Below are 55,771 nucleotides of genomic sequence, written 5' to 3' on the forward strand. Positions count from 1 at the left end.
GCCTCAGACGCCGGGCCGGGGTTCCGCCTCAGCCCCGAACGGGGGCTGCGCCCCAGGCCCGGATCGGTGCTTGGCCTCAGACCTCGGGCCGGGGTTCCGCCCCGGGCCCCGGATCGGGCCCTGGGTCCGGGCCCCGGATTGGGGCTCCGCCCCAGACCCCGAACGGGGGCTCCACCCCGGGGCCGGATCGAGGCTCCGCCCCTTCCCGCAGCATCGATATGCGACTCCGCCGCGTGGCGGGGGTCCGCCCCGGGCCCGGGGTCCAGGGGCGGAACCCCTGGTATCGGGAAGGGGCGGGGAGGGGAAAGCGTCGATATGTGGCTTTGCCGCGTGGCGGGGTTCCGTCCCGGGTCCCGGGGTTCAGGGGTGGAGCCCCTGCCGCGCGGCGGGGCCGCGTATTGGTGCTGCGGGAAGGGGCGGGGAGGGGAAAGCCGGGCGCCCCGTGAGGCGCGCTGGCGGCGGGCTTGGCCGGGCCGTGGGCTTGTGGGACTGGTCACACCTCCCGCCGCCTCGTCGGCACCGGCGAGGCGGCGGAAGGCCCGTGCGGGCAAGGCGCGGTGGGGCCGTTCGGGCCGCCGGCGGGTGGTCGCGGGGGCGGTCGCGGGAGTGGCCCTGGTGGCGGCCCGGGGGCTGGGCGTGGCGGGAGGTCCCGTATCCTGGGCGGAGCAGAAGGGGAGTAGCTCCTCGCCGGACCGTCGACATACTGCCCGCCCCTCGAGGTGCGGGCCGGCGCCCGGAGCGTACGGATCACCGCGTGACGCGGAGGCCGTGCGCCAGCGAGACCTTCGGCCGCAGTGTCCGACGCTGCCGTGCCGAAGCGATCCCTCCCCGGGGCCCTTGGCGCGGCCCGATCTACGAGGTATCCATTCCGTGTTCAGCATCACCGTCGCCGCCGTGGTCTTCGGCGTCGTCTTCCTTGCCGAACTGCCCGACAAGACCGCCCTGGCCGGGCTGATGCTCGGCACCCGCTACCGCGCGTCGTACGTCTTCGTCGGCGTGGCCGCCGCCTTCGCCCTGCACGTCGGGCTCGCGATCGCGGCGGGCAGCGTGCTCACCCTGCTGCCGCACCGCCTGCTCCAGGCGATCGTGGGAGTGCTCTTCCTCGGGGGAGCGGCAATGCTGCTCTTCAAGAAGGACGACGACGAGGAGGAGGTCCGCAAGCCCGCCGACCAGAGCTTCTGGAAGGTCTCCGGGGCGGGCTTCATGCTGATCCTGATCGCCGAGTTCGGCGATCTGACCCAGATCATGACCGCGAACCTCGCCGCCCGCTACGACGACCCGCTGTCGGTGGGCGTCGGCGCGCTGCTGGCCCTGTGGGCGGTCGCGGGTCTGGGCATCGTGGGCGGCCGCACCCTGATGCGGTACGTACCGCTGCGGCTGATCACCAGGGTCGCGGCCCTGGTGATGCTGGCGCTGGCGGGGTTCAGCCTGTACGAGGCCATCGGGGCCTGACCGGCGGGTGACTCGGGCCCGGGTGCCCAGCCGGCTGGGCACCCGGAGGCGTCCCGGAGGCGTCCCGGAGGCGTCCCGGCGCGTCCCGGCGCTCAGTCCGAGAAGTGCAGCCGCATCGTGCCGTCGGCCAGGGCCTCGATCCGCACCTGCTCCAGGTCCCGCACATGCGCGTCCGGGGCGTGGGCCCCGGCGCGCGGGCCGATGCCGACGATTCGCATGCCGGCCGCCCGGCCCGCCGCGATACCGGCCTCCGAGTCCTCGAAGACGACGCAGTCGGCCGGGGCGAAGCCCAACTCGGCCGCGCCCTTCAGGAAGCCCTCCGGGTCGGGCTTGCTCGCGCCGACGCGTTCCGCGGTGACCCGTACCTCCGGCATCGGCAGTCCCGCGGCGCCCATGCGGGCGCGGGCGAGGGCCTCGTCGGCGGAGGTCACCAGGGCGTGCGGGAGCGCGGCCAGCGCGGCCATGAAGGCGGGTGCGCCGGGTACCGGCACGACACCGTCGAGATCGGTGGTCTCGCGCTCCAGCATCCAGCGGTTGTCCGCCAGGTTCCGCTCCACCGGGCGGTCCGGGAGCAGCGCGGCCATCGTGGCGTGGCCCTGGCGGCCGTGGACGACCTTGAGGACCTGCTCGGGGTCGAGCCCCTGCTCGGCGGCCCAGATCCGCCAGTAGCGCTCGACCACGGCGTCCGAGTTCACCAGGGTGCCGTCCATGTCGAGGAGGAGTGCGCGGGCGGTGAGGGACATCGGTACTCCTGGTCGCGAGCGCGGACAACGGCCCACGGAAAGACGCAACGGAAAGGGAAACAAGCGGCTCCGCCCGCCGGTCAGGGAAAACGGGCGGAACCACTTTGTTCCTTCACGATACAAAGCGGGGCCGCTATGCGCCAGGGGGTCCCTACGGCTCGTCGGTTCTCGATTCGAGGTCACGGCGGGTGTTCTCGCCGTAGACGCCGTCCGGATCGCCCGTGATGTCGTGCTGATCCTGGTAGCTGGAGACGATCCTCCGCAGCCCCCCGTCGTACTTCCCGTCCGCCACACCGATGTACTGCAGCAACTGGGTCAGCCGCTTCTGCAGCTCGACCACCTCGGGCCCGCTGTCGCCCTCGCGCAGCGCCGGCGGGCCGGGCGGCTCCGGGGTGGCGGAGGGGGCGGAGGTCGGATCGCCGGACGCGCTCGGACCGGGCTTCGTCGCCGGGCCGGTCGCGGAGGCCGACGCCGAGGGGCGGGCCGAGCCCGAGGGGCGGCCCTCGCTCGGGGTCGCCTCGGCCCGCGCCGAGCCGGTCGCGGAGGGGCGGGGCGTCGTGCTCGACGAGGGGGAGCCGGACGACGCGCCGGGCCCCTCGGCCGGCAGCTCCTCCTCGACCGGGGGGCTGGCGGTGCTGTCGGCGAGTGGGTGGTCGCTCGCGGTGCCGCCGCCGCTGTTGTCCTCCTTGTGGTCACCGCCGAGCAGACCGGTGCCGATCGCCAGCGAACCGGCCACCGCCACGGCCGCCGCGCCCGCGAGCACCGCCGCCATGACCTTGCGCTTGCTCTTACGGTGACGGCCGGGGGCGAGGGCGTCTCCGTCGGCGTCGCCGTCGGTCTCGTCCCCGTCGTCCCCGCCGGGTCTCTCCTCGACGCGGTCGATCACCCGCGTGGCCTCGCCGCCTACCGTGCCGGAGCTCCCGGAGCTCCCGGAGCTCCCGGAGCTCCCGGCGTTCGCGGTGTTCGCGGTGTTCGCGGCGTCCTCTCCCTCCGCCGCCCCCTCCGCCGCCCCCTCCGCCTCGTCGAAGAGGCGCAGATCACGTGGATCGGGGCCGGCCGGGCGCTCCTCCGGGAGCGTCACCTGGGGGTTCGGCCGGGTCTGGTCATCGGTCTCACCTGCCGTCGCGGTGGACGCGGCCGCACGTTCGGCACACGTACAGCCGGGGCGGCCGTTGGCACGCGCCGGTGCGAAGCAGTGCGGGCAGGACTCTGCCGTCACGGAACTTTCCCTCCCTGGAGTTCGCAGCGATTATGCGCATCCGATCGCCCTCCGCGCAGGTGTTCGCCCGCCGTGCGGACCGGTCCGGCGGGCCGTAACAGGGCATAAAGGTGAGGATGGGATGAGGATGAGGAGGGGACGGAGGGGAGCGAGGAGGAGTCGCCATGGCGCGGGACGCCGGCAGCCCGGCTCCGGCCCCAGGAGGCCCGGGAACCCCCGGCGCCGTGGCCCCCGGCCCGGGAGACGGCCGGCCGCGGCGCACGGTCCTGGTGGCCATCGGCGCGCTGCTGCTCGGCATGCTGCTCGCCGCGCTCGATCAGACGATCGTCTCCACCGCGCTGCCCACGATCGTCAGCGATCTCGGCGGCCTGGAGCATCTGTCCTGGGTCGTCACCGCGTATCTCCTCGCCTCGACCGCGGCCACCCCGCTGTGGGGCAAGCTCGGCGACCAGTACGGCCGCAAGAGGCTCTTCCAGACCGCGATCGTCATCTTCCTGATCGGCTCCGTGCTGTGCGGACTCGCCGGGAACATGGCGGAACTCATCGCCTTCCGCGCGCTGCAGGGGCTGGGCGGCGGCGGGCTCATGGTGCTGTCGATGGCCATCGTCGGCGATATCGTCCCGCCCCGCGACCGCGGCCGCTACCAGGGCCTCTTCGGTGCCGTCTTCAGCGCCGCCAGTGTGCTGGGGCCGCTGCTGGGCGGGGTGTTCGTGGACCGCCTCAGCTGGCGCTGGGTCTTCTACGTCAATCTGCCCATCGGCATCGTCGCCCTCGTGGTCGTCGCCTCCGTGCTGCACATCCCGGTGCGCCGCACCTCGCACACCATCGACTACCTCGGCACCTTCCTGATCGCCGTGGTGGCCGCCGCCCTGGTGCTGATGACCTCCCTCGGCGGGGTCACCTACGGCTGGGGCTCCTGGCAGATCGTCGGGCTCGCGGTGGCCGGTCTGGTGCTGCTGGCCGCCTTCGTACGGGTGGAGACCCGCGCCGCCGAGCCGGTGCTGCCGCTCACCCTCTTCCGCAGCCGCACCTTCACCCTCTGCGCGGTCATCGGCTTCGTCGTCGGCTTCGCGATGTTCGGCAGCATGACGTATCTGCCGACCTTCCTCCAGATCGTGCAGGGCGTCTCGCCGACCACCTCCGGCCTCCATTTGCTGCCGCTGGTCCTCGGCACCCTGGTCTCCTCCACCGTCTCCGGCCATCTGGTCAGCCGCACCGGCCGCTACAAGGTCTTCCCGGTCCTGGGCACCGCGGTCACCGCCGTCGGGCTGCTGCTGATGCACCAGCTGCGGGAGTCCAGCGGGGTGGCCGGGATGAGCGCGTACTTCTTCGTCTTCGGCTGCGGTCTCGGCCTGGTCATCCAGGTGCTGGTGCTGATCGTGCAGAACTCCGTCCGCTATCAGGACCTGGGGGTCGCCACCTCCGGCGCGACCTTCTTCCGCTCGATCGGCGCCTCGTTCGGCGTCTCCGTCTTCGGCACGATCTTCGCCAACAGCCTCGGCCCCCATATCGCCGCCGCCCTCGCCGGACGGCGTCTGCCACCCGGTGTCACCCCCGGCGCCCTCACCTCCGACCCCCGCACCCTCGGCCGGCTGCCGCCCGCGGACCAGGCCGCGGTCCGGCACGCGTTCTCCGTCTCCATCACCGACGTCTTCCTCTACGCGGTGCCCGTCGTGCTGCTCGCCTTCCTCCTCGCCTGGTTCCTCCGGGAGGAGCCGCTGCGCGGCAGCGTCACCGCGCCCGACGGCAGCGAGATACTCGCCAGCAACCCCGTGGAACGCAGCTCGCGCGACGAATGCGCCCGCGCGCTGTCCCTGCTGGGCAGCCGGGAGGGCCGCCGGGAGGTCTACGCGGACATCACCCGGCGCGCCGGTCTCGACCTCGGACCCGCCGCGAGCTGGATGCTGCTGCGCATCCAGCACTACGGCTCGGTCGAACCCGCCCTGCTCGCCGAGCGCACGCCCGTACCGCTGCGGGCCATCACCGAGGCGGTCCGCCAGATCGAGGCGCGGGGCCTGGGCCGCCGCTACGGTCTTGAGCTGTTCCTCACCGACGACGGCCGCGAGATCGCGACCAGGCTCTACCGGGCCCGCGAGGCGTCCCTCGCGGACCTCCTGGGCGACTGGTGGTCACCGGACCGCCCGTCCGATCTGACCGAGCTGGTGGACGAGATGACGCGCGAGCTGTGCGGCTCGGACGCGGAGCAGCCGAGACAGGGCGCGCCCCGCCCGGACCACCGCAGACCGCCGCCGCCGCGTGGGTAGTGGGTAGTGGGTAGGGGCCTTCGGGCCCGGAAACCGCGGCCCCGCGACAGCGTGCGGCCGGTCTGACGCTCTTCCAATGTCGTCAAACGGTTCGAGCAGCGCGGATGGGTGGAACGCACCCCCGATCCCGACGACGGCCGCTTCACGATCGCCGCCCTGACCGATGCCGGCTACGAGGTGGTTGTCGCCGCGGCGCCGACGCATGTGCGCGCGGTGCGTCAGCTGGTGCTCGACCCGCTGACCGCCGCCGACCAGCGGGCCCTGGCCCGCATGGCCGCCAAGCTGCGGACGCGCCCCGTCGACTTGACCTAGGCGGTTTCGGGTGGATTGTGCGGGCGGACCACCGGGCGGATCAGGGGGCGAGGGCCGGCACCCCGGCGCACCCCGGCCTCACCCCAGCTCCTTGGCCATCCAGACCTCGGCGTACGGCCCGTCCGTGAAGGCCGGAACCTCCCGGTAGCCGTGGCGCGCGTAGAGCCCACGCGCCTCGACCAGATCGAGGCGGGTGTCGAGCACGATCCGACCGGCGCCCAGTTCGACCGCCGCCGCCTCGACGGCCGCGAGCAGTGCGGCGCCTCCGCCCAGGCCTCGCTTGGCGGGCCGTACGTACACCCGCTTCAGCTCCGCCGTACGCGCGTCCATCAGCCGCACCCCCGCGCATCCGGCGAGTTCGCCCTCGTGGTGCGCCAGCAGGAACACGCCCCGCGGCGGGGCGAGATCGTCGCTGGGCATCTCGGCGAGCGCCTGCTCGATCTCCTCCGGGGTCGAGTCCCGCTCCTCGTGGAGCCGGTAGTAGCGGTCGGCGACATCGACGAGGTACTCGCGCAGCAGCATGACCGAGACGGGGTCGTCGACGGGCCGCGCGGCGACCGTCCACGCGGGGGAGGCGTCGGCGCGCGAACCGGCGTGGGCATGGGGCGTACTCGTCATGGTCCGCATCCTGGCACCCACCACACCTCCGACGCACCGCAGTTTGAGGGCCGGAGACCGGGCTACCCGAAGAGAGGAGCCCCCCGAACGCGGAGGGGGAAGCCAGCGGGAAGGCAGAAGCAGACCATGTCAACTGGTGCGATCAGCATCGTGGTTGTCGTCGCGGTCGTCCTCGCGGCCGCGCTCATCATCCGCGTCGTCCGCGCGGGCGCCAGCCGTAAGGAACGCGCTCTGCGACGCCGCTTCGGGCCCGAGTACGAACTGAACGTCGCCCAGCACGCGGGCGACACCAAGGCGGCGGAGCGGGAACTCGAGGAACGGCTGCGGCTGTACGGCGATCTGAGGACCGAGGCCCTGCCCGGTGAGCTGCGCGAGCGGTACGTCGCCGAGTGGGCCGGTATGCAGGAGATGTTCATCGAGTCGCCGGAACACGCGGTGACCGGCGCCGATCAGCTCCTGGCCCGGCTCGCCCACGACCGTGGCTACCCGTCGGGCCATTACGAGGAGCAGGTGGCGGCGTTGTCCGTGCACCACGCCGACCACGTCCAGGGCTACCGGCAGATCCATGACACGGCCGCCCGCGCCCGTGAGGGGCGCGCGGACACCGAGGAGCTGCGCGAGGCCGTGGTGCACGCCCGGCCGTTCTTCGAGGATCTGGTCAGGCCACCGCACCACGGCGCCCCGACCGGCTCCGAGACCGCGCGGCAGCACCACCACGGCGAGCGGCGGAGCGGGAGCGGCCACCGGAAGTGGCTGCCGGGGTCCGGGACGGGGATGGGGACGGGCCATACGCGGTTCGGCCACACCAGGAAGGGCGGCGCGTGGTGACGGACCCGAACGACCCGTCCGGCCCGGCGGAGAACGACGGACAGCGGCGCCATGGGCTGGAGAAGCACGAGGTGGCTCCGCTGTCCCAGCGGCCGGGCAACGCGGATCCGCTGTCCCAGCCGCCGGGCAACGCGGAGGCGGCCGAACCGATGACGTCCTGGCACGCGGCGGTGCCGACGCACGAGCCGACGAACGGCAGTCGGCCCACGCCGACGAACGGAAGCGGGCCCACGCCGACGAACGGAAGCGGGCCCACGCCGGCGAACGGGTCCTCCGCCCAGCCGTCGGGCGAGCCGTCGAACACCCCGAACGGCCCCAGCTTCCCCGTGCTGCCCACGAGCGAACACGACAAGCTGACCCAGCGGCTTCGGTACGCGGTCAGCGGCTTCGTGGACTCCCCACGCGGCGCCGTGGAGGAGGCCGACGCCCTGCTCGTGGAGGTGGCCGCCCGCCTCACCGACCTCCTCGCCGAACGCCGCACCACCCTCCGTGCCGCCTGGCACGAGGACGACGCGGTCATCTCGGAGACGGAGGAGCTGCGCCTGGCGATGCGGGGCTATCGCAATGTGCTGGAGCGCCTCATCAGCATCTGAGCGCCCAGCGGGGTGTCCGGCGGATCTTTCCCGGCCCGCCGCGGGCGGCACGATCCGCCGGGCACCCGCTACGCCGCATCCCACAGCTCGGGGCTGTGCGCCTTCACCAGCGCGTCGATCCGGGCCAGCGCCTCACCGGCCGGTAGCGGGTCCAGGCGGCGGCCGTCCCGCAGGCGCAGGGCAACCCGGCCGTCCGCGGCCTCCCGCGCGCCCACCACGGCCTGGTACGGGATGAGGCGGGCCTCCCGGACGCGGGCGCCCAGGGTGCCGCGGTCCGGTCCGGCCAGCTCGGCGCGCAGACCGAGTTCATCGCACCGCCGGACGAACTCCTCGGCCCGCGCCAGCTCGGCCTCGGAGACCGGCAGGGCCACCAGCTGAGTGGGGGCCAGCCAGGCGGGGAAGGCGCCGCCGTGCTCCTCGATGAGATGGGCCACGGCCCGCTCCACGCTGCCGATGATGCTGCGGTGGACCATGACCGGGCGGTGCCGGGCGCCGTCCGGCCCGATGTAGTGCAGATCGAACCGTTCGGGCTGGTGGAAGTCGACCTGCACGGTGGACAGGGTGGACTCCCGGCCCGCACCGTCGGCGACCTGCACATCGATCTTGGGGCCGTAGAACGCGGCCTCGCCCTCCACCGCCTCGTACGGCAGCCCGGAGCGGTCCAGGACGCCGGTCAGGAGGGCGGTCGAGCGGCGCCACATCTCGGGGGCGGCGACGTACTTGCCGCCGGGGCCCGGGAGGGAGAGCCGATAGCGGGCCGGGGTGATGCCGAGTGCCTCGTACGCCCGGCGGATCATCTCCAGGGCGGCCCCCGCCTCGTCGGCGACCTGGTCCAGGGTGCAGAAGATATGGGCGTCGTTCAGCTGGATGGCCCGAACCCGGGTCAGCCCGCCGAGCACCCCCGACAGCTCCGAGCGGTACATCCCGCCCAACTCGGCCATCCGAAGGGGCAGTTCGCGGTAGCTGTGGCCTCGGGAGCGGTAGATGACCGCGTGGTGGGGGCACAGGCTCGGGCGCAGTACGACCTGCTCCGCGCCCAGTTCCACCGGGGGGAACATGTCGTCGCTGTAGTGCTGCCAGTGGCCCGACAGCTCGTACAGCTCCCGTTTGCCGAGCACCGGCGAGTACACATGCCGGTAGCCCGCCCGCCGCTCGGCGGTGCGGATGTACTCCTCCAGGGTGTGCCGTACGGTCGCGCCGTCCGGCAGCCAGTACGGCAGGCCCGCGCCGATCAGCGGGTCGGTGTCGAACAGGCCCAGTTCACGGCCCAGCTTGCGGTGGTCGGGCATCGCGGTCTCCTCGTCGACGTGAGGCGAGTGACCGCACGGCGAAGCCCCGGGGCACTCGCCCCGGGGCTTCGGATCAGAACATCGATCAGCGCGCCGGGACACTCTCCGGCGTCGTCGTCACGGCAGTGGCAGCGCGCTTCATGCCGCTCACCGTAGCAAGGCCCGGCGCGGCCCGCCCGGCGATTTTCCGGGCGTACGCCACACCGGGCCACGGCCCGCACACGCGGCACCCGCTACGCCACGCGCGGCATCCGCTACGCCACACGCGGCATCCGCTACGCCACGCGCGGCATCCGCTACGCCACGCGCGGCATCCGCTACGCCACACGCGGCACCGCTACGCGCCCTCCGGCAGCAGCTCGCCCACCGCGTCCCGCCACGCCGCCCGCGTCGCGACCGCCTGCCGCCACGTGCGCACGGCCTTCGGCGGCATCCCGACGGCCAGCACACCGGCCACCCGGTCCCCGGAGCGGTAGACGGCCAGGAACTTCCGCTCCGCCGGATCGCCCTCCACCACCGCGACCTCCTCATGGCCGCGCAGATACCCGTGCGCCTGGATCCGGAAGTCGTACTGGTCCGACCAGAAGTACGGCACCGGGGCGAACGGCCGCCGCTCGTCCGGGCGGAGGAGGTTGCGGGCCACGGCCATGCCCTGCTCGGTGGCGTTGGTCCGGTGCTCGATCCGCATCGCCGTGCCGAACAGCGGATTGTGCCAGCGGGCCACGTCCCCCGCGCCGTACACCCCCGGCGCGGCGGCGCTGTACTCATCGCACTCCAGGCCGTCGCCCAGGGTGAGCCCACTGCCCTCCAGCCAGCCGGTGTTGGGCACCGAGCCGATCGCGATCAGCACCTCGTCGGCCTCGACGAGCGTGCCGTCCGTCAGCCGCACCCCGCCGTCGGCCACCTCGGCCACCGCGACCCCGGTGCGCAGATCCACGCCGTGGTCGTGGTGGGCCTGGGCGAGCATCCGGCCGACCCGCTCGCCGACCGCCGGGGCCAGCGGCACCGGCGCCGGTTCCAGCAGCGTCACCTCCGCGCCCAGCCCCCGCGCGACGGCGGCCGCCTCGGCGCCGAGGAACCCGGCGCCGACCACCGCCAGCCGCCGCCCCTGGCCCAGCCGGTCCCGCAGGGCGAGGGCGTCGTCCAGGGTGCGCAGCACATGTGCGTGCTCCCCGCCGTCGCCGGGCAGCCGGCGCGGGCGGACGCCGGTGGCGATGACCAGGCCGTCGTACGGCACCCGCGCCCCATCGGCCAGCGCGACCGTACGGCCCGCGAGGTCGAGCCCGGTCGCGGCGACGCCGAGGCGCAGATCCAGGCCGAGCGCGTCCAGATCGGCGGGGGCGCGCAGCGGCACCCGGTCGGGCTCCCACTGGCCGCCGAGGATCTGCTTGGACAGCGGTGGCCGGTCGTACGGGTGGTACGGCTCATCGCCGATGAGCGTGAGCGTGCCCTCGTACCCCTCCCGGCGCAGCGTCTCCGCCGCCGCCAGACCGGCGGCGGAGCCACCGACCACCACCACGTGCTTCACTTCTCGATCACCCGTATCGCCGCCGCCGGGCAGACCACCGCGGACTCCCGCACATCGGCGTGGAGTTCGGAGGCGGGCTGTTCGTCCAGCAGGACCACGATGCCGTCCTCCTCCCGCTGGTCGAACACATCGGGTGCGATCATCACGCACTGCCCCGACGCCACACACTTGGGCACATCGACTTCCACACGCATGGTGACTCCCTTGCCTTCGCTGCTGCTGTCGCCTTCGCCGCTCATGATGTCCAGGTGACGGGCAGCTCGTAGACGCCGTAGACCAAACCGTCGTGTTTGAACGGTAGTTGGTCGATTCCGGTGGCCAGCCGCAGGGTGGGGATACGGCGGTAGAGCGTGCCGTAGACCACCTGCAGCTCCATCCGGGCCAGCGGCTGGCCCAGGCACTGGTGGACGCCGAAGCCGAACGCCACATGGCGGCGGGCGTCGCGGCCGATGTCCAGCCGATCGGGCTCGGGGAAGACCTCCTCGTCCCAGTTGCCGGTGCCGGTGTAGACGATGATCCCCTCTCCGGCGCGGATGGTCTCGCCGCCGACCTCGATGTCCTCCAGCGCGACCCGGCGACGGCCGTTGTGCACGATGGACAGGTAGCGCAGCAGCTCCTCGACGGCCTTGCCAACCACCTTCGGGTCCTCGGCGTCCCGCAGGACGGCGAGCTGATCGGGGTTCTCCAGCAGGGCCACCGTGCCGAGGGCGATCATGTTGGCGGTGGTCTCGTGACCGGCGACCAGCAGCAGCACGCCCATGTTGGCGGCCTCGCGCCGGGTCAGCTCACCGGCCCTGACCCGTTCGGCCAGCTCGGAGAGCATGTCGTCCGCGGGGTCGGCGAGTTTGGCGGCGACCAGCCCGTCCAGATAGTCGGTCAGCGCCTCGTTGGCGCCGACCACCTCCTCGGCCGAGGAGTGCCGGTTGATCATCAGCGAGCTGTTCCGCTGGAAGAAGTCGTGGTCCTCGTACGGCACTCCGAGCAGCTTGCAGATCACCAGCGACGGCAGCGGCAGCGCGAGCGCCCGGACCAGGTCGGCCGGGGTCGGCCCGGCCAGCATGGTGTCGATCAGCTCGTCGGTGATCTTCTGGACGTCGGGCCGCATCGCCTCGATCCGCTTGATCGCGAACGGTCCGGTGACCATCCGGCGGATCCTGGCGTGCTCGGGGTCGTCCATGGTGATGAAGGACCGCCGCCGCGCGGCGTTCTCACGGAAGCCGGCGCTCGCGTGCGGGAATCCGGGCAGCGTGGACTCGGAGCTGACCCGCCGGTCGGCGAGCAGGGCGCGCTGGTCGGCGTACCGGGTCACCAGCCAGGGCGCGCTGCCGTCCCACAGCCGTACGCGCGCGACCGGCCGTTCGGAGTGCAGCGCCCGCGCGGTCGGGGGAGGGGCGAAGGGGCAGCCGGTCGCCCGCGGCATCGGAAACTCCGGAAGCGGCTCTTCCGTCTCGGGCGCGGTCGCTGCCAGCGTCTCGGTCATGTCTCTCCTCGGGTGGGGGTTCCGATGGGAGCGGAGCGTGAACCTTCGGATCGGTGGGGACGGGTGACTTCGTTACGGGGGACGTGGTGACCAGCGAACCCGCTCGACCTGACTCCCTCCGGTCAGTTTCCTGACGAAACGCTGACAGTGGGGAAGGCCACGGTCACCGTGGTGCCGCGGCCCGGTGCGCTGCTGACGCTCACCTCTCCGCCGTGCCGCTCGACCACCCGCCGCACGATGGTGAGGCCGATGCCGCCGCCCGGCTCGATCCGGCCGTCCTCGTCGCGCGGGGAGGTGAGCCGGGCGATGTCCTGCGAGCCCATGCCCGGCCCCTGGTCGCTGACCGAAAGCTCGACGCGCGGTATTCCGCCGGGCCCGGCCCCGGTTCCGGCCCCGGTCCCGGTTCCGACCCCGGCCCCGGCCCTGGTTCCGGTCCCGGCCCTGGTTCCGGTCCCGGCCCCGGCCCCGGTTCCGGCCCTCGTCCCGGCCCCCGCCACCGGGCCGCGTACCGCCACGGTCACCGGCGACCCGGCGGGGGTGTGGCGCAGCGCGTTGTCCAGCAGATTGCGCACGGCGTGCCGCAGCATGCGGTTGTCGGCGACGACGGTCGCCAGGCCGGAGTTCTCGCGGGCGATGGGGCGTTCGGGGTCGAGCAGACCGAGATCCGCCACCGCCTCGTCGGCCACGTCCCGCAGATCGACCGGTTCCATCTCCAGCGGCCGAGTCCAGGAGGCGTCCGCGCGCGGGAACACCTGCTGGACCGCCTGGTGCATATGGTCGGCCTCGTCCTGGATCCGGCGCAGGGCGCGCACCATCAGCTCGGGATCGTCGCTGAGCCCCTGGAGCGGGAGTTCGGCCCAGCCGCGGATGGTGGTGAGGGAGGTGCGCAGCTCGTGCAGCAGGACCTCGAGCCGCTGCTGGCGCTCGTGCATGCTCATCCGGAGGCGAGTACGCCGAGCCAGTAGCCGAAGCCACGGCGGGTGTGGATCAGGGCGGGTCCGGCCTCGTCGACCTTGTGCCGGAGGCGGGAGACCAGCTTCTCGATGGCGTTGTCCCCGTAGCGCCGGTGGTCCGCCACCCACAGATGCTCGCCGATCTGCTCCTTGGACAGCACCTGCCCCGCGTTGACCAGCAGATAGCGCAGCAGCCGGAACTCCGCCGGGGTCAGCTCCAGCGCCCGCCGCCCGCGCCGGGCCTGACGGGTCGTCTCGTCCAGCACCAGATCGGCGTAGTGCGGCGACGGCTCCTCCCGCCGCCGGCCGCGGGTGCGCAGCAGGGCCTGCACCCGGGCCAGCACCTCGGCGATCCGGAACGGCTTGGTGACGTAGTCGTTGCCGCCGATGCCGAGCCCGGTGACCAGCGAGTCGAGCGAGTCGCGGGCGGTGAGGAAGAGCACCGGCGGATGGTTCTCGTCGGCCGCCACCAGGCGCCGGCACACCGTGAAGCCGTCCAGATCCGGCAGCATCACATCGAGGATCACCAGGTCGGGCCGGTCCCGCCCGACGCGGTCGAGCGCCTCCCCGCCGGTGGCCGCGGTGCCGACCCGGTAACCGGCCAGTTCGAGGGTGGTCGAGAGCAGCTCGGCGATTCTCGATTCATCGTCGACGACCAGGATGCGCTGCCCGTTGCCACGGGCCGGCGCTGGTTTCTCGCTGACACTCCCGTACACGCCATGACACTACGTGAACCGACCGTTCCGGGGCACGGGGGCCTTGACCGCGACCGATGAGATCCGGACAGGGCGAAGCACAGCCACGTGCCGTCACCACCCACATCGTGGTCCTGCGATTCCAGGGATAAGCCGGGTACTGGCTGGGCCACGCGGATGCGTTGAGGCTGCTTTCGGCGGGCCAGGTGGCCTGACCGCTACGAAGCGCGTATCTCCCGGAGGCGACCATGCCGAAACACCTCGTTTTCCGCCTGGCGGTGACCACCGCCGCCGCGGCGATCGGACTTACCGCGGTCTCGGCAACAGCCGAGGCGGCCGCACCGCCCCTCTCGCACCCGCGGATCGTCGCCCACTTCGACCGTCCGGCCGGGCAGGTGGCGGAGAGCGTCGTCGTGCGGCCGAACGGGTCGGCGGATGTCGGCCTCATCCTGTCGCGGCAGGTGGCTCACGTCACGCGCGGCGGACGAGTCGAGGTATTGGCGACCATGCCCCTCCCCGCGGATGGGGGCGTGAACACCCCCGCCACCGGGACCGCCTCCGTGACGGGGATCGAACGAACCGGAGATGGAACCCTCTACTTCCTCTACTCGGCAGGGGACGAACACCTCACCGGGCTGTGGAAACTGCGCCCGGGAGGCAAGCCGGAACGCGTCGCCGCTCTGCCTGCCGCGAGCTTCCTCAATGGACTCGCCAGGGACGAACGTACGGGGAACTTCTACATCACTGACTCCACACAGGGCCGAATCTGGCAGGTCGGACCGCACGGCGGAACCGCCAAGCTGTGGGCCGCGGGAGAGGATCTCGCCCCGGTTCACTTCTTCGGCGCCAATGGCGTGAAGGTGCACAACGGAGCCGTATGGGCGTCCAATATCGACCGGGGAACGATCCTTCGTATACCGCTGACCGGCAAGGGAACGGCCGGTCCGCATCAGGTCAAGGCATCCGGACTGGACAGCGTCGATGATTTTGCCTTCACCGGTCGCGGGGATCAGTTGCTGGCCGCGCTCAATATCCCGAACAAGGTGGTCCTCATCACTCCGGGCAAGGCTGACCGTGTCGTTCTCGATGAGCGCGATGGTCTGCAGAACACCACGGCGGTGGCGGTCGACGGCGATACGGTCTACGTCGCCAGCGGTGCGCTCACCACAGGCGGGGACGCGAATCTCCTGACGGCTCACCTCGGTCACCTCGACTGAGGCGGCAGCGGGTTCGCCATCCCAGGAACGGCAGTCCCACGCTGTCGACCGCGGGGTCGGGGACAATGGGAACATGAGTCGTCCAGAGAATGCGCTGGGTAACACACTGCGTGCATGGCGTGCCCGCATCACGACCGCAGACGTTGGACTGCCGGCCACCCGACGGCGACGCACCGCCGGTCTGCGCCGCGAAGAACTCGCCCTGCTGGCCGGAATATCCACGGATTACCTTCTGCGTCTTGAACAAGGCCGGGCCCTGCGCCCGTCTCGGGACGTCGTGGCCTCCCTGGCCCGCGCGCTGCAACTGAGTACGAATGAAACCTGCCACTTCCACCTGGTGGCCGGGCTTCTTCCGCCGACGCCCCAAGGCATCCCGCACCAGATGCCGCCTGGCGTACAGCGGCTCGTCAGCCGCTGGGGGAACATTCCGGTGGGGGTGTTCTCCGCCTCATGGACCTTGCTGACTTGGACATCCATGTGGGCGGCCTTGCTGGGTGACCCGTCCCTTCGGCCACCCGAGGAACGAAACCTGGTGCGCGCGGTGTTCCAGGAGCCGTCGGGGCCGGGCCATCCGCTCTTTCCTGTCGAGCAGGGTGCCACCGAATTCAAGGCGGCTCTCGTCGCGGACCTTCGGATCACGCGCGGAGCATACCCTCATGATGAGGAATTCAGAGTTCTGATTGATGAGGTCATGAGCCATAGCGAGGAGTTCCGAGGGCTGTGGAATGCCCCGGTGCTCGGCTCACGCCTGGGTGGCCACAAACGCCTGCGGCATCCCCTGGTGGGGGAGATAAGCCTCGACAACGACGTACTGAAGGTGCCTGACCACGATGTGAGGATCGTGACCTATACGGCAGAGCCGGGCACTCCGGACGAGGAAAAACTGGAGCACTTGCGAGTTGCCGCCGGCCGGACCGCGCTACCGCTGTCATCCGGCTGAGCCCGGCATATGGGAAGAGCGGGCCGTGGGGATCGGCCCCACGGCCCACGGTTTTCCAGCGGTTTTCCAGCGGTCTTCCGGCTTACTCAGCGTTCGGCTCTGGCCGCTCCGAAAGTGAGCGGGGAGATCTCGCCGGAATCCGCGTATTGGTGGAACCGGTCGGTCCAGGGCTTTTCCTGAAGGGTACGGACCAGTGCGCGGGGCACCGCCATGTGCACATCGCGGCCACCGGCCGCATCCGCCGGAGTCGGCGCGATGAGCACGGTCCAGGGCGTGGGAAGCGCCGGGACGTCGTACCAGAAGGGTGTGCCCTGCCCGAAGTCGAGGCTGTAGAAGGGGAGCTTGGACCAGTTGTTGATCACGATGGTGTTCTCGAACTTGTCGAGCGTCATGGTGGGAAGGATGCGCTTCAGGCGTCCCGCCTCGTATTCGGCACGGAGGAACGCCGTTTCCTGGCGGATTTTCTGCTCCGTGTTCGCGGCATAGCCCGAGCGGACCGCCATGGCGACCTCGCCGAGTGGGCGTGAGCGCAGTTCGGCCGCGCTCATCGCGGGCCGGGTGTTGGTGACGGTGTTGCCCCAGTAGTCCTCCGGTACGGCTCCACCGGCGAACGCGCGGAAGTCGGCGAGGAGGCCGAGCCTTTCCTCGCTCGTGTCGGGGCGGGCACGCAATGCGCCGAGCACCTTCCACAGATGGCCGGTCAGTGCGTCATTGGTCGAGATCCACTGCCCGGTGCCCGCGAGGTCGGCCATCGCCGCGTCCTTCATGGTGGCCAGTTCGGCGGCCGTGAAGCGGGTGATCACCATCGTCGTCGTCTTGGCGATGCTGCCCAGAAGGATGCGGCCCACGAAGACGGACTTCATGCCTCGCCGGGTGACCGTGAAATGAGGGCTGTCCGGCCGGGCGTCCCGCGCGACGGGTTCCGCGAGCGCGTCGATGACGCCGCGGTCGTGGCCGGGCCCGGTGTACCCGAGCCCCCGATGCTCACGCGACCAGCTCTCCAGGAACCTCATATAGGCGGATCCGTCGGCCACGGCGTGGTTCATCGTGAAACCCAGGACGGAGCCGCCGCCCTTCATATGGGTGAGCTTCACCGTGAAAAGCGGTGTGTCGTGGTCGACCAGCTGGAGCGGGTTGACATGACTCAGATAGCGGTTGATGCCCTTTTTGGCGGTGTGGTGCGGCCCGTGGTCCGGCATGGGCACGGATGCGGATGTCTCGATGAAGCGCACACCGGAGTCGTCGCAGAGCACGCTGAGGCGGCCGTCGGGATCCCTCTTCATACGGCCGGAAACCATCGGGAAATGGCGCAGTGTTCTGCTGAGGGAGGCGCGGAGCGCTTCGCCGTCGAGCGTCTCGCGATAGAAAAAGGTACGGGGGGTGTAGACCAACCCGATGAGCATGTCGTAGACGCTCAAGCGTATGCGGTCACCGGTCGCCGCTTCGGCTCGTACGGTGAACGTTCGCTTGGTGCTGCTCTCGGTGGCAGTGGGGGATGCCATTATTTTCGCACATTCTTTCGCCCGGCCCGAATGTTTCTGGGTTGACGTATCGACCTTACCCCCGGTCGAGAGCGGTCTCTTTGACTAGAACGTGTTTCAGGCAATTTTGAAAATAAGCGTGGCCGACCCCGCTGGGGCGTCCTCGCCGGAACCCCGGAACCCGCTGGACCCGCCGGAACCTTACGGAACCTTGGGGAACCTCGCGGGCGGACCGGCTGGGGGCCGACGGGAGCCGGCGCGGCACGAGCCCCGCGCCCGCGCCAACAGCCGCCGCCCGTCCTGGGCGGAGCCCCGCCCGCGTCGCTCGGATAGCATGATCCGAACTCACGACGAGCGCCCCCATCGCCCGCCCTTCACCGGAAAACCGTGCTATCCGGTGCGAAGAGTGACCTACAACCCACATCTAGCAAATCGGCCAAACAATTGATTCCTATAGCATCGCGGGTGTTTTCGCGAATAAACAGCAGAATAACGTTCACCGCGTGGCGCCGACCACGGGTGATGCTGTGGGCCACGGCTGGTGTGGCGCTCCTCGGGTTCCTCGTCGCGCTGGAGTTCACCGCGCGCCGTTACGGCTTGTCGGGGCCGATGGCCGGTCAGGCGCGAGAGGTGATATTCGCCCCCAAATCGGGCTTTCTGCTGTACGCCGGTATGGGCTTGATGATGGTGGTGCTCACCTGGCGGGAGCGGTTCATCGCGGCCGGTGCCGCGATCGGCATCGACATCGTCATCTTCGTGATGCGGTGGGTGGCCGACGCGAAGGTGACCGAGGGGCACCCCTTCGGCAATGGCGCGTTGTGGGTGATGCTGGGCTGTGCGGTCATCGCGGTCACGCGCCGTACCGGCCGGGAACGCGCCCTGCTGCTGAAGGGCGTCGGGCTGGGGCTGCTGCTGGTGGCCGGCCGTAAGACCGGCGACACCTGGCTGCTCATCACGGCGAAGACCCGCCCGGCGGTGCTCGATCCGTACCTGGCGACCGCCGATCACGCGCTGGGGAACCCGTCGTGGCTGGCGGGCCGGATCGTCGAGGCCATGGGCCCGGTCGGCGCCCATATCCTCGACTACGTCTACATTCAGCTTCCGGTGGCCGCGGTCATCGTCTCGATCTATCAACTGCGCAAAGTGGCGGCCGAACGCCGCTTCCCGCGCCACCATCTGGTGCGCACCTTTCTGGCCATCGGGCTCCTCGGGCCGGCCATCTACATGGTCTTCCCGGTGGTCGGACCGATCTTCGCCTACGGCGGCGGCGCCTTTGGCACCGGCGGCGAGCACTGGGCGTTGGCCAACCTGTGGCCGCACACCCCGCCGCCCATCAGCGTCCCGCATGCGATGCCCTTCGACGAGGTCACGCCGCGTAACTGCATGCCCAGTCTGCATACGGCATGGGCCACCTCGATCTTCATCCATTCCCGCCAGGGCCCGCGAATCCTGCGGTACGCGGGAACGTTCTGGCTGGTCGCCACGCTCGGCGCGACGCTGGGATTCGGCTACCACTACGGCGTGGATCTCGTCGCCGGTGTGGTCTTCGCGCTCACGATCGAGGCGGCGCTGCGCTCGCTCGCACGTGGCTGGGACCGGTCGGGTACCCAACTGGTCGCCCACGGCGCGGCGGTCTTCGCCGCCCTCCTGGTGGCCTACCGCTATCTGCCGGTGGACATGGCCAGACACCCATGGCTGTTCGGACCCCTTCTCCTGCTGGCGATGGGCTCGGTGATCCATGGCTATGTACGGACCACCAGGCTGTGGGAGCCGAAGGCCGTACCGGCGCTGCGGCCGGAACCGCGGCCCGAGATGGTGTGAGCCGTGTCGACCGTAAGGCGGCCATGAGACGGCCATGAGACGGCCATGAAGACGGCCATGAAGACGGCCATGAAGACGGCCATAGGGCGGCGGCTCCCGAGGCGGTTAGCGATGCGTTAGCCGATCGCCAGAGGATCATCAGCGGCGGCGGACAGCCTTGGTGTCACGGGCCCCCGAAACGCAGGGACGGGGCCACCCGCGCCAACAGGAGGGAGTCTCATGTCACGCCGCACCGGACATCGCCACGCTCGTAAGGTCGCCACCGCCGCGGTGGCCGCCGTCGCCGCGTTCGGGCTGGCCGCCTGCCAGGACACGTCGGACGGTGCCTCCGGAGCCGCGTCCTCCACCGCCTCCCAGGACTCCGGCGCCAAGGGCTCCGGCTCCCAGGGCTCCGGCTCCCCCGACGCGGAGGCGAAGAACGGGGAGGGCAGCGCGGCGGCCCTGCGGAAGACGGACCCCAAGCCGCTGCGCGACGGCGCGGGCCTCTACCCCCGGGCGATCCGCCTGGAGCACAGCGGGAAGGACAACGGCCGCGTGCTCGCCTCGACCGTCGTCCCCAACGGCGGCAACGGCATCGGCGCCATTCAGGAGAGCACCGACGGCGGAGCGAACTTCAACCAGGTGGGCACCATCGCCGACCCCGCGTCCGCCGACGGCAAGGGGCTGTGCTGCTCGGTCCTCTACGAACTGCCGCAACAGGTCGGCGACATGCCGGCCGGCACACTGCTGTGGGCCGCCTCCTTCGGCCAGGACGTACCCAAAGCCGACCGCCACATGTCGATACGCGTGTTCAAGAGCACGGACGTGGGACGCAACTGGACCCATCTGTCCACGGTCGCCTCCGCGCCGGACGCCAACGGGCTGTGGGAGCCGGAGTTCTCCATCGACGCCGACGGCAACCTGGTCTGCCACTACTCCGACGAGACCGATCCGAACCACAGTCAGAAGCTCGTCGCCGCACGCTCACGGGACGGCGTCTCATGGGACGGCCCGCATGACACCGTCGCCAGTGCCCCGGTCTCCGACCGCCCCGGAATGGCGGTCGTACGGAAGCTGCCGAACGGCACGTACGTCATGACGTACGAGATCTGCTCCGACGACCCCAAGTTCTCCTGCGTCGTCCACTACCGCACCTCGCCCGACGGCTGGGACTGGGGCGACCCCGCCAACCTCGGCACCCGGCCCCAGACGGCGGACGGCAAGTACTTCAAGCACGCGCCGACCCTGGCCTGGACGCCGGAGGAGGGAAATCCGCAGGGCAAACTGTTGCTGGTCGGACAGGTGATGTACAACGCGGATGGCAGCAAGGCCGAGGGCAGCGGCCGCACGGTCTGGACCAACAGCAAGGGCGGAGAGGGCGCCTGGAAGGAGATCCCGGCCCCCGTCTCCGTGAAGTCGGACAAGGTCGACTTCTGCCCCAACTACAGCTCCAGCCTGCTGCCCTCGGCCGACGGACACCAGCTACTGGAGATCGCGACCGACTACGACGGCGGAGTGTGCCGCCCGTACCACGGCACGAATGGCATGTGACCCCCGACCGTTGACCGGCCCCCGCCGATATCCGCTGTACCGGGCGCCCATGCGTCGAAAGACTGTCCGGCATGGAGTTCTTCTGCTACCACCGCGACCGGCCCGGCTCGCCGGCTCTGCGCCAAGAGCTGGTCGAAGAACACTGGTCCTACATGGACCGGTATGCGTCGGAGATGATCGCCCGAGGACCGACCCTCTCCGACACCGGCGGGGTGCCGACCGGCAGCGTGCACATCGTGGACCTGCCCGACCCGGCAGCCGCCCGCTCGTTCGTCTTCGACGAGCCGGGCTACCAGGCCGGTGTGTACCGGGACGTACTGTTGCGGCGGTGGCGCAATGTGCTGGGGCGCACGATGTGGGAATTCCCCGGGGGCCGGACCGGGGGCAACCGATTCCTGGTGCTCGGCCTGGGCTCGGGCGAGCCCGCCGACGTCGCCGTGCCCGCCGACCGGGATGAGCTGATCGTCTACGGGCCACTCCTGTCCGACGACGAAAGCACGTGGCTGGGTACGGCGGCACTGGTCCGAGCACCCGACCCGGAGACGGCCCGCGCTGTCCTGACCCCGGACCGGTACGCGGACATCGAGGTCCACCGCTGGCAGTTCGGCGGGCGGCCGTCGCCCGCTGTGGTGCGTGCGGGATCACTCACGGGAGGATCTGGCGTTTCTGGAAGATCTCTCCCATGAGGGCGAGGAGATCGCCCTGCCCGCGCCCGAGTTCAGCGTTCCCTTGTTGTCTGAGCAGAGGGGGACTGGCATGGCGTATGTCGGGGTGCGGCGGTTGTCCTTGACTTTTCTCGGCAGAACGGGTCGACATCTGTGAACCCCGCCTGCCAGAGCGGCTTCATCACGTCCGTTCACGTATCACAGCGTGGTCCGACCCGAGGAGATTCCGGGTGCGGCGGGTGCCGACCAGTCCCTTCGCTTGCGATGGAGCGGTCCCCCGAGAGATTCGCGAGGAACGCGCTCATACCGATGATCGTAAGTCCCCCGGATGGCGTGCGCGAAGTCGGCTCCACGCGCCTCGTTGAGCCTGAGTATCCGATCAGTGATGGCCGGTGATTCAGTCGCTTCCGGCGAATCCGTTGGCGGTGCTACTCGTACCGCGATGTCGGCCAGTTCCCCGTTTGTTTCGAGCAGGTGGTCCAACGCCGTGACGAGTTGCCTCGACGGCTGCTGCTTTCCCCCGAGCACGCGGGACAGATAAGCGTGGTCGTAGTTCAGGTGGCGGGCGACCGCCCGCACGCTCATGTTCCGGTCACGGATCAGGTCGCGGACTCTCTGGCTGAACTCCCCCGCTGTTCACGGTGAAGGGCCGCGCGATGATGACCATGCGCGTGTCGCGGGACGGCGGGAGGACCTCCGCCAGCCCTTCTGGCCTTGGCCAGGGGGCCGGCGGTGGTGGCAGTGGCAAGGGGCCCGGGTCAGCCCTGCTTGGGCGCGGCCTGCTGGACGACCTCGAAGGACCACAGCGTGGAGCCCGAGGCGGCGGGCTTCTGCTTCGGGGCGTCCTCGCCGCCGCGCTGGTGGGCGGCCTTCATGGGGCCCTCCATCCACGCCTGGAAGTCCTCCTCGCTGCGCCAGCGGGTGTAGACGAGGTACCTGTCGGTGCCCTCGACCGGGCAGCAGGTTCGCGAATGTACCTTTGCCCGCATGGCAGATGACGACCTCCTGACGCGGGCGCAATGGGGCAACCTCACCGGGCAGAACTGGGCGGTACTCGCCCGGCTGTCCACCGATGAGAGTGATGGCGAAGCCGCCGAGGACGTACCGGAGCACGGCCGACGCGCGCCGCTCACCGGCCGGGACATCAAGAGCACCGAAGAGCAGGACCGGGACGGGCGGAAGTTCGTGGAGAAGCGCGGTGGGCGCGTCGTTCACACCTACTTCGAGCCCGACACGTCGGCATGGAGGAAGCGGCGCGTACGAGAGCCTGATGGCCGGATCGTGTATCGCGTCGTGCGGCCGATCTTCGAAGGCGCCTTGGACGACTTGAAGGCCGGGCAGGCACCCAACGGCGAACGGCTCGATGGGCTCATCGTCTATGACATCGACCGCCTTACGCGGGACCCGCGCCACCTCGAAGACGCTATCGACGTCGTAGAGCGAAGCCGACGCCCGATCCTCGACATCACGGGGAGCCTCGATCTGCTCACGGAGAACGGCCGTGCCGTCGCCCGCCTGGTGGTCACCATGAGCAACAAGCAATCCGCCGATACGGCACGGCGGGTGCGGCGTAAGCATCGTGCCCTGGAACGCGAGGGGATACCCACCGGAGGCGCCCGGCCGTTCGGCTGGAATGACGACAAACGCACGCTTCACCCGGACGAGTCGAAGCACATCCGCAAGGCGGTCGAGCGCATATTGGGCGGTGCTCCGTTCCGGGCGATTCCGCTTGAGTGGAACGAAGCGGGGGTGATGACGCCCAGGGGCAACAAGTGGACGCCGAGCAAGGTAAAGGAGATGTTCCGGAACCCTCGGCTGTGCGGCTACCGGTCACGGAAGGTCTGGCAGACCAACCCGGTTACCGGTGGTGAAATGCAGCGCTGGGAGATCGTTCACGACGACGATGGGCACCCCGTGGTCGGTCAGTGGGACCGAATCATCACGGTTGAGGAGTGGCGCGCACTGGTTGACGTGATCGGGGAGAGCATGGGCCCCGGCGACGGCCACAACAGCCGAAAGTACTTGGGAACGGGGACTCTGCGGTGCGACAAGAACGAGTGCGGCGCAGCCCTACGGGTGGTGAAGGCACCCAAGAGCGCGAAGAAGCCCGAAGGGTTCTTCTACTACGCCTGCGCCGACAAGGGGCAGGGCGGATGCGCCGGGACGAAGATTCCGGGGCCGGAAACGGATGAGGCGATCAAGGAATTGGTGTTCGCCAAATGGGAGGAGGAAGCCGCCCGGCGCGAGGCGGCAGCGGTGCCCCAGGAGTGGAGCGGCGAGAGCGACCTGGCCCGCGTGCGCGAGGACATCGAGGAAGCCAAGGAAGCCCGCGAACGGCGCATCATCTCCAAGGAGCAGTATTTTTCTCTGCTCCAGAGGTACACCGCTGAGGAGCGACGCTTGCAGCGGGAGCGGAACCAGTGGTTCAAACGCCGCTACGCCAGCCAGGGTGAGCCCGGCAATCTCCGTGAAGACTGGGACGGGCTCACCATCGTCGAGAAGCGTTCGCATGTGGAGCAGACACTGACTGCGGTACTCGTCGCGCCAGCGGTCGGCCGACGCAAGCCGGTACAGACGCGCTTGACTCCTCTGTTCCGCACCGAGGACGACATTCAGGAGTCCGAGGAAGACTGACCCGGACGTGGGCGGCGGGTGATCTCAATCCGCAAGGTCGCGTTGACCCGCCGCCATTTCCGGTCGGACCACTTCGGAGAGCTACGGGCATGAGCACGGGCCCACTCGCGGAGTTCCTCGTTCGGAACGGTCACCGGATATCACCCCCGTTGTGCCTGATCTCCTCACGGGCGATTTCACGGTTCAGGGCGAGATCCTCGGCGATACCAGCGGCGATGAGCGCGGCGCCGGGGGTGTGGCCGGAGCCGACGTATCGCCAGGCCGCTTCCGTGACCGCTTCCGGATGCTGGGACGATCCGGCATCGTCGCGCTGGTGCTCGGCGCGTTCGGCGCGCAACGCGGCGTACGTGGTGGAGTAGCGCCGGGACTTGGTGAGGATGTGGCCTCGGTAGCCGAGCGTGTGAGCCCATGCGCGCAGTCGCAGGTGTTCCAGTTCGGGCAGGCCGCCCAGGCGCCAGCAGGTGCCCATCAGGGCGCGCACGTGGCCGGACAGGCGAGCAGTGCGGATGTCCTCCACGGCGCTGACGGGGTGGTCGAGTCCGGCGGCGGTGTCGGCAGCGCCCTTGGTGACGTACTTGGCCACGTAGGCGGCCACCGCGTCATCCGACAGCCCCGTGCCATCACCGAAGGAGCGGATCGGCCGGACGTCGAGTTCTGTCCCCCAGTCGAGGACTTCCGTCCCGTAGGCGGAGGACTCGGGAACCCGGACGGTCGCGGAGGTGGCAGCGCCGCGTACGGCGTCGGCGAGCAGTTCCGGTGTGGCCCAGGTGGGCGGGACCGTGCCGGGACCGGCGGGGCCGTCCAAGCGCACTACGGCATGGAAGTGGATGGCCGCCCGCTGCTGGTACTCGGCCACCTTGGCGAACGACACCACCAGGTGAGCACCCAGCCGGGACCGGGGGAGGCCAGCAGCCGAAGCGAGGTGGCGGCGTACGGCGGTGGTGAAACGGTCCCACAGCCGCCCGGCGTGCGCGTGCCACAGGGCATGTCCGGGGTAGTCGTAGCAGGCCGGGCACACGGGCTGTCCGGCCAGCGGATCACCGTCACCGTGGCTGCGAGAGCACCCAAGAGGCAGACCGTGCGCACAGTGGGGATCGTCCCGCCGAGGTCGGCAGCGGGAGCCATCATCGCTGATGCGGTGCACGGGGCCGAAACCGGGCGCTGTCAGCGTGACGAACAGCCGGGGCCGCTCGCGTACCGAGCCGGGCACGGTCTTGCCGCCGGTAAGCCCCGCACGTACGAGGTGGAAGGTGTCTCCGGCGTGCAGGCGTGAGCAGGGGGCGCAGACGGTAGCGCGGCGATTACGACACCGTACGGCCAGCCGTTCGCCAGGTTCACCGGCCGTGGAGTAGGCGGAGAGCACTTCGCCGGTCTGGGCGTCACGGGTGATCGTGGAGCCGGACAGGTAGACCGGGTGGGCACAGCCACCGATAGCGGTGATCTGCTCAAGCCAACGGGCGAAGCCCGGATCTTGGACGAGCCGTATCGTGTCGCTGTCCGCTTCGGAGAGCAGCCGCAGGCGCCTTTTGCGCTCCAGCTCGGTCGAGCGGTCGGCACAGGCAGTTGACAGGGATCGGGAGATTCGGACGCGCGAAGCGTCGGACAAGTGTCACCTTCCAGGGGAGCAAGCGCAATCGGGCCGGAGGGCCGCCGTTCAGGCGTGACCCTTCCTGGTTGCGTCTGACGTCACGTCAGATCGTTCTCGATCGCTTTGGCTGACAGGCGGTCAGCCCGTGCTCCTCTGGGTTCGTCGGTTGGCCCTTACTGGGCCCTCACTCGTCCCTACATGTTCTCAAGCGTTGCCCACTGACTGCCAGCGAATTTCCACCCGTCAAGCCCACTGCTCTCACCGGCCACACTCCCGGGGGCCCGTGCCTTCGCACCCCCTGATCGGCCGACCGCCACCGTGCACCCAACGCCTGCACTCAACGACCGGGCGGAGCGTGGCGGAAACTGTCTTCACTTACTCAAGGGCGCGCCTTCGGCGCGCCGGGCGGTCTGGCCGCCCCGCCGGGCTGCGGCGTGGCCGCCGGTCCCGGCGGACGCCCACCGCCCACACCCGTCAGCGCACCCGCGATCGTTCGCCGAGGAGCCGACCGCCGTTCGGGGCGGGGGCGTTGTGGCTGGGGCCGACGGCCTACGCGGCTTTTAGGCAGCCACCACGGGGCGAGCCTCCAAGAACAGGGGGCCGATCGGTCGCAAACGCGGGCAGGATCACAGACCCGCCCGATTCGCCGGGCCAGCGTAAGGCCCCCTGTTCTCTCGCCCCGTGGCAGCTCCCGCCCAAAAGCCGCTACGGCCGGCGGCGTGCCCACAGCGCGCCGATCCAGCACCGCACGCCCGCCACCGGCCACCCCGATCAGCCCGCCCTGCCCAGCCGGGCCGCCGTCACCCGCGCCAGCATCGCCACCTCACGCGCCGACCCCGGAGACAACTCCAACCGCACCACCCCAGCCCCGTCCGGTCCCGTAGCGGCACGCAGCCGCAGCCCTGCCGCCTCCACGCCGACGAGGCTCAGTGCGTCGCCCAGCTCGGCCGTCGCTTCCCGGGCGTCCCGCCAGCCGCTCAGGTAGTCCACTCCGCGCACCCATATCCCCGCCTCCAGGTCTGCCGCATCTCCCTCGAATCCGTCGCCGCCATGGCCGCACATTTGGTCAAGTCCCCTTCTCTGCAAGTCACCTGACAATCAATGACCGGGCCACGTCGAGCGGGAGCACGACGACGACCCCGGTACCATCGGCACCGGGGTTCGTGATCGATCCCCAGCCGGACCACCCCGGTAGCTGTCCAGGCGAGAAGGGGTGGTCCGGTATCGCTTCTTCGGTTGTTGCGCGTGATTCCGCCGAGCGGCCTCAGTACTTCTGTCGGCCACCCGGGTAGCGGACCGGCTTTCTGCACTCCGGCGCGTCCTCGGGCGCGGGCTCGCCGCCGAGCGCGTAGCACAAGGCGGCGTGCAACTGCTCCGCCTCCACCACCGTCAGCACTAGCGATGCCAGGGATGCGCGACCGGGCCGGAGGACTTGAAGCGGCAGCTCGAACAGACCGTCTTTGCCGGGACGCAGACCGCGCCCCGGTGCGGGACCGACCTGCCAGCCTTCCGAAGCCCTACTCATTCGGCTTCTTGCTCGTCTGAGTCGGTCCGTCGCTCTCGCACTCGCCGGGCCCAGGAAGGCGCCCGCCGCGACTCTCCGCGATCCGGAGAGCGTCTTGTAGCGCTTCGATCAGACGGTTCGAGAGGTAGCGGAGTTCTCGCGGGTCCGCCTTCCGGTCGCGAAGCAGTAGGCGAGCGTGGCCGATGAGTTCGGCGCCCATCTGAAGCTGGACCGCTTCCATCTCGTCGGCCAGCCGTGACAGATACCCCGTGCCGTCCTCATCCGACATCAAGTAGCACGGCTTCCCGGCAGGGCCGGGCCACGGAAGCAATCGCGGTTGCGCACTCACCTGACCACCACCATCCCGTGCGGCGCGCACAACAGCTCCACCCGAGGCACGTCCTTCCGACGCTCATGAGCCACCAGATACGGCCGGACAAGCTGCACGTCCTCACCTCGCAGCACCGGCTTACGCGACACCTGGTGCACGCGAGGCAGTTGCAACGTCGGGGCATCAGTACAGTCCACCGGCCGACATGCCCCAACCGTGCGATGACGTCCCCGGCCGGGCCTTAGTACTCTCGCCAACGGTTCGAAGACCCTCCCGATACAGTTCCGCATGTCGACCTGCTTTCCTTTGACTCAGGTTGGCCACGCCCCGGGGCGCACGCCCGCGTCGCCGGGGTCCTGTGGCGGATGAAAAACCGGCTGAGTATTCATGCTGGTGACATGCGAAGCCCCCAACTTTCACAGTTGAGTGAAAGCCGGGGGCTACTGCGGTGAAAGTGTCAGAGGCCCACCCAGGCGGCCAGGTGATCCAGGCTGTCCGGGGTGCGACGGGACAAGTGGATCAGGCCCCGGATGGTCTCGCGAGCGCCCGCGTGGTACCTGGTCTGCTGCGGCGCCAGCTTCCGTGCGGTCACGATCGATTTCAAGGCCGCTTCAGAGCGCCCCGCTTCCATTTGGGCCCGTGCCTGGTCCACGTAGAAGTGTGCGGCGCGGGAAAGAGCCCAGTCCTTCGGTATCCGCACCTTCGCGGCTTCTTGCAGAGCTTCGCCGTAGTGCCGCATCTCGACATGGGCTGACACCGCGTGGACGGTGACATTCGTGGGGCCGAAGGACAGCCAGTGCACGTCCGTTGCTTCGCCTGTCCGGTCCGCGTAAGACCGGGCCTCGGTGAGGTGGTTCTTCACCGCGTCTTCGTCATGAGCGCGGGCAGCGATGATGCTTGCCCCGAGGTGAAGCTGCCCGGCAACGGCATGCCGCTCTCGCGTCTGCGGAGACTGCTCCAACAGCCCCTGCCCGGAGGCTACGAGCCGCTGACCGATGGTGTACTCGCCCTCTCGGAAGTAAACGAGGGCCCGCATGTACTGGCGCACCGCGGAGAGCAACGGATCGGATGCCTGCGAGGCAGCCCAGTCCATACGGTCCAGAGCCACCGTGGACAGATCGTAGTAGCCCAGCTTCACGGCCAGGTCATGCGCGGTGCGGTAGGTACTCGACAGGGCAGCCCACAACTCTGACGACGGCGTCCGATACGCGGCTGTGGTGATCTCCGCCATCGTTCCTGGGAGATCAAGAGCGGCGTCATGGAGCTTCGTGGCCCGGACCTGCTGACACAGGGTTTGGGCAGCGGCGACGAGCTGAGGAGTGGGGCGCGGTGTGATCGCCGGATCGGCCCCGAGGTCGTAGAGGTCGAGGGCTTCACGGATCGGGCGGACCAGCGCGGCCAACCGGTCCTGCTGTAGCTCGGTTACGTAGGGCTGGCCCGTCAGCGCCGTGACGTCGATGCACAGCGCTTTCGCCACAGCGGCGACCAGGTCGGGGCTGGCTGGCTTGTGCCCGGACTCAACCTGGGTCAGCAGGCTGTAGGAGTAGGGGACTTTCTGGGCCAACCCTCGCTGAGTCAGACCAGCCCGTTTCCGGTGATGTGCGATCCGAGCGCCCGTGTGCTCGTCGTCGGGGAGCGGCATGCATGCCTCCCTTTCGTGACTCACTCAACGGAAACGCTACCCGCCCGGCCACGGCAGAAGACGTTGAACGGCGATCTCAACCCCCGAGCGGACAGGGTTTGCGGATGAAGGGTGCCACACGGTGGACTGCCCGCATGACCGCGAACCGTGTCCTCTACCTGTTCGGAAGCGCCGCCCCGCCAGTGCTGAACATCGCTGGTGTCATCGAACAAGCGCAGGCGGCCGACTGGGATGTCTGCCTCGGGTTGACCCCCACGGCCGCGCGCTGGCTTGACGCCGAGCTGCCGGAGCTGGAGGAGCTGACCGGACACCCGGTGCGCAGCCAGTACAAGCTGCCCTGGGAGCCGGACGTCTGGCCTCCCGCGGATGTAGCTGTGCTGGTACCCGCCACCTTTAACACGATCAACCAGTGGGCCCTGGGGATCACCGAGAAGTTCATCGTCGGATTCGTGGCCGAGGCCATCGGCAAGGGCATCCCCACTGTGACCATGCCGTGCGTCAACGCCGCCTACGTCCAGCACACCCAGTTCGACACCAGCGTTGCCGCGCTCCGCGCGATGGGGGTACGCGTGCTGTACGGGGAAGGCGGATTCGTACCCAACAAGCCGGGCCAGGGTCGACCGGAGAACTATCCGTGGCACCTGGCCCTCGAAGCCGCCGCTTCAGCCGTCAGCGGGCGCGATCCTCGCAGCGCATGAGCCGCCCCGGACGGTGCAGCCAACGGGCAGGCGAGCTCACGGCCGCCTGACGGGCACAGCACGAAACCGCTAGCCCTCTGGCCAAGGTCAGGGGGCTAGCGATCGTTGCAAGGGGCGCGTGTCAGCCTTGCTTGGGTCCGGTTTGCTGTACGACCTCGAAGGACCACAGTGTGGAGCCCGAGGCGGCGGGCTTCTGCTTCGGGGCGTCCTCGCCGCCGCGCTGGTGGGCGGCCTTCATGGGGCCCTCCATCCAGGCTTGGAAGTCCTCCTCGCTGCGCCAGCGCGTGTAGACGAGGTAGGTGTCAGTCCCTTCGACGGGACGCAGCAGTTCGAACCACTCGAAGCCGTCGGAGTTCTCGACCGTCCCGGCCCGTGCGGCGAAGCGCTTCTCCAGCACCTCGCGCTGTTCCTCCGGGACCGTCAGCACATTGATCTTGACAACACTCATGCCCTCATCTTGCCCCACTCCCGGGGGCTACGGTGATCGCGGTCTAGTGGTACATCTGAGTACCTGTTGCGGGCGCAGCAGCTCGAACCACTCGAAGCCGTCGGAGCCCTCCACGGCCCCGGCGCGCGACGCGAAGCGCTTCTCCAGCACCTCGCGCTGTTCCTCCGGCACGGTCAGCACATTGATCTTGACTACGCTGGGCACTAGACACCTCTCACGCGACGGGCGCCGGGTCGGCGCCCTGGTCTGGACTCTGTGCGCAGTCTCCTACATCCAGAGGTCAAGGACGTGTGAAGGCCACGGTCAGTGGGTGATGACGACCTTGCCGAAGCGTGGGCCCTTCTCGAAGTGCGCGAACGCCTCCGGGGCCTCCTGGAACGGGAAGACGCGGTCGATGACGGGCCGGAGCCGGTGTTGGTCGATGGCCTTGTTCATCCGTTCGAAGTCGCTCCGGCTTCCGACGCTGATCGACCGGAGGGTCGCGGCGCGACGGAAGAACCGCGACACGTCCATGCCGCCGCCCGCCGCCAGATTGCCGACGAGGGCGATCTGGCCGCCGTGGGCGACGGCGTCGATGGACTGGGAGAGCGTTCCGGCGCCGCCGATCTCGACGACGCGGTCGGCGCCGCCGCCGGTGAGTTCCCGTACCCGCGCGCCCCACTCCGGTGTGCTGGTGTAGTCGACGGCATCGGATGCGCCGAGAGCGCTGAGGCGCCGGGCCTTGGCGTCGCTGGACGTCGTGGCCAGGACGCGGGCGCCGGCCAGGTGGGCGAACTGCAGCGCGAAGACCGAGACCCCGCCCGAGCCCTGGACCAGGAGAGCGTCCCCCGGGCCGACCCCGTGCACGGCCGACCACGCGGTGAGCGCGGCGCACGGAAGCGTGGCGGCTTCCTCGAAGGACAGCCGGTCCGGCACGGCGACCAGGCTCTGTTCGTCGAGGGCGAGGTATTCGGTGAGCCAGCCGTCGCGGTGGGTGCCGCGCAACTGCCCCCACTCGGGGAACGGGCCGTACAGCCAGGTCGGGTGGAAGGTGCCCATGACGCGGTCCCCGACGCGGAAACGCGAGACCCCTTCCCCGACGGCCTCCACGACGCCCGCGCCGTCGGAGAGCGGGACGCGTCCCGGCGGGACGTCGACGGAGTACCGGCCGGCGACGATGAGCAGATCGCGTGCGTTGAGGGAGCTGGCCTTCACTCGTACGAGTACTTCGCCCGCCGATGGGCTCGGCACCGGGCGCTCCGCCGAGGTGATCAGGTCACCGCCCGCTCCTACCTGAAATGTGCGCATTTCCCACCCTTCGTTGGTATGTCGCCTCCACGATAGGTACGCTCGGCTGGACGATCTGTATCTTGGCGTCCGGCGTTTGGCGCAGATCGTCCAGGAGAGGCTGAAGGGGTACAGGGACGTGGATGTGGATCCGGTTGACGACCTTCTCGCCACGATGAAGATCGAGGACGCGCGGTATGTGCGGGTGGACGCCCGCTCACCGTGGGGAATCTCGTTCCCTCCCCGGCATCTCGCCCGGCTGGTCCTGATCTCCCGTGGTACGTGCCTGCTCGTCGCGGACACGCTCGCCGGGCCGCAGCGGCTGGAGGCGAACGACTGCTTCCTGGTTCGCGCGGGGGTGAGATTCACGCTTCAGGACGAGGCGGGCAGCGAGATCGTGGACTGCGACGGACTGGTCTCCCAGGCCCCCGGCGGCTCGGCGCGGGTCGGTGGTGACGGTGAACTCACGCAGATCGTCTCCACCCGGTTCGCCTTCGACGCCGTGGCGGCGGAACCGCTCTTCGCGCTTCTGCCGCCGGTGTTCCGGCTGAATCCGGACGACGCGTCCAGTCAGCTCCTGCGCACCACGTTCGACCTCATCGCGCGGGAGAGCGCGGCGGGTGGGCTCGGTGGTGGCTTCATCATGAGCCGTCTGTCCGATGTGCTCTTCGTCCAGGCGCTGCGGACCTGTTGTGCGGATGTCGGTGGCGGGACCGTCGGCTGGATCGCCGCGCTGCGGGACCCGCGACTGGCGGTCGCCATGGAGAAGTTGCACGCGGACCTGGCCCATCCGTGGACGGTCGACGAACTCGCCCGTACGGCGGGGATGTCACGCTCGGCGTTCGCCGCCCTGTTCAAGGAGAGGACGGGGGACACCCCACTGGGCTACCTCACGGCATGGCGCATGTACCGGGTCAAGGTTCTGCTCCGCGAGACGCCGCTGAGTGTCCAGGAGGTCGCCGTCCGGGTTGGCTACGACACCGGCAGCGCGTTGAGCCGTGTCTTCTCGGGCAGGGAGGGCGTCACCCCCGGCGCCTGGCGGAAGCTGACGGCCCGTTGAGACGCCATGGCTTCGCCGCCGAGCCCTCAGCCGTGCAGCCGCAAACCCTTCGTCACCTTGTCCACCTGGCTGCGCGACCCATAGACCGCGAGGCCCACCAGGTTGAGCGCGTCGGCGTCGACGGCGCGGACCGTGGCGCGGTTGTCGTCCTCGTTGTCGGTGGCGAAGAGCTCCTCGGTGTAGAGGGACATCGGCAGGTCGCGGGAGAGGGCGCGGGCGTGGGTGCGGGTGAGGGCGGGGGTGTCGGCGGTGTAGACGAGGACCGGTTCGCGGAACATCGGAAGGTAGACATTGCCCGAGGCGTCCTCGTACGGCTTGCCGACGATCTCGTCCGTGGCGTGCGCCAGGCCGCTGGAGAGGAAGGCGGTCACGTTCAGCTTCTGCCAGTCGGCGAGGTCGGAGCGGACAATGACGGCGATCTTGGTGTCGAAGCGCATGCCGTCACTCTCGCCACTGACGCGACCTGCGGTCTTGAACGCTCGTGCGCCACGGCACAATGGATCCGTGGGTGCCGTCGGAGAAGGGGAGCGGGGCCGGGAGGACTGGGCCCGGTACTGGCGCGACCCCGACCGGCCCGTGGAGGCCATGCACGCGCACTTTTTCAGCCATCGGTTCCATCCCCACAGCCATGACACCTATTCCTTCGCCGTGACCGAGGCCGGCGCCCAGCGCTTCCGGTGCCGGGGTGCGCTGCGGACCAGCGGGGCCGGGATGGTGATGGTCTTCAATCCCGACGATCCGCATGACGGGGAGGCGGCGGCCGAACTCGGCTACAAGTACCGCATCGTCCATATAGGTCCCGATGTGGTGCGGGATGTCCTCGCCGATGTGGCCGACAGCGCGGACGGCCGGGCGGCGCTGCCGCTGTTCGACCGGCCCGTGGTCTCCGACCCCCTGCTGCCCCGCGCCCTGCTGCGGCTGCACACCGCCCTGGTCGGCGGGGCCGGGCCGCTGGTGCGGGACGAGCGGCTGACCGCGGCCGTCGGGGTGATGGTGCGGCGCGGGGCCACCGGGCCGCTGTGGGTCCGGGAGCTTCCGGACGGGAGCGGTGAGCAGGCCAGGGCGGCGCGGCGGGCCAGGGCGCTGCTGGAGGAGGCGTACGCGGAGGAGATCCCGGCGGAGCGGCTCGCGGAGGCCGCCGGGTGCAGCCGCTTCGCGCTCTACCGGGCGTTCCGCGCCGCGTACGGGATGGCGCCGAGCGACTTCCAGCGGCAGCTCCGGCTGCGCCGGGCGCGCGGGCTGCTGGTGGCGGGCAGCAGCGCGGCGGAGGCCGCGGCCCAGGCGGGGTTCGCCGATCAGAGCCATTTCCACCGCTGGTTCGTGCGGTGCTTCGGTGTGACGCCGGGAACATTTCAGCGCGCGGCGAGTCCTGATTCGCGGCACACCCCGCGGCCCTGATGAAATTGGCCCGGACCATACGGACCCACGCGGACCGCGAGGAGCCTGCCAAAGCCTGACATCTTTCGGACAACCCCGGACGACAGTCAGGTGAAGAGGGGGTGTTCGGCGTCTGAGTAGTGGGCTCAGTAGGGTCTCCAGACATCCGGGACAGATGAAGAGAGCGAGTGGGGGAGCGGCACGGCGTGGCGAACGTTGAGCGGAGCGGACTGGGGAGAAGCCCGGACACGGGGCCGGCCCCCGGTGCCGTAGGGGCGCGGACGCCACGGACCAGAATGGGTCTCGCGGCGCTGTGGCTCCTGGCGGGCCTGCTGGCGGTCCGTCAGGCGGCGGCGGTGTTGCGGCTGCCGCCCGATGAGCGGCTGACCGATCTGGAGACCTGGATCGGCGACCACGGGGTGCTGCATGTCAGCGGGTCGCTGTACGACGGGGACTCCTTCACCGGCACCCCGTTCTCCGGGCTGGTCCTCAAACCGCTGACCCGGGCCGCCGAGCAGAGCCTCGGGGTCGCCTGGACCTTCGGCACCCTGCTGCTGGTCGTGGTCCTCGGGCTGGTCGTGGCCCGGTCGCTGCCCGGCCCGGTCTCCCGGCGCACCTCGCTGATCGCCGCACCGCTGGCCATCAGCCTGCTGGTGCTGTCGCTTCCGGTGCGCAACACCTTCACCCTCGGCCAGACCAGCATCATCCCGGTGCTCCTGGTCGTCCTCACCGTGCTGCCCAGAACCTCCGGGCGGCAGGCCGGTGTGCTCATCGGAGTGGCCGCGGCGCTCCAGCCCGCGCTGCTGCTGTTCGCCGTCGTGCTGTGGCTGATCGGACGGCGTCGGGCCGCGGCGCTCGCGGGCGCGACGTTCGCCGTGTGCACCGCGCTCGCCTGGGCGGCCATGCCGCACGACTCGTGGACGTACTGGGGGCATCACATCGGCGGCTTCGGGCTCGGCGCCCCCGCCGACAGCCTGGCCAACCAGTCGCTGCACGGGCTGCTGCTGCGCATCGGCCTCGAGGGTCCGATGGAGCTCGCGCTGCTGACCGTGCTCGCGGTCGCGGTGGCGGTGATCGGCCTGCGGCGCGCGGTGCGCTACGCGGCGGACGGGCAGCTGCTGCTCGCCGCCGCCATCACCGGCAGCGTGGCGCTCGCGGTCTCGCCCACCTCCTGGCTCCACCAGCAGCTGTGGATCCTGCTGGCCGTGGTCGGCCGGGTGGGGCGGCGCGGCTCCGACCGGCTGGTGTGGCCGGTTCTCGTCGTCCTGGCGATGACGCTCAACCGCACCGCGCTGCTGCCCGACATCGAGATCCTCGGCCATATCGGCTACAATGCGCCGCTGCTCGCGGCGCTCGCCGCCGCCTGTCTGGTGCCGTTCCTCTCCCGCACCTCGCCGCGGTGGGACGACCCCGAGCCGACGCCGGTCGCCGAACCGGCCAGGAGCCGCTTCGCCTGGCTGTCGCTGCTGCGCATCCTCAAGCGGCCGCTGTCCCGCCCGAACCTGATGCTCGAGCTGGTGCTGATCCGCGTCGGCTACTTCGCCTACTCCTGGATCCGCGGCCATGCCCCGGACGAGCGCAGCGTGGCCGAGGGCCACGGACACCAGGTGCTCACCCTCGAGGGCTGGCTGCACATCGACATCGAGCACTGGTTCAACGCCATCGTGGCCGACACCGGATGGCTCAAGGACTTCATGAACTGGTACTACAGCACGTTCCACTTCCTGATTCCGCTGTCCCTGCTGGGCTGGCTGTATCTGCGCCGCCCCGCGACCTACCGCTGGGCCCGCACCCCGCTGGCCTTCGCCACGCTGCTCGCCCTGGTCGGCTTCTGGCTCTACCCGCTGGCCCCGCCGCGGCTGATGGGGCTCGGGTACGTGGACACCGCGCACGGCCCGCAGGACCTGAACAACCCGGACTTCGGCGCGCTCACCAAGCTGTCCAACCAGTACGCGGCCATGCCGTCGCTGCACGTGGGGTGGTCGCTGTGGTGCGGGGTGGTCATCGCGATCGTGGCGCCGTACGTCTGGGCGAAGGTGCTCGGCATCCTGTACCCGCTGCTGACCACGGCGGTCATCGTGGGCACCGCGAACCACTATGTGCTGGACGCGATCGGTGGCGCGGTCATCGTCACGGCCGGGTTCGCGCTGCAGTACGTGTTCCTCGGCGTGGGCAGGCGCCCGCACGAGGAGGCGCCACCGCTGTCGGCGACGATGGGCGCCGCGGTCGCCCGCGCCAGAGGGCTGGTACCGGGGCTGGTACGGCAGCGCAGCGGACAGCACGACGACGCCGAGCCCGCGGAGAAGACCCGATCAGGGGCCGGTGACTCCCCCGAAAAGGGGGCTGGGGCTCGCGTTGAGCGGCATGACCAGCGGGTCTAGCGTGGTGAGAAGGGGGCGCGAAGGCGTGAAAACGCGTTAAACGGGGGGATCCGGGAATCGAGACGGGGAGCGGGGACCCCGACCGAGGAGGGATCAAGGATGTCCCTGGTGAAGGCAGTAACCGCGGCGGTCGCGATGGGCGCCTCAATGGCTATCGCGACACCCGCGGTGGCCGCGCCGCCGCACCCCTTCGTCTTCGTCCACGACAGGTTCCAGCCGGCGTCGGAGGCGAAGCACGCCGATGCGGTGACGTACGACAAGTCGCTGGTGCCGACGACCGCGTCGGTGTTCATCGCGGAGGCGCGGCTGAGCGGCAAGGGCATGATGCACCACGAAGGTGGGGAAGGCCACGGCCAGTACCCGATGCACAAGGGCACGTTCGTGTTCATCAGCGTGCGTGGCCTCGCGGCCGACCACCACTTCGGGATCCACGTCCATACGAAGCCGTGTGGCACCAAGCCCGACGCGGCGGGGCCGCACTACCAGAACAAGCGGGACCCCAAGCAGCCCTCGACCAACCCGAAGTACGCCAACCCGCACAATGAGGTGTGGCTGGACATCACCACCAAGAGCAACGGCAAGGGCTGGGCCAAGTCCTGGGTGAAGTGGAACTTCCGCTCCGGTGGGGCCCATTCCGTGGTGATCCACAAGCATGCGACGGGCACCACGTCGGGCAAGGCCGGGGAGGCCGGCGCCCGGGTGGCGTGTGTGAACGTGCCGTTCAAGTAGCCGCGTTCGGGGACGTCTCGGGATTTCGGAGGGCGGCGGGCCTCACGGCGGTAGCAGCCCACCCTCCACCGAGGCGTCCCTGATCTCCTCGTACAGCGCGCGTAGCGTCTCGCTCACGGCCACCCGCGGCAGATTCAGCCCGTCCAGCGCCTCGGCGTCCACGGGCGCGTGGCTGTCGGTGGCCATGTCGTCCCAGCCCTGGCCGGTCAGGCAGCGCATCAGGGTGGGGTTGAGCCGGTCCACCCCGCGCACCAGGCACGCCTCGGGCGTACGGCCCTCCTCGTACTCCCGCCACAGCGCGAGGAGTTCGGCCCCGAGCGGCGCGGGGAGCGAGGCGAAGCGCGGCGGTTCACCGCCCGCGGCGCCCCGCTCCACCGCGTCCATCTCGACGAGGTCGTGCATCAGGCACAGCTTGAGCATCTTGGTGAGGTCGAGCCGCTGTCCGGCCTCGCGCTCGAATTCGGCGTGCAGGATCCAGCTCACCATCGCCAGGTGCCAGGAGTGCTCGGCGACGCTCTCCTTGCGCTCCGGGGTGGCGTTGTTGGCGCGCTCGGTCTCACGGAGGCGGGCGGTGAGGGCTATGAAGTCGAAGAGTCTTCGCCGGTCGCCCGCCGCGCCGTGCGGGACGTACATCTCGCTCATGGCGGTCAGTGTGCCCCCACCGGGTGGGTTGTGGGACTCCTGGCGCGGCACGATCAGCTTACGTGTAGGTCACCCTCAGCTCCTTGATCCCGTTCAGCCAGGCCGAGCGCAGCCGCCGGGGCTCACCCGCGAGCCGGATGTCCGGGAGGGTGTCCGCGATGGCGTTGAAAATCAGCCGGATCTCCAGCTCCGCCAGGCTCTTGCCGAGGCAGAAGTGCGGTCCGCCGCCGCCGAAGCCGAGGTGGGGGTTGGGGTCGCGGGTGATGTCGAAGACCTCCGGGCCGTCGAAGATCTCGGGGTCGTTGTTGGCGGACGAGTAGAAGACGCCGACCCGCTGTCCCGCCTCGATGCGCTGTCCGCCGAGTTCGGTGTCCTGGGTGGCGGTGCGCTGGAAGGACATCACGGGGGTGGCCCAGCGCACGATCTCGTCGGCGGCGGTGGCGGGGCGCTCGGCCTTGAACAGCTCCCACTGGTCGGGGTGGGTGAGGAAGGCGTGCATCCCGTGGCTGATGGCGTTGCGCGTGGTCTCGTTCCCGGCGACGGCGAGCAGTAGCACGAAGAAGCCGAACTCGTCCGAGCCCAGATTGCCCTCGTCCTCCGCGGCCACCAGCCGGCTGACGATGTCCTTGGCCGGGCACGCCTTGCGGTCGGCGGCGAGGTTCATGGAGTACGAGATCAGCTCCATGGCCGACTCGGCGCCGATCTCCTCGGTGATGGCCAGTTCCGGATCGTCGTACGCGACCATCTTGTTGGACCAGTCGAAGATCTTGGACCGGTCCTGCTGGGGAATGCCGATCAGCTCGGCGATCGCCTGCAACGGCAACTCGCAAGCCACATCGGTGACGAAGTCCCCGCTGCCGCACTCCCTGGCCCCGGCCACGATGCGGCCGGCGCGGTCGCGCAGGGCGTCCTCGAGGGCGCGGATGGCGCGCGGGGTGAAGCCGCGCTGGACGATCTGGCGGACCCGGGTGTGCTCGGGCGGGTCCATGTTCAGCATGATCAGCTTCTGGACGTCGATCTGATCGCGCTGGATGTGCTCGTTGAAGCGGATGATCGCGGTGTTGGCGTGGGAGGAGAAGATCTCCGGCCGGGTGGAGACCTCCTTGACATCGGCATGGCGGGTGACGGCCCAGTAGCCGTCGTCGTCGAAGCCTGCCACGCCGTGTGGCTGGGGGATCCAGCACACGGGCGCCGTCTGCCGCAGCCGGGCCAGCTCCGGGAGTGGCACCCGATGCTGATGGAGGTCGGGGTCGGTGAGGTCAAAGCCTTCGGGGAGCGCTGGGCAGGACATCGGCCACTCCAGGTATCTGACGGCCTATCAGAAGTGTCCGCAAGGTAGTAACGGGTTCTACAAGTAGCAAGAGAAATCGCGGCCATTGTTTCGGGGGACCAGTGCCCCTCGAGGTCCGCTCAACCCCTGCACAACCCTTGCGCCGCCGGGCCGGGCCTCAGCAGACTGAGCTGAATAACTAGAACGCGTACTAGTTCTGGCGCGGGCGCTGCCGGGAGCCCCGCGGATGCGATGAGAGGACGAGACAGCCATGGCCGCCGAACCCGTCATCGTCGAAGCAGTCCGCACGCCCATCGGCAGGCGCGGAGGCGCGCTCGCCAACCTCCACCCCGCCTATCTGCTCGGCGAGACCTACCGCGAACTCCTCGCCCGCACCGGCATCCAGCCCGACTGCGTCGAGCAGATCGTCGGCGGCACGGTCACCCACGCCGGGGAGCAGTCGATGAACCCCGCGCGCACCGCCTGGCTGACGATGGGGCTGCCGTACGAGACCGCGGCGACGACGGTGGACTGTCAGTGCGGCTCCTCGCAGCAAGCCAATCATATGGTGGCCAACATGGTCGCCACCGGTGTCATCGACATCGGCATCGGCTGTGGCGTCGAGGCCATGTCGCGGGTGCCGCTGGGCAGCGGCTCCAAACACGGTCCGGGCAAACCGTTCCCCGAGGAGTGGAACGTGGATCTGCCCAATCAGTTCCAGGCCGCCGAACGCATCGCCCGCAACCGCGGCCTGACCCGCGAACAGGTGGACGCCCTCGGGCTGCTCTCCCAGGAGCGGGCGGCGCGGGCCTGGGCCGAGGAGCGGTTCAAGCGCGAGACCTTCGCGGTCCAGGTGCCCACGACGGAGGAGGAGCAGACGGCCGGCGAGGGCATGTGGCGCGCCGTCGACCGGGACGAGGGGCTGCGCGACACCAGCCTGGAGGCGCTGGCCGGACTCAAGCCCATCATGCCCACCGCCGTGCACACCGCGGGCAACTCCTCCCAGATCTCCGACGGCGCCTGCGCGGTCCTGTGGGCCTCCAAGCGCATGGCCCGCGCCCTCAAACTCCGCCCCCGCGCCCGCATCGTGGCCCAGGCCCTGGTCGGCACCGATCCGCACTTCCACCTGGACGGGCCGATCGACGCGACGAAGGCGGTCCTGGGCAAGGCCGGGATGACCCTGAAGGACATCGACCTGATCGAGATCAACGAGGCGTTCGCCTCGGTGGTGCTCTCCTGGGCGCGGGTCTTCGAGCAGGATCTGGCGAAGGTGAACGTGAACGGCGGCGCGATCGCCCTGGGGCACCCGGTGGGGGCCACGGGGGCGCGCCTGATCACGACGGCGCTGCATGAACTGGAGCGCGCGGACAAGGAGTTCGCGCTGATCACGATGTGCGCGGGCGGGGCGCTGGCCACGGGCACGATCATCCAGCGGCTTTAGGGGTCCTTGCACTATGCCCGCCCGGGTCGCGTGCGCTCATAGTGCAAGGACCCCTTAGAGGCGGTCAGGCCGCAGTCGCGCCGGGGGCGTTGACCGTCCCCCGGCGCACGCCCGGGGGCGGGGGCCTTCGTGAGCGTGCCCGGTGGCGCCGGGTACGCGAAAGATGACGACCCTATGCGGAGATCGCACCTGTACGGGCCGCGAACTCCCGCACCCCAGGCACGCGGGCCGATGCGTATAGCAGATCGGTGGTCAGCGCCTGTAGCGCCGGCCGCCGCACTTCCTGCGGCGCCTCCTGCTCGACATGCCGCAGCGCCGCGAAGGTCTGCCGACTGTCCCGGAGGGCGTGCCACATGCGGGCGGTGTCGGTCCAGGCGCGGGCGCGTCGTTCCGGCGTCGGCATGCTGTCGATGTTGATCCGCCGCGCCACGCTCACGCCCTCGTCCGGGACGCCGAGCGCGTTGAGGACGCCGATGCGGTAGACGTCGACCTGCGTGCGCGTCGCATCGACGGTGAACAGGCCGGACGGTGTCGCCTCATGGCGGGTGGTCTCCTCCTCGGCCGCGTCGAGGAGGTCCAGGGCGGTCGTGCGGTCCTTGCCCGTCGCCGCGCTGTACGCCGCGGTGAGCATGAGCGTTGTACGAACCGCCCCCGTCTGCTCCTGCCCGGCGTCGAGGTCCCCGGCCTCACGGGTGAGGAGCCGCACGGCGGAGGGGCAGTTCCCCGAGCGGCGCATGGTGATCGCCAGCACGCGGGATGCCTCCCCTACCGGAACCGGGTGACCGGACGCGCGGGCTGCGGTGAGCGCGCGGTCGGCGGCGGCCCATGCCGCGTCGGAGTGCTGCTTGAGTGCGAGCTCCGCGGCGAGGACGTAGGAGCGGGCGAGGACAAGGCTCGCCTTCTCCCGTTCGTGTCCGGTCGTCTCTTCCCGCGTCGCGGAGGCGGCGGCGAGCAGGCAGGGAAGGGCGCGGCCGAGGGCGTTGTACCGGGCGGCGCGGAAGTCCGCCCGCGCGCTCGCCGTCTCCTGCATCAGCCGCGCGAGCGGCACCGGCGCGGCGGAGGGGAGCCGGAAGAGAAAGTCCTCCAGAGGCGCGGCCGGGTCACCCGCGCCGGATGCGGCACTGGCCGCAGGGGCGCCGAGAGCAGCCGTTGCGCCGGCCGCCAACGCCCCGGTGAGCAGGTTCCTACGACGCACCGCATCCTCCTCGTCCGCTGGACTCCTCACCGTATCGACCTTGGCCGGGCCGGGAACAGGAGTCCCGGTCAGCCTGTCGGGCGGGATACCGAGGAACGCGGCGAACGCAAGGAGCCGGTTGTACTCCAGCCGCATGCGGCCGGCCTCGACCCGGGAGACGGCGGAAGCGGAGTAGCCGACTGCCTCCCCGACCTCGGCCTGCGTGAGCCGCGCACGGCACCGCGCGCCACGGAGCTCCGCCCCGATCTCTCGCGTGGGTCTGGTGACGTCCATAGGCGCCTCCTACGGAACGGCTGGGGGTCGACGGTAGCGCCAACGACCGGGCGTGGGGAGGGCGTACGGATGCACGCCGTATGCGGACTTCGCACACCCTGTGCGGGTCGGCGCTGGTGACCTCCCGCCCCCCGGTAGCGGGCCCGCATGGTGAGTTCACGCCCGGCCGATCGGCCGGGGAGCTCCCGACGGCGCGGCCGGTGCCGTGCCGTCACCTTCCCCCAGGGAGGCATCCATGGAACACGTGCTCGTGACCGGTGGGGCGGGCTTCATCGGTTCCCACTTCGTAAAGCGCATCCTCGCGGCGGAGGACGTCGCGTCCGTGACCGTCCTCGACGCCCTCACCTACGCCGGCCACATCGAGAACCTGGGGACGGCGTTCCTCAGCCCGAAGCTGACGTTCGTCCACGGCAACATCCTCGACGCCGAGCTCGTGGACGGCCTCATGGCCAAGCACGCGGCGGTCGTGCATTTCGCCGCGGAGTCCCACGTCGACCGCTCGTTCTTCGCCGCCGCCGCGTTCCTGGAGACGAACGTCCGCGGCACGCAGACCCTCCTCGACGCCGCGATGCGGCACGATGTGTGCAAGTTCGTGCACGTCTCGACGGACGAGGTCTACGGCCCGCTCTTGGAGGGCACGGCCACCGAGGACTTCCCGCTCCGCCCGTCCGTCCCCTACGCGGCCTCGAAGGCCGCGAGCGACCTCATTGCCCTGTCGTACTGGCAGACATACGGGGTGCCGGTGTGCGTGACCCGCTCCTCGAACAACTACGGCCCGTACCAGCACCCCGAGAAGATCATCCCCCTGTTCGTCACCCGGCTCCTGCGCGGGCAGCCAGTCACCCTCCACGGTCGGGGCGAGCACATCCGCAACTGGCTCCACGTCGAAGACAACTGCGCCGGTATCGAGGCCGTCCTCCGCGGCGGCAACCCCGGAGAGGTCTACAACCTCGGCGGCGGCACGGACCTCACCGGGCGGGAGCTCACCGAGTACCTACTGCGCATCTGCGGCGCCACCTGGGAGGCGGTGACCTACATCCCCGACCGGCCGGCGAATGACGTGCGGTACTCGATCGACTGGTCAAAGGCATCCGCCCAACTCGGGTACCGGCCTGAGCGGGACCTGGAGGACGGTCTGGCCGAAGCCGTCGACTGGTACCGCCGCAGCCCCGACCGGTGGGCACCGCTGATGCGGAACCCGCAGGCCGCGCCTCCGCCCGCGCGGCGCTCCGTGCCCGCCGCTCCGGCCGGGCGGTGACCGGCGGTGGCCAAGCGCATCCTCGTGACCGGCGTCGGCGGTGCCCCCGGCTTCGAACTCGCCCGGTCCCTCCAGAGGCTCGGCTGCAAAGTCCTCGCGGTCGACGCGGACCCGCACGCGGCCGGGCTCCTCCTTCCGGAGGTCACCGCGCACGTCCTCCCGCCAGCGGCGGACGCCGCGTACCGCACGGCTATCGTCCGGCTGTGCGCGGAGGCCCGCCCGCACGCCATCCTCTCGACCGTCGAGCGGGAACTCCCGCAGCTGGTCACCCTCCGCCGGCCGCTGGCCGACCTCGGCGTCACCACCTGGCTTCCGACCCGGGAAGCGGTCACGGCGTGCGGCGACAAGGCCCGGTTCGCCGCGGTGCTTGCCGAGCACGGAGTAGCGACGCCGCGCACCGTCCTCCCGGACGATCTCGACCGCGCGCCGGACGGCCTCCTCGTCGTCAAGCCGCGGCATGGGCAGGGCGCGAAGGGTGTGCACGCGTGCCAGACGCGGGAGCAGGCCAGGGTGTTGTGCGAACTCGTTCCGGCGCCGATCGTGCAGCAGCACGTGAGCGGCCGGGAGTTCACCGCAGACTGCCTCGTGGACCGTGCTGGCCAGGCATCTGTGATTCTCCGGTACCGACTCCTCGTCAAGGGCGGGCTCGCTGTCGTCTCCCGCACGTTCACCGACGCCCAGGTGGCCGAGTGCGTCCGCGCGACGCTCACCGCTACGGGTGTTACTGGGGCGTGCTGCGTGCAGGGCTTCATCCGCGACGAGCAGGGCCCGGACCGCGTGGTCATCACCGAGGCGAATGCGAGGGTCGGCGGAGGCTTTCCTGCTTCCGTCGCGGCCGGGGCGGACTACGTCGGGCAGTACCTGCGCGGCCTCTTCCGCCAGGACGTCGACCACGACCAGCTCACGTACAAGCCTGACGTCACCCTCACGCGCTACGTCGAGACGCTGACCACCAGGGAAGGGACGGCCCGATGACCCGCACCGCATCCCCGGACATCGCGCACAACGCGCGCCCGTACCTCTACGGCGGCGAGGAGGCCGCCATCGCGTCGGCATTGAGCGCAGGGCAGTACAACCACGGCGCGACCACAGAGGAGTTCGAGCAGCGCATCGCGTCGTTCCTCGGCGTTCCGGACGTTGTCACGGTCGCCACGGGCACGGCCGCCCTCCACGTCGCCCTGCTCGCCGCGGACATCGGCCCCGGGCACGAAGTGCTCGTTCCGTCATTCACGTTCTGCGCGACCGTTCAGGCGATCGTCGCGACGGGGGCCCGGCCGCGGTTCATCGAGGTCGACCCCGGCACGTGCTGCGTCGAGGCCGCCGAGGTCCTGGGCGCCCTCACACCGGACACCCGCGCTGTGATTCCGGTCCTCTACGGGGGCCGGGCCATCGACCTCGCCCCGGCCCGGCCCGCCCTGGACGAGCAGGGTGTGACCGTGGTCGAAGACGCGGCGCAGGCGTTCGGCTCCTGGCAGGAAGAGCGCCGGGTCGGCGCCACCGGCGTACTGACGTGCTTCTCCTTCGGCCCCGTCAAGAACCTCACGTGCGGGCTCGGCGGCGCGATCGTGCCGCGCACGCCGCTGGAGGCCGACACCTGCCGACGGCTCCGCGGCCTCGGCATCATCGAGTCCGCGGCCCGCCGGGCGGAGACGACGACGTACACAGTTGACGGCTTCGGGATGCGCGTGCAGATGTCGCCGCTCAACGCCGCTGTGGGCCTCGTGCAACTCGACCACTTCGCGGAGGCGGAGACCCGGCGCCGCGCGCTGTGGCGCGCCTACGCTTCCGCCCTCGAAGGGGTCGCCGGCGTCGTCCTGGTCGACGCCGACGTTGAGCACACCGTGCCGCCGATGTGCGCCGTCCGCGTCCTCGACGGCCGCCGCAATGAGGTGTTCCGCGCGCTACGGAAGCGCGGCATCGGCGTCGGTGTGCACTACCCCCCGAACCACACGCAGCCAGCCTTCGCCCCGTGGCACCGGCCGCTGCCCGTCACCGAGCGCCTGGGCCGAGAGATCATGACGTTGCCATTCCACCAGCACCTCACAGAGACGGACGCTCGGCACGCCACCGACGAGCTCCGGCAGATCCTCGCGGCGGGGACCGGCCAATGAGCACCGCCCGGCCGCGGCGGCTGCTCACGGTGTGCCTCGGGAACCACTGCCGCTCACCGCTCGCCGCACTCATCCTCGCCGAGCTCGGCGGCCCGGCCGTTGAGGTCCGGTCCGCCGGCACCCGGGACAAGTGGGTCGGCAAGCCCGCACATGCGCAGATGATGGCCGCCGCGGCGGCGGCCGGCTACGACCTCACCGCCCACCGCGGCGTGCACCTCACCCCCGGCCTACTGGACTGGGCGGACACCGTCCTCGCCATGGACGGTGCCATCCTCACCGCCCTCCGTGCACTGGCCGATGAGACGGACGCGCCGAAGCTCGGCCTCTACCTCGCTGACCGGGACGTCCCCGACCCCTGGGGCAAGGGGCAGGAGGTCTTCGCCGACGTCGTCCGCCTCATCGAGGACGGCGCCCCGCGGCACCTCCCGTAGACACGGCCCCGGCCGGTCACCCGCTGGACGCGGCGGACAGGATCACGTCCACGAGCCTGTCCGCCGCGTCCGGCCGTCCGTGCGCCCGGGCCGCCTCTGCCATTCCCGCGCGCCGCGCCGGGTCGGTCAGGAGCGGCCCCAGGGCGTCTTGCAGCCGGGCCGCGGTGACCTCGCCCTCCAGCGCTACGGCGGCGCCCGCCTCCTCGAGGTGCCGGGCGTTGTGCGCCTGCTCATTCCCCGCCGAGGAGGCCAGAGGCACAAAGATCGCGGGCTTGCCGAGGGCGGTGAGCTCCGCGAGAGTGCCGGCACCGCTACGGGAGACCACGACGTCGGCGAGCGCCAGGACGTCAGGGAGTTCTGGGCCGACGAACCCGGTGAGGAAGTACCGGCCGGTGAGGTGCTGCGGGAGCCCGGCCGCGGTCGTGCGCAGGGCCTCGACGTTCGTCGGCCCGCACTGGTGAATGATGTTGGCCCGTTCCAGGAGCCACGGGAGGGCGTCCCGGATCACATCGTTGATCTGCTGTGCGCCTTGGGCGCCGCCGGTGACATACAGCGTCGGGAGCCGCCGGTCGAAGCCGGCCAACCCGAGCCCGACGACCGCCTTCTCCGCGTGGCCGGCCAACACTTCCGGCCGCACTGGGTTCCCGGTGACAACGGCCACGGACCGTACAGCCTCCGGGAGGAGCGGGAGCGTCGACTCCGACGACACGGCGATCCGCGCCGCCGAACCGGCCAGCTTCCGGTTCGCCAGCCCGAGCCGCACGGTCTGCTCATGCAGCACCAGCGGACGCTTGCACATCCGCGCCGCCAGCCCGGCCGGGACGGCGACGTACCCGCCGGTCGCGAGGACGACGTCCGGCCGGAAGTCCGACACGATCTTGCGGGCCTGAGCGACACCGAGCGGTACCCGCGCCATGTCCTTGACATTCGCCGGGCTGATCATCTTGAGCGGGTTCGCGGACCGGCGGATCTTGCCCGTCGCGACCGTCGTGAAGGCGATGCCCTCGGCCGGGGCGACGCGGGCCTCCAGCCCGTCAGGCGTGCCGATCCAGAGGACATCGAGCGTGCGCCCCTCGGCCGCCAGCCGGGCCTGCAACGCCCGAACCGCAGTCAACGCAGGGTAGGTGTGGCCGCCAGTACCTCCGCCCGTGACGATGAGGCGGAAGGTACTCGACAGACGGGAAGCAGGTTCGTTCACCCCGCGCACCCTACTGGCTCGACCGCAGCCCGGAGGACGATTCGAGCCGCGCGAGCGCTGATCGACCGGAATCCCGGGCTTGGATTTCGGCGGTATCGATTTCTCGGCGGTGCCCCTTGGGGCGCCGCCGTTTTCGTATGCCTGGAATCGTCAATCCACGATGACCGCCATCGCCGTAACGGGTGCTGTTTCGTATATGTGTTCATGTAGTACGAGCACATGAAAAGCCTTTAAGGACAGCTAATCTCTGTGATGTCATCGAATTGGCCACTTGAGGTGTTTTATGGGGAATTGCGCCTTGGATGGCCGGAGTCGAAGGGAAGCGACGACATGTCAGCTCGCCGAATGCTCACCGGTACGTTCCTGGGGCTGGGAGCCCTGGCCCTGGCCGCCACGGCGGTCGCCCCGGCGGCCAACGCCGCGCCCGTCCCCGTGACCGCCCTCAACTGTGACGGCGATACCTACAAGTGCACGGCCAACCTGGCGTTCGGCGACGGCCGGTGGGTCGCGCAGTGGAATGTGAGCGTATTCCACCAGAGCGCGGCGAGCCATCAGCGGACCACCCGCTCGGCGGACGCGCTGCGCAGGGCCGCGGCCCCGGTCCCGGTCACGAGCCTCAACTGTGACGGGGACACCTACAAGTGCACCGCCGGGCTGCAGTTCGGTGACGGCAGGTGGGTCGCCCAGTGGAACGCCAGTGTGTTCCACCAGGCCGTGGCCAATGCCGTGCCCACCGTGTCGGCGAAGACGGTCAAGGCTCCGCGGGAGGCCGCCGCCCCGGTGCCGGTGACCGGCCTGAACTGCGACGGTGACACTTACAAGTGCACGGCCAACCTGCGGTTCGGCGACGGCCGGTGGGTCGCTCAGTGGGACACCGCCGTCTTCCACCAGAACTGACCCGGGACGGGCGGGCCCGGTGCGGACAGCGCGCCGGGCCCGCCCGGTTACCCGTTCTCGAACGCCACCGGCGCCTCGAACGCCGCCCGGCGCGTGGCCCGGCGCAGCGCTCGCAGCACCGGTCCGCCGAGGGTGAGGGTGAGCAGCGCCGTGACCACGGCCCGCGGCAGGTCCCAGCCCAGCGAGGTGGCCAGGCAGTACGCCACGAAGCGGGCGAGGTTCTCGCCGAGCGGGTCGCCGGGGACGTAGGAGATTCCCGAGGCCATGCCCTGCATCAGGGTCCAGCCCTGGAGGTTCATGACCGTTCCGTAGGCCACGGACGCCACCGCCCCGTACCCCGCCAACAGCAGCGACTCCGCCCGGCCGCGCAGCCGGGCGGCGCCGGGGAGCAGCCCCGCGCCCATCGCCACCCACCCCATCGCCAGCATCTGGAACGGCATCCATGGGCCCACCCCGCCCGTGAGCAGCGCGGACGCGAACATCGACACGGCGCCGAGGACAAAGCCGAAACCGGGGCCCAGCACCCGCCCCGACAGCACCATCAGGAAGAACATCGGCTCGATCCCGGCCGTCCCCGCGCCCAGCGGCCGCAGGGCCGCCCCCGCCGCCGCCAGCACCCCGAGCATCGCGACGGCCTTGGCGTCCAGACCGGTGTCCGCGATGGTCGCCACGACCACGGCCAGCAGCAGCGGGAGCAGCGCGGCGAAGAGCCAGGGCGCGTCGGCGGCGTGGGTGGTGATCCCGGAGTCGCCCGGTGCGAACAGCGGCCAGCCGAAGGCGACGGCACCGATCGCCGAGACGAGCGCGAGCGCCGCCACCGAGCGCGGGCCGAGGCGTACGGCCCTCGTCCTGCCGCCGCGTTCCCGCTCCGCCCGCTGCGGCCCGCTCGGTGCCGTCCCGCTCATGGCGCTCCCTCCAGCGCCTCGCGCACCTGCGGCACCGTCAGCCACGGCAGCGGGGCCAGCACCTTGGCCACCTGTGGGGCGAAGGCGGGCGAGGAGACCACCACCTCCGCCGTGGGGCCGTCCGCGACCACCTCGCCCTCGGCCAGGATGACGACGCGGTGGGCGAGTTCGGCCGCCAGCTCGACATCGTGGGTGGCCAGTACGGTCGCGTGGCCGTCCGCGGCCAGCCCCCGCACGACCTCCACCAGGCGCGCCTTCGCCGCGTAGTCGAGCCCGCGGGTCGGCTCGTCGAGCAGCAGCAGGGGCGGACGGGCGGTGAGGATGACGGACAGGGCCAGCGCCAGCCGCTGCCCCTCGGACAGATCGCGCGGATGGGCGGTGTCCGCCACCTCCGGCAGCAGCCGGCCGACCAGCTCACGGCAGGTGCCGGGCGCCGCGCCCGCGTCCCGGTCGGCCGCCGCGCACTCGGCGGCGACCGTGTCCGCGTAGAGCAGATCGCGCGGCTCCTGCGGTACGAGGCCCACCTGGCGCAGCAGTTCGGCGGGGCGGGTGCGGTGCGGTACGACCCGGTCCGGGCCGACGCGCACCGAGCCCGAGGCCGGTTCGTGCAGCCCGACCAGACTGGCCAGAAGCGTGGACTTGCCCGCGCCGTTGCGCCCCATCAGCGCCACCGTCTCACCCGGCCGCACCGTCAGGTCCACCCCGCGCAGCGCCGCCACCCGGCCGTGGCGTACGGACAGCCGCGTCACCTCGCCCACCGGGCCGCCCGGCGGTGGACCGGCCACCGCCCGCGGGGCGAGCGGCGCCAGCCGCTCCCGCAGCGGCCCCGCCTTGCGGCGGGCGTCCCGTATGGACAGCGGCACCGGTGGGGGCCATCCCGCGAGGGCGCCCAGCGCCACCACGGGCGGCCGGACGGGCGACACCGGCAGCAACTCGGCCGGTGCGCCGGTCAGCGGGGCGGCGCCGGGGGAGGGGAGCAGGATCATCTGGTCCGCGTACTGCGCCACCCGCTCGAGGCGGTGTTCGGCCATCAGGACGGTGGTGCCCAGGTCGTGCACCAGCCGCTGCAGCACGGCCAGCACCTCCTCGGCGGCGGCCGGGTCCAGCGCGGAGGTCGGCTCGTCCAGGACCAGCACGCGGGGGTGGGTGGTGAGCACCGAGCCGATCGCCACGCGCTGCCGCTGCCCGCCGGAGAGCGTGGCGATGGGACGGCCCCGCAACTCGGCGAGGCCCAGCAGATCCAGGGTCTCCTCGACCCGGCGGCGCATGGTGTCCGGGGCGACGCCGAGCGACTCCATGCCGTACGCCAGCTCGTCCTCGACGGTGTCGGTGACGAAGTGCGCGAGCGGATCCTGCCCCACGGTGCCGACGACGTCGGCGAGTTCGCGCGGCTTGTGGGTACGGGTGTCCCGGCCCGCGACCGTGACGCGGCCGCGCAGGGTGCCACCGGTGAAATGCGGTACGAGACCGGAGACGGCCCCGAGGAGTGTCGACTTACCGACCCCGGACGGGCCCACGAGCAGACACAGCTCGCCCTCGGGGACGGTCAGGTCCACCCCCGCCAGCGCGGGCCGGGCCGCGCCGTCGTAGTGGACCGACACCTGCTCAAAGCGGATCACTGCGTGCTGCCCTCCTCGGGTTCCGCCTCGGCTCGCGCGTCAGCGCGCTCGCCGCCGGGCGGGGGTTGTGCGGTGCGGTGGTGGTCGGGGACGTCCGCCGGGTGCGGGGCGGGTGGCGTGTCGGGGCGCGGGTCGCGCCGCCGGGCTCGCCCTCGGGCCGGTGCGGCGGGGGCCTCGTTCACCGGACGCGGTTCGCGGGACGGGTCCGGGGACGGGGTCGGGGCCGGGTCCGGGGCCGGGGCGGCGAGGGCCGGGAGGAGGCCCAGGAGCACTGCCGCCGCGGGCCATAGCGGCAGGGTCGGGGTGGTGAGCGGGACGACCGACGGCTGGAGGGCCTCGGGGGCGTAGGAGGCGGCCCGGATCATCAGTGCCGCGACCGCCGCCCCCGACCCGGCCACCAGCCACGCCCGTACGCCCCAGCGGTCCGGGCGGTAGCGGCTGCGCACCGAGCGGCGGCCGCCCAGCCACAGGCCGCCGAGCGCGGCGGCGAGTCCGCCGAGCAGCACCGGCAGTCCGTAGCCCGCGCCCTCGGCCGCGAGCAGGCCGTACGTACCGCAGCAGACGCCGAGCAGCCCGCCCAGCGTCAGCGCGGTGGTGGTGCGGGCGACGGCGGGCGGGACCTGGGCGGTGCGGCCGTAGCCGCGCGCGTCCATCGCCGCCGCCAGGGCCACCGAGCGTTCCAACGCGCCCTCCAGCACCGGCAGTCCGACCTGCAGCAGCGCCTTCACCCCGCGGTCGGGGCGGCCGCGCAGCCTGCGGGCGGAGCGCAGCCGGGTCACGTCCGCCACCAGATGGGGTGCGAAGGTCATCGCCACCACGACCGCGACCCCGGCCTCGTAGAGCGCGCCGGGCAGCGACTTGAGCAGCCGCGCCGGGCTGGCGAGGGCGTTCGCGGCGCCGACGCAGATCAGCAGGGTGGCCAGCCGCAGCCCGTCGTACAGCGCGAACACCAGCCCCTCGGCCGACACCCGGCCGCCGACGCGCACCCCCTGCGCCCAGTGGGGCAACGGGACTTCGGGGAGCGTGAAGAGCACCCGCGTCCCGGGGATCGGCGAGCCGAAGAAGACCGCGAAGAACAGCCGGATGGCCAGTACGACGAGCCCCAGCTTGAGGAACGCGATGTACGAGCGGGCCCATGGCGCGTCCGTGCGGCGCACGGCCACCACATAGCCCGCGACCGCGATCAGCAGCCCGAGCAGCAGCGGGTTGGTGGTCCGGGACGCGGCCGTGGCCAGCCCGAGCGCCCACAGCCACCAGGCCCCGGCGTGCAGGGCGCTTCCGCCGCGCGGGGTACCGGCGGGCGGCCGGACGGGGAACCCGGCGCCGGGGCGGCGCGGAGCCGTGGCCGGGGCGGTGGTGCGCGGTGGCATGCCGGTCTTCCGTACGTTCATACCCGACGGCGGCGCGCCTGCCAGACCGCCGCGGCGCCGAGCAGCACGACGGCGGCGAGCCCGCCGATCAGCCCGGCCGAGGGGCCGGAGCCGCCGTCCGCCTCGCCGCCGCCCTTCGGGGCGGGGCGGGCGTCCACGGAGGCGCTCACCTTGTCCCCGCAGCCCGTCTCCGGATAACCGGAGATGGCGCACAGCAGCGCGGCGGAGTTGTAGCGCAGCGGCTTCGCGACGGCGGCGAGCGCCTCCCCGGCGGACGCGTCCGCACCGACCCGTGCGCACTCGGTACGGGGGGCGGGCGGCGTCCGGCGGTCGGGCGCGTCGGTGGCCGTACCGAAGTCGATGACCACCGCGACCCGTTTGGTGCCGTCCGTGGCCGGGGTGTCGGCGCAGACGGCGGCGAAGTCGGCCATGCCGCGCGGCCGGGTGGCGTCGTTCGAGTCCTCGCTGACCGCGAAGCGGAAGCCGATCATGTCGCCGTCACCGGGCCGCGCCGAGGAGGGCCCCTGGGTGGCGTAGCTCCAGCTTCCGCCGTCCCCGGCCCGCTGCCAGAACGACCAGTAGCGATATCCGTCGGCGGCCTGGGCCCGGCCCGTGCCGAGTATCGCGAACAGGGCGAGGAACAGGGCGAGGACGGGCAGCGACAGCCGGGCCGCGTGGATGCGTGGGCTCAAAGCTGTCGCCTCTTCCGGCCGCTCAGGAGGAAGCCGATGCCCATGCCGGCGACCGCGCAGACGCCGACGGTCCACCAGACGCCGCCGACCCCGCCGCCGTCGTCCTTCTTCTCCTCGCTCCCGCCGTTCCCGTCCGACTCCGCGCCCGGGGCCGCCGCCTCGGGCTTCGGACCGGTGGCGTTGAGCTGCCGGACGAGGTCGGCGCCGCCGAAGTCGCGGGGGTTGGCGCCGGCCGCGTGGGCCGCGAGGATCAGCTTGGCGAGCGCGCCGGGGTCGCCCTTGGCCCAGGCAGCCGTGCCGCTGTCCTCGCTCTGCAGCCACTGAAGGGGCTTGCCCGCGGCCGCGCTGTGCTCCCCGGCGGCGAGAGCCATCACCGCGTCGGCCGTGCCGCCGAAGTCGGGCTGGTCCTTGGCGCCGGGCAGCGCGGACTTCAGGTGCATATCGCTGTCGGACATGACGCGGGAGAGATGGGCCAGGGCGGCCTCGGCGGCGTCCTTCGGGGTGCTTTCCGCGTCCTTCGGGGTGTTGTCCCCGTCCTTCCCCTTCTCGCAGCGCAGCGGCTTGGGCTCGGCGCCGCTGTCCTTGCCGACGGTCTCGAAGACGAAGCCCTTGCCCTGCGCGGCCAGCGCGGCGCTCGCGGTGGCCAGCTCATTGGCGACGGGCTCGCCCTTGGCCGCCGTGTACGCGAACGCCCCGCGCTCCTCCGCCTTCGCCGAGCAGCCCAGCCGCAGGGCGAGCAGCGCGTCGTACGGGGTCTTGCCGCCCTTGCCCGTGGCCGACGTCACCTTCGCCGGGTCCTGGCCGGTGGCGGCGAAGGCGCCGATCGCCGCCGCGGTGGAGTTGGCGTCGCTCGGGCCGCCCGGGTTCATGCCCCAGCCGCCGTCCTCGTTCTGGTGGCCCTTCAGCCAGCCGATGCCCTTCTCCACGGTGCCGGAGCGGCCGCCCACCGCGGCCAGCGCCTGGACCGCCGCCGCCGTCGCGTCCGTGAACTCGCCCTTCTTCGGGTCGCACGCCGTGGACGTGTCCGTGCGGTACGCCGCGAAGCCGCCGTCCGCGCAACTCTGCCCGGCCAGCCAGTCGATGGCCGACTTCGCCGGGGTGACGCCCACCGCGTCCTGGGCGAGCAGCGCCAGCGACTGCCGCCACACCCCGTCGAACTTCGGGTCCTTGGCGCCGTAGAGCCCCTCGGCACGCCCGGCCGGGCCGTCTTCGGCCACGGCGGCAGGCGCGGCGGCCGCGCCCAGGGCGGCGCACAGGGAAAGAGCCGCCACGCTGCGGCGAATGTTCATGGCTGTGGTGCCTCTCGGTCGGTGGACGGGCGCACGCAGCCGCGCACGGCCGTCCAGCCGCGCCGCACGCGGAACGCTCCGCGGCACGCCTGGCACCCGGCTCAGCTCCGCATACCTCGACGGTGCCGCCACCGGTCGTCCGGCGGCGGGAGCCTGCGTCGTCGCGCCCGCCCGGGTGTTCCGGCTCGTACGCCCCGCGGGGCGCGCTCACGGTTGCGGGTCAGCGCCGGAATCGCACCGGCTTCCCCCGATCGGACGCGTATGAATTTTACGGACAGCTTATCCGCCGACTTGTCGGGCGCCTGCAGCCGCCCACCGCGCACGGCCGCCGAAACGGCTGCCGCCCCGGACGACCGAGAGACAGCGCGTCGTCGTGCCGTCCTCCTCCTCGATATCACGGCGGTGCGCGAAGCCGAGCCGGGTGAGCAGGGTCAGCGACGCCTCGTTGGCCGCCATGACCGTGGCGTGCACCTCGTCCAGCCCGAGCGCGCCGAGGCCGTGGCCGACGACCGCCTCGGTCAGCTCGGTCCCCAGACCGCGCCCCCACGCCTCCGGCGCCAGCGCGTAGACGATCTCGTGGCCGCCGACGGTCTCGGTCGGCTTGATCTCGGCGTGGCCGACGTACCGGCCGTCCTCGCGGACGGCCCATACGTCGAACAGCCGCCGGGCGTAGACCTTGGTGAAGATCCGCCCGAACAGCGCCCGGTCCTCGGCCGCCGTGGCGAGCCTGCCGTCCCCCAGCCAGCGGCACACCCGCCGGTCCTGGAACAGCGCCACGAAGGCGTCCTCGTCCTCGGGCCGGTACGGCTCGAGCAGCAGGCGCGCGGTGCGCAGCGTCGGGGTCATGCGCCGCGACGCTACGCGGCCGGGCACCACCCGGCAATCGGACAGCGCGCCTGACGGCCCCATCCGCTATCCGCGGCGCCACCACTGGGCCAGCGACTTCCACCAGCGGCGCCGGGCCTCGTGCTCGGCGCCGGATTCGGGCCGCGGTTCCGGCTCCGTGGTGGCGGACGCGGTGTCCGCCACGGTCTCGTCGGGACCGTCGCCCGGGGCGTCCGCCCCCGAGACCGTGGGCGTCCTGCCCACGGCCCCCGAGATGGCCGCGGTCGCCGCCGCCGCCATCTCGGCCAGCGCCTCGTCGGACTTGGCGGCCGTCCGCGGGAAGCGCACCGGCAGCGCGGCCAGGGCCCGGTGGAAGGGGCCGGGTCGCCACTCCAACTCCTCGGCGGGGACGGCCAGTTCGAGATCGGGCAGGCGGTCGAGCAGCTTCTCGACGGCGACGGAGGCGATGAGCTGGGCCGGGTCCTTCGCGGGGCAGGTGTGCGGGCCCGCGCTCCACGCCAGATGCGCCCGGTTGCCACGCCGGTTCGACAGCAGGTACGGGTCGTTGTTGGCGGCCGCGAGGCTGATGACGACGGGGTCGCCCTTGGCCAGCCGGTGTCCGTCGACCGTGGCGTCGTGGCGCGGGTAGTGGACGCAGAAGTTGGCCAGCGGCGGGTCCTTCCACAGGACCTCGTTGAGCGCGTCCCCGATCAGCATGGTGCCGCCCGCGAGATCGCCCCGGAACCGTTCGTCCGACAGCAGGAGCAACAGCCCGTTGCAGATCAGGTTCTGCTGGGGCTGGGTGCCCGCGCCGACGAGGACGACGATCTGGTGGATCAGCTCCTCGTCGGTGAGCTCGGCGGGGTGGGCGATCAGCCAGGACGTCATGTCCGGGCCCGGATCCTCCCGCTTGAGGGCGATGAGCTGGAAGAGGGTCTCCGCGAGCAGCGCGTTGGCCTGCTCGGAGTCCTCGGTGACGTCGAAGAGCGCCGAGAGCGCCCGCACCAGCTTGTCGCTCAGCTCGGGCGGGCAGCCGAAGAGCTGGTTGAAGACGAGCAGGGGGAGCCGG

The 55,771-nt window shown here is 71.1% G+C and carries 51 protein-coding genes, 2 pseudogenes and 1 riboswitch (1 of these 54 cut by a window edge); of the genes and pseudogenes, 23 read left to right on the forward strand and 30 right to left on the reverse strand.

Annotated elements, in window-relative coordinates; translation table 11 throughout:
• Positions 1 to 870: 870 nt before the first annotated feature.
• Complete coding sequence (locus NP777_RS35245) at positions 871 to 1,452, forward strand: TMEM165/GDT1 family protein (protein WP_256654262.1); 582 nt, start codon at positions 871 to 873, stop codon at positions 1,450 to 1,452.
• 92 nt (positions 1,453 to 1,544) lie between these two features.
• On the opposite strand, the gene NP777_RS35250 is transcribed toward NP777_RS35245, so the two are convergent.
• Together NP777_RS35250 and NP777_RS48235 are read right to left on the reverse strand one after the other, a co-directional pair.
• Positions 1,545 to 2,195: an HAD-IA family hydrolase gene (locus tag NP777_RS35250; protein WP_256654263.1), complete on the reverse strand. Its 651-nt coding sequence runs from the start codon at positions 2,193 to 2,195 to the stop codon at positions 1,545 to 1,547.
• Between the two features lie 151 nt (positions 2,196 to 2,346).
• Positions 2,347 to 3,414 (reverse strand): peptidoglycan-binding domain-containing protein, encoded by a 1,068-nt coding sequence (locus tag NP777_RS48235; protein WP_256654264.1) that lies wholly within the window; start codon positions 3,412 to 3,414, stop codon positions 2,347 to 2,349.
• Positions 3,415 to 3,578: 164 nt separating this feature from the next.
• Between NP777_RS48235 and NP777_RS35260 the strand changes: the two genes are divergently transcribed.
• Positions 3,579 to 5,678, forward strand: a complete 2,100-nt coding sequence (locus NP777_RS35260; protein ID WP_256654265.1) for an MDR family MFS transporter — start codon at positions 3,579 to 3,581, stop codon at positions 5,676 to 5,678.
• A 66-nt stretch (positions 5,679 to 5,744) separates the two neighbouring features.
• A pseudogene (locus NP777_RS35265) lies at positions 5,745 to 5,990 on the forward strand (MarR family winged helix-turn-helix transcriptional regulator); the annotation flags it as partial.
• A gap of 78 nt (positions 5,991 to 6,068) precedes the next feature.
• Here NP777_RS35265 and NP777_RS35270 read toward each other — a convergent pair.
• The gene (locus NP777_RS35270) at positions 6,069 to 6,608 is read right to left on the reverse strand and encodes a GNAT family N-acetyltransferase (protein ID WP_256654266.1); all 540 of its coding nucleotides are present in this window, start codon (positions 6,606 to 6,608) and stop codon (positions 6,069 to 6,071) included.
• A gap of 126 nt (positions 6,609 to 6,734) precedes the next feature.
• On the opposite strand from NP777_RS35270, the gene NP777_RS35275 reads away from it, so the two are divergent.
• Together NP777_RS35275 and NP777_RS35280 are read left to right on the forward strand one after the other, a co-directional pair.
• Positions 6,735 to 7,436: a hypothetical protein gene (locus NP777_RS35275; protein ID WP_256654267.1), complete on the forward strand. Its 702-nt coding sequence runs from the start codon at positions 6,735 to 6,737 to the stop codon at positions 7,434 to 7,436.
• Entirely contained in the window at positions 7,430 to 8,029 is a 600-nt protein-coding gene (locus NP777_RS35280) for a hypothetical protein (RefSeq protein WP_256654268.1), read from the forward strand. Before NP777_RS35275 ends, NP777_RS35280 begins: the two co-directional genes overlap by 7 nt.
• Positions 8,030 to 8,097: 68 nt before the next feature.
• Here NP777_RS35280 and thrS read toward each other — a convergent pair whose 3' ends face one another.
• From thrS to NP777_RS35310, 6 genes are all read right to left on the reverse strand, one after another.
• Positions 8,098 to 9,420: a threonine--tRNA ligase gene (thrS, locus tag NP777_RS35285; protein ID WP_256654269.1), complete on the reverse strand. Its 1,323-nt coding sequence runs from the start codon at positions 9,418 to 9,420 to the stop codon at positions 8,098 to 8,100.
• A 235-nt stretch (positions 9,421 to 9,655) separates the two neighbouring features.
• Positions 9,656 to 10,846 (reverse strand): NAD(P)/FAD-dependent oxidoreductase, encoded by a 1,191-nt coding sequence (locus NP777_RS35290; RefSeq protein ID WP_256654270.1) that lies wholly within the window; start codon positions 10,844 to 10,846, stop codon positions 9,656 to 9,658.
• The gene (locus NP777_RS35295) at positions 10,843 to 11,040 is read right to left on the reverse strand and encodes a ferredoxin (RefSeq protein WP_256654271.1); all 198 of its coding nucleotides are present in this window, start codon (positions 11,038 to 11,040) and stop codon (positions 10,843 to 10,845) included. The genes NP777_RS35290 and NP777_RS35295 overlap by 4 nt, the downstream gene beginning before the upstream one ends.
• Before the next feature lie 41 nt (positions 11,041 to 11,081).
• Positions 11,082 to 12,326, reverse strand: a complete 1,245-nt coding sequence (locus NP777_RS35300; protein WP_256654272.1) for a cytochrome P450 — start codon at positions 12,324 to 12,326, stop codon at positions 11,082 to 11,084.
• A 122-nt stretch (positions 12,327 to 12,448) separates the two neighbouring features.
• The gene (locus tag NP777_RS35305) at positions 12,449 to 13,264 is read right to left on the reverse strand and encodes a sensor histidine kinase (protein WP_256654273.1); all 816 of its coding nucleotides are present in this window, start codon (positions 13,262 to 13,264) and stop codon (positions 12,449 to 12,451) included.
• Positions 13,261 to 13,995, reverse strand: coding sequence for a response regulator transcription factor (locus tag NP777_RS35310; RefSeq protein ID WP_256654274.1), 735 nt, complete (start codon positions 13,993 to 13,995; stop codon positions 13,261 to 13,263). The genes NP777_RS35305 and NP777_RS35310 overlap by 4 nt, the downstream gene beginning before the upstream one ends.
• A gap of 227 nt (positions 13,996 to 14,222) precedes the next feature.
• On the opposite strand from NP777_RS35310, the gene NP777_RS35315 reads away from it, so the two are divergent.
• Positions 14,223 to 15,191 (forward strand): hypothetical protein, encoded by a 969-nt coding sequence (locus NP777_RS35315; RefSeq protein WP_256654275.1) that lies wholly within the window; start codon positions 14,223 to 14,225, stop codon positions 15,189 to 15,191.
• 73 nt (positions 15,192 to 15,264) lie between these two features.
• Positions 15,265 to 16,131: a helix-turn-helix domain-containing protein gene (locus tag NP777_RS35320; RefSeq protein ID WP_256654276.1), complete on the forward strand. Its 867-nt coding sequence runs from the start codon at positions 15,265 to 15,267 to the stop codon at positions 16,129 to 16,131.
• Positions 16,132 to 16,217: 86 nt separating this feature from the next.
• Here NP777_RS35320 and NP777_RS35325 read toward each other — a convergent pair whose 3' ends face one another.
• Positions 16,218 to 17,633, reverse strand: a complete 1,416-nt coding sequence (locus NP777_RS35325) for an acyltransferase (protein WP_256654277.1) — start codon at positions 17,631 to 17,633, stop codon at positions 16,218 to 16,220.
• A 501-nt stretch (positions 17,634 to 18,134) separates the two neighbouring features.
• Between NP777_RS35325 and NP777_RS35330 the strand changes: the two genes are divergently transcribed.
• The 4 genes from NP777_RS35330 (at position 18,135) to NP777_RS48645 (ending at position 21,785) form a co-directional block, all read left to right on the forward strand.
• Positions 18,135 to 19,433 carry a phosphatase PAP2 family protein gene (locus NP777_RS35330; protein ID WP_256654278.1) on the forward strand — a complete coding sequence of 433 codons (1,299 nt, stop codon included), beginning with the start codon at positions 18,135 to 18,137 and terminating at the stop codon, positions 19,431 to 19,433.
• Between the two features lie 219 nt (positions 19,434 to 19,652).
• Positions 19,653 to 20,963 carry an exo-alpha-sialidase gene (locus NP777_RS35335; RefSeq protein ID WP_256654279.1) on the forward strand — a complete coding sequence of 437 codons (1,311 nt, stop codon included), beginning with the start codon at positions 19,653 to 19,655 and terminating at the stop codon, positions 20,961 to 20,963.
• A gap of 71 nt (positions 20,964 to 21,034) precedes the next feature.
• Complete coding sequence (locus NP777_RS35340) at positions 21,035 to 21,649, forward strand: YciI family protein (RefSeq protein ID WP_256654280.1); 615 nt, start codon at positions 21,035 to 21,037, stop codon at positions 21,647 to 21,649.
• Entirely contained in the window at positions 21,597 to 21,785 is a 189-nt protein-coding gene (locus NP777_RS48645) for a hypothetical protein (protein ID WP_391858637.1), read from the forward strand. Before NP777_RS35340 ends, NP777_RS48645 begins: the two co-directional genes overlap by 53 nt.
• 41 nt (positions 21,786 to 21,826) lie before the next feature.
• On the opposite strand, the gene NP777_RS35345 is transcribed toward NP777_RS48645, so the two are convergent.
• Entirely contained in the window at positions 21,827 to 22,213 is a 387-nt protein-coding gene (locus NP777_RS35345) for a helix-turn-helix domain-containing protein (RefSeq protein WP_391858638.1), read from the reverse strand.
• Positions 22,214 to 22,386: 173 nt separating this feature from the next.
• Positions 22,387 to 22,617 (reverse strand): antibiotic biosynthesis monooxygenase family protein, encoded by a 231-nt coding sequence (locus NP777_RS35350; RefSeq protein WP_391858639.1) that lies wholly within the window; start codon positions 22,615 to 22,617, stop codon positions 22,387 to 22,389.
• On the opposite strand from NP777_RS35350, the gene NP777_RS35355 reads away from it, so the two are divergent.
• Positions 22,616 to 24,262, forward strand: a complete 1,647-nt coding sequence (locus NP777_RS35355; protein WP_256654281.1) for a recombinase family protein — start codon at positions 22,616 to 22,618, stop codon at positions 24,260 to 24,262. The genes NP777_RS35350 and NP777_RS35355 overlap by 2 nt on opposite strands.
• Positions 24,263 to 24,392: 130 nt before the next feature.
• Here the strand turns inward: NP777_RS35355 and NP777_RS35360 are convergent, their stop codons facing one another.
• The 3 genes from NP777_RS35360 to NP777_RS35375 form a co-directional block, all read right to left on the reverse strand.
• Complete coding sequence (locus NP777_RS35360; RefSeq protein WP_256654344.1) at positions 24,393 to 25,781, reverse strand: replication initiator; 1,389 nt, start codon at positions 25,779 to 25,781, stop codon at positions 24,393 to 24,395.
• An 840-nt stretch (positions 25,782 to 26,621) separates the two neighbouring features.
• A complete protein-coding gene (locus NP777_RS35365; protein ID WP_174883498.1) occupies positions 26,622 to 26,912 on the reverse strand; it encodes a hypothetical protein in 291 nt (96 codons plus the stop codon).
• A 1,230-nt stretch (positions 26,913 to 28,142) separates the two neighbouring features.
• Positions 28,143 to 29,327: a helix-turn-helix domain-containing protein gene (locus NP777_RS35375; protein ID WP_256654282.1), complete on the reverse strand. Its 1,185-nt coding sequence runs from the start codon at positions 29,325 to 29,327 to the stop codon at positions 28,143 to 28,145.
• A gap of 134 nt (positions 29,328 to 29,461) precedes the next feature.
• Here NP777_RS35375 and NP777_RS35380 point away from each other — a divergent pair, with 134 nt between their 5' ends.
• Positions 29,462 to 30,025: a flavoprotein gene (locus tag NP777_RS35380; RefSeq protein ID WP_256654283.1), complete on the forward strand. Its 564-nt coding sequence runs from the start codon at positions 29,462 to 29,464 to the stop codon at positions 30,023 to 30,025.
• 121 nt (positions 30,026 to 30,146) lie between these two features.
• On the opposite strand, the gene NP777_RS35385 is transcribed toward NP777_RS35380, so the two are convergent.
• The 3 genes and pseudogenes from NP777_RS35385 to NP777_RS35395 form a co-directional block, all read right to left on the reverse strand.
• Positions 30,147 to 30,473: an antibiotic biosynthesis monooxygenase family protein gene (locus NP777_RS35385; protein ID WP_055550692.1), complete on the reverse strand. Its 327-nt coding sequence runs from the start codon at positions 30,471 to 30,473 to the stop codon at positions 30,147 to 30,149.
• A gap of 69 nt (positions 30,474 to 30,542) precedes the next feature.
• A pseudogene (locus NP777_RS35390) lies at positions 30,543 to 30,677 on the reverse strand (antibiotic biosynthesis monooxygenase family protein); the annotation flags it as partial.
• Between the two features lie 99 nt (positions 30,678 to 30,776).
• Positions 30,777 to 31,760, reverse strand: a complete 984-nt coding sequence (locus NP777_RS35395; RefSeq protein WP_256654284.1) for a zinc-dependent alcohol dehydrogenase family protein — start codon at positions 31,758 to 31,760, stop codon at positions 30,777 to 30,779.
• A 124-nt stretch (positions 31,761 to 31,884) separates the two neighbouring features.
• Here NP777_RS35395 and NP777_RS35400 point away from each other — a divergent pair, with 124 nt between their 5' ends.
• Positions 31,885 to 32,799: an AraC family transcriptional regulator gene (locus tag NP777_RS35400; protein ID WP_256654285.1), complete on the forward strand. Its 915-nt coding sequence runs from the start codon at positions 31,885 to 31,887 to the stop codon at positions 32,797 to 32,799.
• A 26-nt stretch (positions 32,800 to 32,825) separates the two neighbouring features.
• Here the strand turns inward: NP777_RS35400 and NP777_RS35405 are convergent, their stop codons facing one another.
• Positions 32,826 to 33,236, reverse strand: a complete 411-nt coding sequence (locus NP777_RS35405; protein ID WP_256654286.1) for a DUF2000 domain-containing protein — start codon at positions 33,234 to 33,236, stop codon at positions 32,826 to 32,828.
• Between the two features lie 148 nt (positions 33,237 to 33,384).
• Between NP777_RS35405 and NP777_RS35410 the strand changes: the two genes are divergently transcribed.
• From NP777_RS35410 to NP777_RS35420, 3 genes are all read left to right on the forward strand, one after another.
• The gene (locus tag NP777_RS35410; protein ID WP_256654345.1) at positions 33,385 to 34,197 is read left to right on the forward strand and encodes an AraC family transcriptional regulator; all 813 of its coding nucleotides are present in this window, start codon (positions 33,385 to 33,387) and stop codon (positions 34,195 to 34,197) included.
• A 275-nt stretch (positions 34,198 to 34,472) separates the two neighbouring features.
• Entirely contained in the window at positions 34,473 to 36,557 is a 2,085-nt protein-coding gene (locus tag NP777_RS35415) for a bifunctional glycosyltransferase 87/phosphatase PAP2 family protein (protein ID WP_256654287.1), read from the forward strand.
• A gap of 99 nt (positions 36,558 to 36,656) precedes the next feature.
• The gene (locus NP777_RS35420) at positions 36,657 to 37,286 is read left to right on the forward strand and encodes a superoxide dismutase family protein (protein WP_256654288.1); all 630 of its coding nucleotides are present in this window, start codon (positions 36,657 to 36,659) and stop codon (positions 37,284 to 37,286) included.
• A 42-nt stretch (positions 37,287 to 37,328) separates the two neighbouring features.
• On the opposite strand, the gene NP777_RS35425 is transcribed toward NP777_RS35420, so the two are convergent.
• Together NP777_RS35425 and NP777_RS35430 are read right to left on the reverse strand one after the other, a co-directional pair.
• Positions 37,329 to 37,928 carry an HD domain-containing protein gene (locus NP777_RS35425; RefSeq protein WP_256654289.1) on the reverse strand — a complete coding sequence of 200 codons (600 nt, stop codon included), beginning with the start codon at positions 37,926 to 37,928 and terminating at the stop codon, positions 37,329 to 37,331.
• A gap of 58 nt (positions 37,929 to 37,986) precedes the next feature.
• Positions 37,987 to 39,219 (reverse strand): cytochrome P450, encoded by a 1,233-nt coding sequence (locus tag NP777_RS35430; protein ID WP_256654290.1) that lies wholly within the window; start codon positions 39,217 to 39,219, stop codon positions 37,987 to 37,989.
• 250 nt (positions 39,220 to 39,469) lie between these two features.
• On the opposite strand from NP777_RS35430, the gene NP777_RS35435 reads away from it, so the two are divergent.
• Positions 39,470 to 40,639 (forward strand): steroid 3-ketoacyl-CoA thiolase, encoded by a 1,170-nt coding sequence (locus NP777_RS35435; protein WP_256654291.1) that lies wholly within the window; start codon positions 39,470 to 39,472, stop codon positions 40,637 to 40,639.
• 172 nt (positions 40,640 to 40,811) lie between these two features.
• Here NP777_RS35435 and NP777_RS35440 read toward each other — a convergent pair whose 3' ends face one another.
• Positions 40,812 to 42,107: a helix-turn-helix domain-containing protein gene (locus NP777_RS35440; protein WP_256654292.1), complete on the reverse strand. Its 1,296-nt coding sequence runs from the start codon at positions 42,105 to 42,107 to the stop codon at positions 40,812 to 40,814.
• Positions 42,108 to 42,342: 235 nt separating this feature from the next.
• Here NP777_RS35440 and rfbB point away from each other — a divergent pair, with 235 nt between their 5' ends.
• From rfbB to NP777_RS35460, 4 genes are read left to right on the forward strand one after another with little or no spacing between them, the layout of a single operon-like run.
• Positions 42,343 to 43,365 (forward strand): dTDP-glucose 4,6-dehydratase, encoded by a 1,023-nt coding sequence (rfbB, locus tag NP777_RS35445; RefSeq protein WP_256654293.1) that lies wholly within the window; start codon positions 42,343 to 42,345, stop codon positions 43,363 to 43,365.
• 6 nt (positions 43,366 to 43,371) lie between these two features.
• Positions 43,372 to 44,340, forward strand: a complete 969-nt coding sequence (locus NP777_RS35450) for an ATP-grasp domain-containing protein (protein ID WP_256654294.1) — start codon at positions 43,372 to 43,374, stop codon at positions 44,338 to 44,340.
• On the forward strand, positions 44,337 to 45,476 hold the full coding sequence (locus NP777_RS35455; RefSeq protein ID WP_256654295.1) for a DegT/DnrJ/EryC1/StrS family aminotransferase: 1,140 nt from the start codon (positions 44,337 to 44,339) through the stop codon (positions 45,474 to 45,476). The genes NP777_RS35450 and NP777_RS35455 overlap by 4 nt, the downstream gene beginning before the upstream one ends.
• Positions 45,473 to 45,907: an arsenate reductase/protein-tyrosine-phosphatase family protein gene (locus NP777_RS35460; protein ID WP_256654296.1), complete on the forward strand. Its 435-nt coding sequence runs from the start codon at positions 45,473 to 45,475 to the stop codon at positions 45,905 to 45,907. The genes NP777_RS35455 and NP777_RS35460 overlap by 4 nt, the downstream gene beginning before the upstream one ends.
• Positions 45,908 to 45,923: 16 nt before the next feature.
• On the opposite strand, the gene NP777_RS35465 is transcribed toward NP777_RS35460, so the two are convergent.
• Positions 45,924 to 47,063 carry a UDP-N-acetylglucosamine--N-acetylmuramyl-(pentapeptide) pyrophosphoryl-undecaprenol N-acetylglucosamine transferase gene (locus NP777_RS35465; RefSeq protein WP_256654346.1) on the reverse strand — a complete coding sequence of 380 codons (1,140 nt, stop codon included), beginning with the start codon at positions 47,061 to 47,063 and terminating at the stop codon, positions 45,924 to 45,926.
• Between the two features lie 372 nt (positions 47,064 to 47,435).
• Here NP777_RS35465 and NP777_RS35470 point away from each other — a divergent pair, with 372 nt between their 5' ends.
• Positions 47,436 to 48,002, forward strand: a complete 567-nt coding sequence (locus NP777_RS35470) for a hypothetical protein (protein WP_256654297.1) — start codon at positions 47,436 to 47,438, stop codon at positions 48,000 to 48,002.
• A gap of 47 nt (positions 48,003 to 48,049) precedes the next feature.
• Here the strand turns inward: NP777_RS35470 and NP777_RS35475 are convergent, their stop codons facing one another.
• From NP777_RS35475 to NP777_RS35505, 7 genes are all read right to left on the reverse strand, one after another.
• On the reverse strand, positions 48,050 to 48,907 hold the full coding sequence (locus tag NP777_RS35475) for an ECF transporter S component (protein ID WP_256654298.1): 858 nt from the start codon (positions 48,905 to 48,907) through the stop codon (positions 48,050 to 48,052).
• Positions 48,904 to 50,526, reverse strand: coding sequence for an ABC transporter ATP-binding protein (locus NP777_RS35480; protein ID WP_256654299.1), 1,623 nt, complete (start codon positions 50,524 to 50,526; stop codon positions 48,904 to 48,906). The genes NP777_RS35475 and NP777_RS35480 overlap by 4 nt, the downstream gene beginning before the upstream one ends.
• Positions 50,523 to 51,896, reverse strand: a complete 1,374-nt coding sequence (locus NP777_RS35485) for an energy-coupling factor transporter transmembrane component T (protein ID WP_308405314.1) — start codon at positions 51,894 to 51,896, stop codon at positions 50,523 to 50,525. Before NP777_RS35485 ends, NP777_RS35480 begins: the two co-directional genes overlap by 4 nt.
• Before the next feature lie 17 nt (positions 51,897 to 51,913).
• Complete coding sequence (locus tag NP777_RS35490) at positions 51,914 to 52,588, reverse strand: SCO2322 family protein (RefSeq protein WP_256654300.1); 675 nt, start codon at positions 52,586 to 52,588, stop codon at positions 51,914 to 51,916.
• Positions 52,585 to 53,877 (reverse strand): prenyltransferase/squalene oxidase repeat-containing protein, encoded by a 1,293-nt coding sequence (locus NP777_RS35495; protein ID WP_256654301.1) that lies wholly within the window; start codon positions 53,875 to 53,877, stop codon positions 52,585 to 52,587. Before NP777_RS35495 ends, NP777_RS35490 begins: the two co-directional genes overlap by 4 nt.
• Before the next feature lie 173 nt (positions 53,878 to 54,050).
• A riboswitch (cobalamin riboswitch) is annotated at positions 54,051 to 54,125 on the reverse strand.
• Between the two features lie 31 nt (positions 54,126 to 54,156).
• On the reverse strand, positions 54,157 to 54,723 hold the full coding sequence (locus NP777_RS35500; RefSeq protein WP_256654302.1) for a GNAT family N-acetyltransferase: 567 nt from the start codon (positions 54,721 to 54,723) through the stop codon (positions 54,157 to 54,159).
• 66 nt (positions 54,724 to 54,789) lie between these two features.
• Positions 54,790 to 55,771, reverse strand: the 3' portion of a protein-coding gene (locus NP777_RS35505; protein ID WP_256654303.1) for a cytochrome P450. It continues 536 nt past the right edge of the window; 982 of the gene's 1,518 nt are visible here — the last part of the coding sequence; its start codon lies off the right edge, out of view; its stop codon occupies positions 54,790 to 54,792.

Origin of the sequence: Streptomyces rugosispiralis (assembly GCF_024505145.1) — a bacterium.
In the GTDB taxonomy this organism is placed as follows: Bacteria; Actinomycetota; Actinomycetes; order Streptomycetales; family Streptomycetaceae; genus Streptomyces; species Streptomyces rugosispiralis.

Coding starts and splice junctions, on each gene's coding strand:
- NP777_RS35250 (WP_256654263.1), bottom strand. CDS start 2,195: ATGTCCCTCACCGCCCGCGCACTCCTCCTCGACATGGACGGCACCCTG.
- NP777_RS35260 (WP_256654265.1), top strand. CDS start 3,579: ATGGCGCGGGACGCCGGCAGCCCGGCTCCGGCCCCAGGAGGCCCGGGA.
- NP777_RS35270 (WP_256654266.1), bottom strand. CDS start 6,608: ATGACGAGTACGCCCCATGCCCACGCCGGTTCGCGCGCCGACGCCTCC.
- NP777_RS35275 (WP_256654267.1), top strand. CDS start 6,735: ATGTCAACTGGTGCGATCAGCATCGTGGTTGTCGTCGCGGTCGTCCTC.
- NP777_RS35295 (WP_256654271.1), bottom strand. CDS start 11,040: ATGCGTGTGGAAGTCGATGTGCCCAAGTGTGTGGCGTCGGGGCAGTGC.
- NP777_RS35300 (WP_256654272.1), bottom strand. CDS start 12,326: ATGACCGAGACGCTGGCAGCGACCGCGCCCGAGACGGAAGAGCCGCTT.
- NP777_RS35305 (WP_256654273.1), bottom strand. CDS start 13,264: ATGAGCATGCACGAGCGCCAGCAGCGGCTCGAGGTCCTGCTGCACGAG.
- NP777_RS35315 (WP_256654275.1), top strand. CDS start 14,223: ATGCCGAAACACCTCGTTTTCCGCCTGGCGGTGACCACCGCCGCCGCG.
- NP777_RS35320 (WP_256654276.1), top strand. CDS start 15,265: ATGAGTCGTCCAGAGAATGCGCTGGGTAACACACTGCGTGCATGGCGT.
- NP777_RS35325 (WP_256654277.1), bottom strand. CDS start 17,633: ATGGCATCCCCCACTGCCACCGAGAGCAGCACCAAGCGAACGTTCACC.
- NP777_RS35330 (WP_256654278.1), top strand. CDS start 18,135: ATGCTGTGGGCCACGGCTGGTGTGGCGCTCCTCGGGTTCCTCGTCGCG.
- NP777_RS35335 (WP_256654279.1), top strand. CDS start 19,653: ATGTCACGCCGCACCGGACATCGCCACGCTCGTAAGGTCGCCACCGCC.
- NP777_RS35340 (WP_256654280.1), top strand. CDS start 21,035: ATGGAGTTCTTCTGCTACCACCGCGACCGGCCCGGCTCGCCGGCTCTG.
- NP777_RS35345 (WP_391858638.1), bottom strand. CDS start 22,213: ATGAGCGTGCGGGCGGTCGCCCGCCACCTGAACTACGACCACGCTTAT.
- NP777_RS35355 (WP_256654281.1), top strand. CDS start 22,616: ATGGCAGATGACGACCTCCTGACGCGGGCGCAATGGGGCAACCTCACC.
- NP777_RS35350 (WP_391858639.1), bottom strand. CDS start 22,617: ATGCGGGCAAAGGTACATTCGCGAACCTGCTGCCCGGTCGAGGGCACC.
- NP777_RS35365 (WP_174883498.1), bottom strand. CDS start 26,912: ATGTGCGGCCATGGCGGCGACGGATTCGAGGGAGATGCGGCAGACCTG.
- NP777_RS35375 (WP_256654282.1), bottom strand. CDS start 29,327: ATGCCGCTCCCCGACGACGAGCACACGGGCGCTCGGATCGCACATCAC.
- NP777_RS35380 (WP_256654283.1), top strand. CDS start 29,462: ATGACCGCGAACCGTGTCCTCTACCTGTTCGGAAGCGCCGCCCCGCCA.
- NP777_RS35385 (WP_055550692.1), bottom strand. CDS start 30,473: ATGAGTGTTGTCAAGATCAATGTGCTGACGGTCCCGGAGGAACAGCGC.
- NP777_RS35395 (WP_256654284.1), bottom strand. CDS start 31,760: ATGCGCACATTTCAGGTAGGAGCGGGCGGTGACCTGATCACCTCGGCG.
- NP777_RS35405 (WP_256654286.1), bottom strand. CDS start 33,236: ATGCGCTTCGACACCAAGATCGCCGTCATTGTCCGCTCCGACCTCGCC.
- NP777_RS35410 (WP_256654345.1), top strand. CDS start 33,385: ATGCACGCGCACTTTTTCAGCCATCGGTTCCATCCCCACAGCCATGAC.
- NP777_RS35415 (WP_256654287.1), top strand. CDS start 34,473: ATGGGTCTCGCGGCGCTGTGGCTCCTGGCGGGCCTGCTGGCGGTCCGT.
- NP777_RS35420 (WP_256654288.1), top strand. CDS start 36,657: ATGTCCCTGGTGAAGGCAGTAACCGCGGCGGTCGCGATGGGCGCCTCA.
- NP777_RS35425 (WP_256654289.1), bottom strand. CDS start 37,928: ATGAGCGAGATGTACGTCCCGCACGGCGCGGCGGGCGACCGGCGAAGA.
- NP777_RS35430 (WP_256654290.1), bottom strand. CDS start 39,219: ATGTCCTGCCCAGCGCTCCCCGAAGGCTTTGACCTCACCGACCCCGAC.
- NP777_RS35435 (WP_256654291.1), top strand. CDS start 39,470: ATGGCCGCCGAACCCGTCATCGTCGAAGCAGTCCGCACGCCCATCGGC.
- NP777_RS35440 (WP_256654292.1), bottom strand. CDS start 42,107: ATGGACGTCACCAGACCCACGCGAGAGATCGGGGCGGAGCTCCGTGGC.
- rfbB (WP_256654293.1), top strand. CDS start 42,343: ATGGAACACGTGCTCGTGACCGGTGGGGCGGGCTTCATCGGTTCCCAC.
- NP777_RS35455 (WP_256654295.1), top strand. CDS start 44,337: ATGACCCGCACCGCATCCCCGGACATCGCGCACAACGCGCGCCCGTAC.
- NP777_RS35460 (WP_256654296.1), top strand. CDS start 45,473: ATGAGCACCGCCCGGCCGCGGCGGCTGCTCACGGTGTGCCTCGGGAAC.
- NP777_RS35470 (WP_256654297.1), top strand. CDS start 47,436: ATGTCAGCTCGCCGAATGCTCACCGGTACGTTCCTGGGGCTGGGAGCC.
- NP777_RS35475 (WP_256654298.1), bottom strand. CDS start 48,907: ATGAGCGGGACGGCACCGAGCGGGCCGCAGCGGGCGGAGCGGGAACGC.
- NP777_RS35485 (WP_308405314.1), bottom strand. CDS start 51,896: ATGCCACCGCGCACCACCGCCCCGGCCACGGCTCCGCGCCGCCCCGGC.
- NP777_RS35495 (WP_256654301.1), bottom strand. CDS start 53,877: ATGAACATTCGCCGCAGCGTGGCGGCTCTTTCCCTGTGCGCCGCCCTG.
- NP777_RS35500 (WP_256654302.1), bottom strand. CDS start 54,723: ATGACCCCGACGCTGCGCACCGCGCGCCTGCTGCTCGAGCCGTACCGG.